The organism is Aliiroseovarius sp. xm-d-517 (genome assembly GCF_013283135.1).
Classification (GTDB): domain Bacteria; phylum Pseudomonadota; class Alphaproteobacteria; order Rhodobacterales; family Rhodobacteraceae; genus Aliiroseovarius; species Aliiroseovarius crassostreae.
The window spans coordinates 2,278,769-2,325,000 of record NZ_WBXT01000001.1; the positions used below are offsets into that span (position 1 = coordinate 2,278,769).

Annotated in this window: 46 protein-coding genes (2 of these 46 running past the window's edge); 28 read left to right on the forward strand and 18 right to left on the reverse strand. The window is 60.0% G+C overall.

The window, feature by feature from the left end; genetic code table 11:
* On the reverse strand, nucleotides 1-1,029 hold the 5' portion of the coding sequence (locus XMD517_RS11030) for a TldD/PmbA family protein (RefSeq protein WP_173488234.1). Its footprint begins 336 nt before the window's first position; 1,029 of the gene's 1,365 nt are visible here — the first part of the coding sequence; its start codon is at nucleotides 1,027-1,029; the stop codon falls past the left edge of the window.
* Between the two features lie 140 nt (nucleotides 1,030-1,169).
* Here XMD517_RS11030 and XMD517_RS11035 point away from each other — a divergent pair, with 140 nt between their 5' ends.
* From XMD517_RS11035 to XMD517_RS11050, 4 genes are all read left to right on the forward strand, one after another.
* The gene (locus XMD517_RS11035; RefSeq protein ID WP_173488235.1) at nucleotides 1,170-1,928 is read left to right on the forward strand and encodes an SDR family oxidoreductase; all 759 of its coding nucleotides are present in this window, start codon (nucleotides 1,170-1,172) and stop codon (nucleotides 1,926-1,928) included.
* Nucleotides 1,925-2,539, forward strand: a complete 615-nt coding sequence (locus XMD517_RS11040; RefSeq protein ID WP_173488236.1) for an enoyl-CoA hydratase/isomerase family protein — start codon at nucleotides 1,925-1,927, stop codon at nucleotides 2,537-2,539. The genes XMD517_RS11035 and XMD517_RS11040 overlap by 4 nt, the downstream gene beginning before the upstream one ends.
* A gap of 443 nt (nucleotides 2,540-2,982) precedes the next feature.
* Nucleotides 2,983-4,317 carry a mechanosensitive ion channel family protein gene (locus XMD517_RS11045; protein WP_173488237.1) on the forward strand — a complete coding sequence of 445 codons (1,335 nt, stop codon included), beginning with the start codon at nucleotides 2,983-2,985 and terminating at the stop codon, nucleotides 4,315-4,317.
* The gene (locus tag XMD517_RS11050) at nucleotides 4,314-5,489 is read left to right on the forward strand and encodes a TIGR03862 family flavoprotein (protein ID WP_173488238.1); all 1,176 of its coding nucleotides are present in this window, start codon (nucleotides 4,314-4,316) and stop codon (nucleotides 5,487-5,489) included. The genes XMD517_RS11045 and XMD517_RS11050 overlap by 4 nt, the downstream gene beginning before the upstream one ends.
* A 410-nt stretch (nucleotides 5,490-5,899) precedes the next feature.
* Here the strand turns inward: XMD517_RS11050 and holA are convergent, their stop codons facing one another.
* From holA to leuS, 3 genes are read right to left on the reverse strand one after another with little or no spacing between them, the layout of a single operon-like run.
* A complete protein-coding gene (holA, locus tag XMD517_RS11055; RefSeq protein ID WP_173488239.1) occupies nucleotides 5,900-6,925 on the reverse strand; it encodes a DNA polymerase III subunit delta in 1,026 nt (341 codons plus the stop codon).
* Nucleotides 6,922-7,416: an LPS assembly lipoprotein LptE gene (gene lptE / locus XMD517_RS11060; RefSeq protein WP_173488240.1), complete on the reverse strand. Its 495-nt coding sequence runs from the start codon at nucleotides 7,414-7,416 to the stop codon at nucleotides 6,922-6,924. The genes holA and lptE overlap by 4 nt, the downstream gene beginning before the upstream one ends.
* The gene (leuS, locus tag XMD517_RS11065) at nucleotides 7,403-9,958 is read right to left on the reverse strand and encodes a leucine--tRNA ligase (RefSeq protein ID WP_173488241.1); all 2,556 of its coding nucleotides are present in this window, start codon (nucleotides 9,956-9,958) and stop codon (nucleotides 7,403-7,405) included. The genes lptE and leuS overlap by 14 nt, the downstream gene beginning before the upstream one ends.
* A 165-nt stretch (nucleotides 9,959-10,123) precedes the next feature.
* Here leuS and XMD517_RS11070 point away from each other — a divergent pair, with 165 nt between their 5' ends.
* Nucleotides 10,124-11,377: a glycosyltransferase gene (locus XMD517_RS11070; RefSeq protein WP_173488242.1), complete on the forward strand. Its 1,254-nt coding sequence runs from the start codon at nucleotides 10,124-10,126 to the stop codon at nucleotides 11,375-11,377.
* A gap of 237 nt (nucleotides 11,378-11,614) precedes the next feature.
* Here XMD517_RS11070 and XMD517_RS11075 read toward each other — a convergent pair whose 3' ends face one another.
* Nucleotides 11,615-12,139: a DUF3576 domain-containing protein gene (locus XMD517_RS11075; protein ID WP_173487572.1), complete on the reverse strand. Its 525-nt coding sequence runs from the start codon at nucleotides 12,137-12,139 to the stop codon at nucleotides 11,615-11,617.
* Nucleotides 12,140-12,243: 104 nt separating this feature from the next.
* Complete coding sequence (locus XMD517_RS11080) at nucleotides 12,244-12,441, reverse strand: hypothetical protein (protein ID WP_173488243.1); 198 nt, start codon at nucleotides 12,439-12,441, stop codon at nucleotides 12,244-12,246.
* 60 nt (nucleotides 12,442-12,501) lie between these two features.
* On the opposite strand from XMD517_RS11080, the gene XMD517_RS11085 reads away from it, so the two are divergent.
* Both XMD517_RS11085 and XMD517_RS11090 read left to right on the forward strand, forming a co-directional pair.
* The gene (locus XMD517_RS11085) at nucleotides 12,502-13,395 is read left to right on the forward strand and encodes a porin (protein WP_173488244.1); all 894 of its coding nucleotides are present in this window, start codon (nucleotides 12,502-12,504) and stop codon (nucleotides 13,393-13,395) included.
* Nucleotides 13,396-13,488: 93 nt separating this feature from the next.
* Nucleotides 13,489-14,145, forward strand: a complete 657-nt coding sequence (locus XMD517_RS11090; RefSeq protein ID WP_173487575.1) for a YggS family pyridoxal phosphate-dependent enzyme — start codon at nucleotides 13,489-13,491, stop codon at nucleotides 14,143-14,145.
* Nucleotides 14,146-14,290: 145 nt separating this feature from the next.
* On the opposite strand, the gene XMD517_RS11095 is transcribed toward XMD517_RS11090, so the two are convergent.
* Nucleotides 14,291-14,779 (reverse strand): L,D-transpeptidase, encoded by a 489-nt coding sequence (locus XMD517_RS11095; protein WP_173487607.1) that lies wholly within the window; start codon nucleotides 14,777-14,779, stop codon nucleotides 14,291-14,293.
* Between the two features lie 26 nt (nucleotides 14,780-14,805).
* Nucleotides 14,806-15,897, reverse strand: coding sequence for a GTP cyclohydrolase II (gene ribA / locus XMD517_RS11100; protein ID WP_173488245.1), 1,092 nt, complete (start codon nucleotides 15,895-15,897; stop codon nucleotides 14,806-14,808).
* A gap of 248 nt (nucleotides 15,898-16,145) precedes the next feature.
* On the opposite strand from ribA, the gene XMD517_RS11105 reads away from it, so the two are divergent.
* A complete protein-coding gene (locus tag XMD517_RS11105; protein ID WP_173487577.1) occupies nucleotides 16,146-16,832 on the forward strand; it encodes a response regulator transcription factor in 687 nt (228 codons plus the stop codon).
* Nucleotides 16,833-17,006: 174 nt separating this feature from the next.
* Here the strand turns inward: XMD517_RS11105 and XMD517_RS11110 are convergent, their stop codons facing one another.
* Entirely contained in the window at nucleotides 17,007-17,717 is a 711-nt protein-coding gene (locus XMD517_RS11110; protein WP_173488246.1) for a VIT1/CCC1 transporter family protein, read from the reverse strand.
* A 91-nt stretch (nucleotides 17,718-17,808) separates the two neighbouring features.
* A complete protein-coding gene (gene soxR / locus XMD517_RS11115) occupies nucleotides 17,809-18,273 on the reverse strand; it encodes a redox-sensitive transcriptional activator SoxR (protein ID WP_173488247.1) in 465 nt (154 codons plus the stop codon).
* An 83-nt stretch (nucleotides 18,274-18,356) separates the two neighbouring features.
* On the opposite strand from soxR, the gene XMD517_RS11120 reads away from it, so the two are divergent.
* The 5 genes from XMD517_RS11120 to XMD517_RS11140 all read left to right on the forward strand — a co-directional run bounded on the left by XMD517_RS11120 (nucleotide 18,357) and on the right by XMD517_RS11140 (nucleotide 21,513).
* Nucleotides 18,357-18,734, forward strand: a complete 378-nt coding sequence (locus tag XMD517_RS11120; protein WP_173488248.1) for a VOC family protein — start codon at nucleotides 18,357-18,359, stop codon at nucleotides 18,732-18,734.
* A gap of 88 nt (nucleotides 18,735-18,822) precedes the next feature.
* Nucleotides 18,823-19,611 (forward strand): exodeoxyribonuclease III, encoded by a 789-nt coding sequence (locus XMD517_RS11125; protein WP_173488249.1) that lies wholly within the window; start codon nucleotides 18,823-18,825, stop codon nucleotides 19,609-19,611.
* Between the two features lie 153 nt (nucleotides 19,612-19,764).
* Entirely contained in the window at nucleotides 19,765-20,670 is a 906-nt protein-coding gene (locus XMD517_RS11130) for a co-chaperone YbbN (RefSeq protein WP_173488250.1), read from the forward strand.
* Nucleotides 20,671-20,695: 25 nt separating this feature from the next.
* Entirely contained in the window at nucleotides 20,696-21,322 is a 627-nt protein-coding gene (locus XMD517_RS11135; protein ID WP_173488251.1) for an LON peptidase substrate-binding domain-containing protein, read from the forward strand.
* Entirely contained in the window at nucleotides 21,319-21,513 is a 195-nt protein-coding gene (locus XMD517_RS11140) for a Trm112 family protein (RefSeq protein WP_055192973.1), read from the forward strand. The genes XMD517_RS11135 and XMD517_RS11140 overlap by 4 nt, the downstream gene beginning before the upstream one ends.
* A 92-nt stretch (nucleotides 21,514-21,605) precedes the next feature.
* Here XMD517_RS11140 and XMD517_RS11145 read toward each other — a convergent pair whose 3' ends face one another.
* The 4 genes from XMD517_RS11145 to XMD517_RS11160 all read right to left on the reverse strand — a co-directional run bounded on the left by XMD517_RS11145 (nucleotide 21,606) and on the right by XMD517_RS11160 (nucleotide 24,149).
* Nucleotides 21,606-21,920 (reverse strand): monooxygenase, encoded by a 315-nt coding sequence (locus tag XMD517_RS11145; protein WP_173488252.1) that lies wholly within the window; start codon nucleotides 21,918-21,920, stop codon nucleotides 21,606-21,608.
* 27 nt (nucleotides 21,921-21,947) lie between these two features.
* Nucleotides 21,948-22,325, reverse strand: coding sequence for a hypothetical protein (locus tag XMD517_RS11150; protein ID WP_173488253.1), 378 nt, complete (start codon nucleotides 22,323-22,325; stop codon nucleotides 21,948-21,950).
* Nucleotides 22,322-22,780, reverse strand: a complete 459-nt coding sequence (locus tag XMD517_RS11155) for a MarR family winged helix-turn-helix transcriptional regulator (RefSeq protein WP_173488254.1) — start codon at nucleotides 22,778-22,780, stop codon at nucleotides 22,322-22,324. Before XMD517_RS11155 ends, XMD517_RS11150 begins: the two co-directional genes overlap by 4 nt.
* Nucleotides 22,781-22,922: 142 nt before the next feature.
* Nucleotides 22,923-24,149 carry an FAD-dependent monooxygenase gene (locus tag XMD517_RS11160; RefSeq protein ID WP_173488255.1) on the reverse strand — a complete coding sequence of 409 codons (1,227 nt, stop codon included), beginning with the start codon at nucleotides 24,147-24,149 and terminating at the stop codon, nucleotides 22,923-22,925.
* An 81-nt stretch (nucleotides 24,150-24,230) separates the two neighbouring features.
* On the opposite strand from XMD517_RS11160, the gene XMD517_RS11165 reads away from it, so the two are divergent.
* From XMD517_RS11165 to XMD517_RS11185, 5 genes are all read left to right on the forward strand, one after another.
* A complete protein-coding gene (locus tag XMD517_RS11165; protein WP_173488256.1) occupies nucleotides 24,231-25,559 on the forward strand; it encodes an amidase in 1,329 nt (442 codons plus the stop codon).
* A gap of 511 nt (nucleotides 25,560-26,070) precedes the next feature.
* The gene (locus XMD517_RS11170; protein ID WP_173488257.1) at nucleotides 26,071-27,252 is read left to right on the forward strand and encodes an aminotransferase class I/II-fold pyridoxal phosphate-dependent enzyme; all 1,182 of its coding nucleotides are present in this window, start codon (nucleotides 26,071-26,073) and stop codon (nucleotides 27,250-27,252) included.
* An 11-nt stretch (nucleotides 27,253-27,263) separates the two neighbouring features.
* Nucleotides 27,264-30,335: a DNA translocase FtsK gene (locus XMD517_RS11175; protein WP_173488258.1), complete on the forward strand. Its 3,072-nt coding sequence runs from the start codon at nucleotides 27,264-27,266 to the stop codon at nucleotides 30,333-30,335.
* A 99-nt stretch (nucleotides 30,336-30,434) separates the two neighbouring features.
* Nucleotides 30,435-30,782 carry a RidA family protein gene (locus tag XMD517_RS11180; RefSeq protein ID WP_173488259.1) on the forward strand — a complete coding sequence of 116 codons (348 nt, stop codon included), beginning with the start codon at nucleotides 30,435-30,437 and terminating at the stop codon, nucleotides 30,780-30,782.
* A 261-nt stretch (nucleotides 30,783-31,043) separates the two neighbouring features.
* Nucleotides 31,044-31,643, forward strand: a complete 600-nt coding sequence (locus XMD517_RS11185) for an outer membrane lipoprotein carrier protein LolA (protein WP_173488260.1) — start codon at nucleotides 31,044-31,046, stop codon at nucleotides 31,641-31,643.
* A 49-nt stretch (nucleotides 31,644-31,692) separates the two neighbouring features.
* On the opposite strand, the gene XMD517_RS11190 is transcribed toward XMD517_RS11185, so the two are convergent.
* Nucleotides 31,693-32,286, reverse strand: a complete 594-nt coding sequence (locus XMD517_RS11190; protein ID WP_173488261.1) for a transglycosylase SLT domain-containing protein — start codon at nucleotides 32,284-32,286, stop codon at nucleotides 31,693-31,695.
* Nucleotides 32,287-32,520: 234 nt separating this feature from the next.
* Here XMD517_RS11190 and hspQ point away from each other — a divergent pair, with 234 nt between their 5' ends.
* The gene (hspQ, locus tag XMD517_RS11195) at nucleotides 32,521-32,847 is read left to right on the forward strand and encodes a heat shock protein HspQ (protein WP_055192984.1); all 327 of its coding nucleotides are present in this window, start codon (nucleotides 32,521-32,523) and stop codon (nucleotides 32,845-32,847) included.
* Nucleotides 32,848-32,869: 22 nt separating this feature from the next.
* Here the strand turns inward: hspQ and XMD517_RS11200 are convergent, their stop codons facing one another.
* The 3 genes from XMD517_RS11200 to XMD517_RS11210 all read right to left on the reverse strand — a co-directional run bounded on the left by XMD517_RS11200 (nucleotide 32,870) and on the right by XMD517_RS11210 (nucleotide 35,658).
* A complete protein-coding gene (locus XMD517_RS11200) occupies nucleotides 32,870-34,456 on the reverse strand; it encodes a gamma-glutamyltransferase family protein (protein WP_173488262.1) in 1,587 nt (528 codons plus the stop codon).
* Nucleotides 34,457-34,820: 364 nt separating this feature from the next.
* Nucleotides 34,821-35,321, reverse strand: a complete 501-nt coding sequence (locus XMD517_RS11205) for an ATP-binding protein (RefSeq protein WP_173488263.1) — start codon at nucleotides 35,319-35,321, stop codon at nucleotides 34,821-34,823.
* Nucleotides 35,311-35,658 carry an STAS domain-containing protein gene (locus XMD517_RS11210; RefSeq protein ID WP_371732402.1) on the reverse strand — a complete coding sequence of 116 codons (348 nt, stop codon included), beginning with the start codon at nucleotides 35,656-35,658 and terminating at the stop codon, nucleotides 35,311-35,313. Before XMD517_RS11210 ends, XMD517_RS11205 begins: the two co-directional genes overlap by 11 nt.
* 156 nt (nucleotides 35,659-35,814) lie before the next feature.
* Here XMD517_RS11210 and XMD517_RS11215 point away from each other — a divergent pair, with 156 nt between their 5' ends.
* The 9 genes from XMD517_RS11215 to rarD form a co-directional block, all read left to right on the forward strand.
* Entirely contained in the window at nucleotides 35,815-36,993 is a 1,179-nt protein-coding gene (locus tag XMD517_RS11215; protein ID WP_173488264.1) for an acetyl-CoA C-acyltransferase, read from the forward strand.
* Between the two features lie 70 nt (nucleotides 36,994-37,063).
* Entirely contained in the window at nucleotides 37,064-37,519 is a 456-nt protein-coding gene (locus tag XMD517_RS11220) for a GAF domain-containing protein (protein WP_173488265.1), read from the forward strand.
* 301 nt (nucleotides 37,520-37,820) lie between these two features.
* Complete coding sequence (locus tag XMD517_RS11225) at nucleotides 37,821-38,390, forward strand: helix-turn-helix domain-containing protein (RefSeq protein WP_254450043.1); 570 nt, start codon at nucleotides 37,821-37,823, stop codon at nucleotides 38,388-38,390.
* Nucleotides 38,391-38,567: 177 nt separating this feature from the next.
* Nucleotides 38,568-38,942 carry a GFA family protein gene (locus tag XMD517_RS11230; protein WP_173488267.1) on the forward strand — a complete coding sequence of 125 codons (375 nt, stop codon included), beginning with the start codon at nucleotides 38,568-38,570 and terminating at the stop codon, nucleotides 38,940-38,942.
* Nucleotides 38,939-39,565, forward strand: a complete 627-nt coding sequence (locus tag XMD517_RS11235; protein WP_254450030.1) for a LysE family translocator — start codon at nucleotides 38,939-38,941, stop codon at nucleotides 39,563-39,565. Before XMD517_RS11230 ends, XMD517_RS11235 begins: the two co-directional genes overlap by 4 nt.
* Nucleotides 39,566-39,605: 40 nt before the next feature.
* On the forward strand, nucleotides 39,606-42,053 hold the full coding sequence (locus tag XMD517_RS11240) for an FAD-dependent oxidoreductase (protein WP_173488268.1): 2,448 nt from the start codon (nucleotides 39,606-39,608) through the stop codon (nucleotides 42,051-42,053).
* A gap of 101 nt (nucleotides 42,054-42,154) precedes the next feature.
* A complete protein-coding gene (locus XMD517_RS11245; RefSeq protein ID WP_173488269.1) occupies nucleotides 42,155-43,126 on the forward strand; it encodes a GlxA family transcriptional regulator in 972 nt (323 codons plus the stop codon).
* A gap of 110 nt (nucleotides 43,127-43,236) precedes the next feature.
* Complete coding sequence (locus XMD517_RS11250; RefSeq protein WP_173488270.1) at nucleotides 43,237-45,690, forward strand: FAD-dependent oxidoreductase; 2,454 nt, start codon at nucleotides 43,237-43,239, stop codon at nucleotides 45,688-45,690.
* A 237-nt stretch (nucleotides 45,691-45,927) separates the two neighbouring features.
* Nucleotides 45,928-46,232, forward strand: the beginning of a protein-coding gene (rarD, locus tag XMD517_RS11255; protein WP_173488271.1) for an EamA family transporter RarD. The gene runs 589 nt beyond the window's last position; 305 of the gene's 894 nt are visible here — the first part of the coding sequence; its start codon is at nucleotides 45,928-45,930; its stop codon lies beyond the right edge, outside the window.

Below are 46,232 nucleotides of genomic sequence, written 5' to 3' on the forward strand. Positions count from 1 at the left end.
GCGTGATGCACTTGCCGTGCTTTCCATCCCAAGCTTGTCTGCCGTGGCCAGATCCAGCGTCCAGCCGGTCAGCACGCCCGCGTCAATGATCTTGCGGCGGCGGGTCGCCAGACCTTCGCCGTCAAATGGCCGCGATCCGGTGATCCGTGGGCGCAGCGGGTCTTCGATCAGGTCGAGCCCAGCGGGCAGCACCTCTTTGCCCAGCAGATCCCGCGCCCAGCTGGATCCGCGCGCAATCATCGCCCCATTGGTGGCGGCAAGCAGATGCCCGATCAGCGAGGCCGAGACGCGTTCGTCATACAGCACCGGAAAAGCACCCGTGGGGGGTTTCTTCGCCCCGGCCATGGCAACCGTGCGTTCCCCCGCCTTGGTGCCGATCTCTTCGGGAGAGGGAAGGTCGGCCTGAAACACCCGCATTTCCCCGGCATAGTCCCGTTCCATATTGGCGCCTTCCCCGGTGATTGCCACCACCGAAGTGCCCCGGTTGGTGCGCCCATACCCACCAGAAAACCCGTTTGAGGTCATCAGGTGGAACTGGTGCCGCCCATACCCGCCCGAGGCCGATGACACCTGTGTCACGCCTTTCACGGCAAGCGCTGCCGCTTCGGCCTCAGCCGCATCACGCTCAAGCTCCGCCGGGTCCGGCTCATTGGCCGGATCCGCCAGCTCCAGCGCGGCCAGATCCCATTCTTTCGCAAGCTCATCACCCCGCGCCAGCCGGATATGCGGATCTTCGGGGGCCTCTTTTGCCATCGCCACTGCGCGTTCGGCCATCGCCGCGATTGTTTCGGCGGACGTGTCCGAGGCCGAGACGATGGCCTGCCGCTGACCGATCAGGACCCGCAGACCAATATCAACCCCCTCGGACCGCTCCGCATGTTCCAGCTTGCCGCCCAGCACGTCGATGGACACCGAGGTGCCATCTACCGCCAGCGCATCCGCCTGATCGGCCCCCGCGCGCCGTGCCGCGGCCAGAAGCTGTTCGGTCAGGGTCTCAAGCTTGGAATTGTCCGTGTCGGGCCGGGTCATGGGCGCTCCTTCATTTGCTTCCCATTCAGGTAAACGCTGGGCCGGTGTCTCGCAAGGGCCACGATGGGGGCGGTGGTCATCATCCCGTCTGGTCACGCCTCGGTGACTGGGTTACTCTTGACCCAAAGAAGGGGGGCAACATGTTGGATATGACCGGAAAAACCGTTCTGATCACCGGTGCAAGCCGTGGGATCGGGGAAGCAAGCGCCCATATTTTTGCGGGCGCGGGGGCCAATGTCGTGCTGACCGCGCGCGGAGCGACCCAGATCAGCGCCATTGCCAGGGCAATTGGGGAAGACCGCGCACTTGCCGTGCCCTGCGACGTGTCGAAATGGGCGGACGTCAAGGCGGCCGTGGATGCGGGTGTAAAGAAATTTGGCCGCATAGATGTGCTGATCAACAATGCCGGCGTGATCGAGCCGATTGGCCCAATGATGACCAGCGACCCGGCCGAATGGGGCCATGTGATCGACGTGAACCTCAAGGGGGTCTATTACGGCATGCGCGCCGTGATGCCGATCATGGCGGCACAGGGGGGTGGCTCGGTGCTGACCATCAGTTCGGGGGCTGCCCATAATGCGCTTGAAGGCTGGGCCCATTACTGTGCCTCCAAGGCGGGGGTGCATATGATGACCAAGGCGCTGCACAAGGAAGGGGCGGGCAAGGGCATCCGTGCCATCGGCCTGTCGCCCGGCACCGTGGCCACACAGATGCAACGCGAGATCAAATCCTCGGGCATCAATGCCGTGGCGCAGCTCAATTGGGACGATCACATCCCGCCCGAATGGGTGGCGCGCGCGCTTTTGTGGATGTGTTCTGAAGATGCGGATGAGTTCAAAGGCGAGGAAATCTCGCTGCGCGACGTCTCGATCCGCCAACGTGCAAAGGTATTTGGATGATCAACCTGACCAAGGATGATGGGGTCTGGACGGTGACAATCAACCGCCCGGACAAGGCAAACTCGCTGACCAAAGCGATGCTGGAAGAACTCGCTGCAATTGCCCAGCAGGCAGCGGGGGATGCCCGTGTGCTGGTTCTGACCGGTGAGGGCAAAGTGTTCTCGGCCGGCGCCGATCTGGACGAGGCCCGCGCAGGTCTTGCCACCGACGATGTCTGGGAGCGCCTCTCCGGGGCCATCGCCAACGCGCCTTGCCTGACCATTGCAGCGTTGAACGGAACGTTGGCCGGTGGGGCCATGGGCATGGCGCTGGCCTGTGACATCCGCATCGCGGTGCCCTCGGCCAAATTCTTCTACCCGGTGATGAAGCTGGGCTACCTGCCGCAACCTTCCGATCCAGGCCGTATGGCGGCGCTGGTTGGCCCCGCCCGGGCCAAGATGATCCTCATGGCCGGGCAGAAAATTCTCGCGGAGGAAGCCCTCGCATGGGGTCTGATCGATCGCATTGTCGATGGCTCCGAGCTCATGATCGCAGCTCTCGATCTGGCCGATCATGCCCGCGGCCAAAGCCCGGATCACGTCGCCGCCATGAAGGCCATGGTGCCTGCCTGATCCGCGTCCGCTGCGTGTTGGTTTCCGGGATGCCTCCGGCGGGAGTATTGGTGCCAAGAAGAAAGCACGTGTCCTTCTTCTTGGCCCAAATCCTCCGGGGTGAGCGCGTAGCGCGAGGGGCAGCGCCCCTGAAGCGTTTCGGTCCTCCCCTGCTTCAGGTGAGAACCGAAGCTTTTTCGCAGGCTCACGAAGTGAGCCACCAACAGCGCGCCTGAGTGTAAGCGAAGGCGCCCTTTCCTCTACCGGCTCCTACCTTTGGTGGGGGCTTTGGTTGCCGCAGCCTTGGCACCAGAGGGTGCCGGCGCTGCTGCGCATCTGGTGGAATGGCCCGACCACATAATGGGCAAATTGGATCAGAGGTCTTGTTCTTGCCCGCCAAAGGGCTATCAACCTGTCTAAATTCGATGCAGTCTGATCACGAGTATGAGCGCAAGAGGTGAGGGATGGAAGACCAACCGGAAATCGTACAAAAAATCTGGGGATATCTGGAACCGGTATGGGAGGTTGTGCAGGGGTGGATCCTGTCTCCGGCGGCCTGGTCGCAATTTGCATTGCTGATCGCGGCGTTTCTGGCGGCCCGGTATGCCAATGGCAAGCTGACCCCGCTGATCCTGAAATACCTCACGCCGAAAGAAGGGCGGGGCGACATTTTTGCCAAGGCAATGAAATTTTCGCTCCTGTTCCTGCCCCTGATGATGCCCCTTCTGGCCTTTGCGTTCACAGGGATTGGTGAGGCGGTCACCCGTTCGATTTTCGGATCCGGCGCGGTGATTGCGCTGGGCAAGCGCATCTTTCTGTTCCTGGCCGTGCGCGCCTTTGCCCGTGAAATCCTGGCCGACCCGTTCCTGAAACTGCTTGGCAAATATGTTCTGATCCCGGTTGCGGCGCTTTACATGATCGGTCTGCTGGACCCGGCGATGACCTGGCTCGACAATGCGGTGGTGCCGCTGGGCAACATGAGCTTCTCGCTGCTCTTCGCAATTCGCTTTGCCGTGGTGGGCGGGATCATCTTCTGGTTTGGCCGCTGGTCCAATGATCAGTCCGCCCAGCTGATCAAACAGCAAGAAGACATGCGCCCCGCCACGCGGGAACTGGCGGCCAAGGCGGCCGAGATTGCCATTTTTGGCGCGGCTTTCCTGGTGTTGATGAACATCATGGGGGTGAATCTCACCTCGCTTGCCGTCTTGGGGGGGGCAATTGGTGTGGGGCTGGGCTTTGGCCTGCAACAGATCGCGTCGAACTTTATCTCTGGTGTGATCTTGCTGATCGAAGGGCAGGCCACCGTCGGCGATTATGTTGAGCTTGATGGCGGTGAGGCAGGCACCATCGTGAAGATGACCGCCCGCGCAGCCATTCTGGAAACCTTTGACGGGCGCTGGATTGTGGTGCCAAACGAGCATTTCATCACCACCCGCGTGGTGAACTTTTCTGACGCCGGCAGTGCCAACCGGTATGAGGCGCCTTTCTCGGTCAGCTATGACAGTGATGTCGAACAGGTGGCCGAACTGGTGGAAAAAGCGGTGGGGGAGCTTGACTTCGTGCTTACCGACACGCCCGAACACATGCCCGATTGCGAGCTGCGTGCCTTTGGTGACAGCGGGATCGAGTTTGCGTTGGAATTCTGGGTGGAAGGCATTGACGACGGGCGCAACAAGTTTACCCCGCGTGTGATGGTGCAGATCTGGAAAACGCTCAAGGAAAACAACATTGAAATCCCGTTCCCACAACGTGTGGTGCAGATCAGGGATGGTGTGAAAAACGGGTCTCTGCCCGCGTGAAAACCGCATTTGTCATAGGGGCAGGTCCCGCTGGCCTGATGGCGGCGGGGGAATTGGCGCGGGCTGGTGTCAGGGTCACCTTGGCCGAGGCCAAACCATCCCCCGCGCGCAAGTTCCTGATGGCGGGAAAATCCGGGCTGAACCTGACCAAAGATGAACCGCTTGAGGCGTTCCTTGCCAATTATTCCGGGTCCGAGAGGATCCGCGACATCACCGCAGGTTTTGGGCCAGAGGCGGTGATGGGCTGGGCGCGCGGCCTGGGGCAGGAGGTGTTCACCGGCTCCTCCGGCCGCGTGTTTCCAAAGGTGATGAAAGCATCCCCCCTGCTGCGCGCCTGGATGGCGGAACTTGGGGAACTGGGGGTGCAGCTCAGAACCCGCTGGCGCTGGATGGGCTGGGAAGAGGGGGCTCTGATCTTTGACACGCCGGACGGGCGCGTCATTGACTGCCCCGATGCCACTGTCCTCGCTTTGGGTGGGGCCAGTTGGCGGCGGCTTGGGTCCGATGCGGCCTGGGTGCCCTGGTTGGAGCGAAAAGGCCTTACCCTTGCCCCGTTCCAGCCCAGCAATGTCGGGCTTGTGGTGCAATGGTCCGACCATATGCAGAAACATTTCGGTCACCCGATCAAACCGGCCAGGCTAAGTGCAGGGGCGCATTCTGTTCGGGGCGAGTTTGTGATCTCGTCGCGGGGGCTGGAAGGCAGCGCGATCTATGCGATGTCGCGCGCCCTGCGGGAGGGGGCGGCGCTGTCCGTGGACCTCGTGCCGGAACGGGAGATCGCGGATGTAACCGCCCGTCTGGGCCGAGCGCGTGGCAAGGCGACGCTGACCAATCATCTGCGCAAACAGTTGAAACTCGGCCCGGCCCAGATCGCGCTTTTGCAGGAATTTGCCCGTCCTTTGCCGCAGGCACCTGGACAGCTGGCATCGCTGATCAAGGCGGTTCCGGTCCACCATGAGGGGCCGCGCCCGCTGGATGAAGCAATTTCTGTGGCGGGGGGGCTGCGGTTTGAGGAGTTGGATCAAGGCCTTATGATCCGTGCCCTTCCGGGGGTTTTTGCCTGTGGTGAGATGCTCGATTGGGATGCCCCAACAGGGGGGTATCTGCTGACCGCCTGTCTGGCCACTGGGCGTCACGCCGGTCGCGCTGCCGCGGAATATCTGAACGGGTAGGGGCGCCTTCGCCTACGCTTCGGCGCGCTATCGGTGGCCTCGCTGCGCTCGGCAGTCAGGGGCGCTGCCCCTCGGCCCCGCTCTGCGAGCGCGCCCTCACCCCGGGATATTGGGAACCAGAAAATGGGGTGGGATCATTTTCAACGCGCGGATATGCGCGCGCCATTAAAGTGTTTTGACTTTAACCTGAGACAGGGAACAATCGAAACGCCGCAAGAGATATCAATATCGTGGGCGTTTCGGAATAAACATGTCCTTCAAGTTTATCCTGAAACGTTTTAGGCGGGGTATTGGTGCGAGAGCTACAGAATGGCACATTTGTCGGAGGGGGCGGGCGTGCCAGCGGTTCCCCCTCATTTTCTGGTCGGAAATATCCCGGGGTGAGGACGCAGTCCGAGGGGCAGCGCCCCTTACCGACGACCGCCCAGCATGGCGAGGCGAATCAATGTCCGTTCCATCAGCGCCAATTGTGGTGCTTTTTGCGATGACCGAAGCGCGAGGTCGGTCTCGATCAGCGCCTCAAGAGCTTTTTCAAGTCGATGGGTGCCCCAGCTTTGGGCCTGTCGCACCATTCGGTCGCGGTTCTTGAAATGCACAGGCGGGCGCAGGCGGCCAATGCCCTGCGCTGCCCCTCCGGGGTCGGAGCTTGCGGCATGGAGTGCGCGGAAATGGCGGGTGGCCCCGATGCACAGCGCAACGGGCTGGGTGCCCTGCGCCTGCAGTTTCGATAGGACAGGGCCGATCTCAGTGGTCTTACCTTCGGCCACGATATGCAGCAGCGTGTCCAGTTCCGCTTCGGTGGATGCGGGCGCCATGGCCAGCACATCATCCGGGGTAACGGGGGTCGGGTCCGACAGCTTGTAGAGCGCCAGTTTTTCGATGGTCTGGCGAAAATCACCCGGATCCAGATCGCGCGACAGACCGATCAGGTCATTCATCGCCTCCCGGTCCACCTCTCCCAACCCGGCGCGCTTGAAATCGGCTTCGATCTCTTCGCGGGTGGGGGGATCGTCGTAAATGCCGGCGGCGTAGGCATTGGGGTGGGTTTCAAAGAGTTTGCGCAGCTTTCCTTTGGGTTTCAGCGAACCGGCGGTGATCACCACCTGAGCATCCCCCTCCTGCCAGTCCTCCAGCGCCTTTGTCACGATATCCCCCACCAGCTCGGTGGCGTCTTCCACGAAGGCCACGCGCGGACCGGGGAAAAAGCTTTGTGCCTTGATCGCATCGGACAGCATGGCGGGATCTTTGCGCAGCTCGCTCGCGGGGATGCGGGTCAGGCGCATTTCCTCCTCGCCCTGCGGTCCAATCAGCGCGGCAATCAGCTCTTGCCGCTTCAGGGCCACCCGCATCGGGTCAGTGCCGAAGATCAGAACGCCGGTGCGATGGGGCTCGGGCTTGGTGAAATACCGCGCCGCATCACGAGGAGAGAGTTTCATGCCCCCCAACCCGCAAAGCTGGCCATCAGGCGCGTGGTGATCATGTCCGCCATCGACACCATCAGGCGGCGATAGGCGTCACGTTCCACCGTCGCAGTGGACACGGTCGACCCTTCCGAGGAATAGGTGGTGAAGTTGGACACCGCCCCTTTGGTCACCACAGCCCCGCTGGCGCGCTCGGTCACCGTATAGGCCACCGTGCCCTGCACCTGGGTGCGTGTGATCTCCTGCGTGGCGGTCACCCCCATGTCCTGCGTCTGCGTGGCGATCTTGTAGCTGAGCAGATATGGCCCATCAAATGTACGCCCCAGCCGGCTTTCCAGCGCCTTCACCAGCTCATAGCCTTCGCGCGTGTCCGGGCTGGCAAAGCTGATTACCCCGCGCAACCCTTCGCCGGTGCTGCCCGGCCCATAGACCGGGGTGAACCCGCAGGCCGCAACGCCACCTGCGAGGAGAACTGACAGAAATGCGCGGCGATCAGACAACCACATTCACGATACGTCCCGGAACAACAATGACCTTTTTCGGCGCCTTGCCATCCAGCGCCCTGACCACAGCATCCTCGGCCAGCGCAAGTTTTTCAACCTCGGCCTTGTCCATGTCCTTGGGCACGCTGATTTCCGCACGGCGTTTGCCATTGATCTGAATGGGCAGGGTGACGCTGTCAGAGACAAGCATGGCCTCGTCCGCGACGGGCCACGCGGCCTGTGCCACCAGACCGGCACCTCCCAGCATCGACCAGACCTCTTCCGACAGGTGCGGGGTCATCGGGCTCATCAGCTGCGCCATGGTGCGCATCGCTTGCTTTTGTGCGCGCCCACCCGCGTTCGATTTCGAGATTGTGTTCTGGAAGGCGTAAAGCTTGGCGATGGCGGCGTTGAAGCCGAAGCTTTCGATGCCCATGGTCACATCATGGATGGCCTTGTGCATGGCGCGAATGAGCTCTTCGTCGTTGCCGTCCGCATCCTCCATCCCGGCGATCTTCACCGCAGAGGCATAGACGCGCGACAGGAATTTGGCGGCGGCTTCCGCACCCGATGCGGTCCATTCCACGTCGCGCTCGGGCGGGCTGTCCGACAGGACAAACCAGCGGGCGGTATCGGCGCCGAAGGCCGAGATGATGTTCACCGGGTCGACCACGTTGTTTTTCGACTTTGACATTTTGGCGGATGGGATCACCTTGATCTTCTCGCCGGTCTCTTTGACCACCGTCGCACCGTCGCGCTCTTCCACTTCCTCGGGGTAGTGATAGATCGCGCGACCGTTTTCATCGGTGCGCTCATCGTTCTTATAAATCGCGTGGGTCACCATGCCCTGCGTGAACAGCGCGTTGAACGGCTCACGCGCTTTGTCCGGCAGATGCCCGCAGATATTCATCGCGCGCGCAAAGAAGCGCGAATAAAGCAGGTGCAGGATCGCGTGTTCAATGCCGCCGATATATTGGTCGACATTCATCCAGTAGGCTGCGTCCTCGGCATCGGTCGGCGTGGCCGCATTCGGAGAGGTGAAGCGCGCGTAATACCACGAGCTGTCCACAAACGTGTCCATCGTGTCGGTTTCACGGCGGGCGGGTTTGCCGCAGGACGGGCAGGCACAGTCACGCCAGGTCGGGTGACGATCCAGCGGGTTGCCGGGGATGTCGAAAGAGACGTCTTCGGGCAGTTTGACCGGCAGGTTTTCTTTCTTCTCGGCCACGACGCCGCAATCGTCACAGTGAACGACCGGGATAGGGCAACCCCAATAGCGTTGACGCGAAAGCCCCCAGTCGCGTAGGCGGAATTTCTCGACGCCAGTGCCCCAGCCCGCCTCTTCGGCGAATTTCACCGTGGCGGTGATGGCTTCCTCGCCCGTGGCCTCATCCAGCCCGGCGAAGTGGTCAAGCCATTTCACCTTTTCGGTTTTCGGCGGCACGAAGGCTTCGTTTTCGACAGGCGCAGGATTGTCCAGCGACAGGAAGGTGTCTTTCACCGGCAGGTCATATTTGCGGCAGAAGTCCAAATCGCGCTGGTCATGGGCCGGGCAGGCGAAAATCGCGCCGGTGCCGTAGTCCATCAGGATGAAGTTGGCGATCCAGACCGGCAGCTCCCAATTCGGGTCCAGCGGGTGTTTCACGCGGATGCCGGTGTCATAGCCCAGCTTCTCGGCAGTTTCGATGGCTTCCTCGGTGGTGCCACCCTTGCGCATCTCAGTCAGTTTGGCGGCAACCTCGGGGTTCTCCGCCTCGAGCGCCTTCGAGATCGGGTGATCGGGCGAGATGCCGACGAAGCTGGCGCCCATCAGCGTGTCGGGGCGCGTCGTATAGACCTCGATCGGGTCGCCACCATCCACGCGTTCAAAGCTGAATTGCAGACCCTGCGAGCGGCCAATCCAGTTCGCCTGCATGGTGCGCACCTTCTCGGGCCAGTTGTCCAAGCCGTCCAGCGCGTCCAGAAGCTCGCCCGAGTAATCCGAGATCTTGAAGAACCACTGTGTCAGCTCGCGGCGTTCAACCGGCGCGCCGGAGCGCCAACCGCAGCCGTCAATCACCTGTTCGTTGGCCAGAACCGTCATGTCGACCGGATCCCAGTTCACCGTGGCGTTCTTGCGGTAAACCAGACCCTTTTCCATGAAGTCGATGAACATCGCCTGCTGCTGGCCGTAATATTCCGGGTCACAGGTGGCAAATTCGCGGCTCCAGTCAATCGACAGACCCAGAGGGCGCATCTGGCCCTTCATGGTCTTGATGTTGTCATAGGTCCAGGTGCCGGGGTGGCCGCCCTGCGCCATCGCCGCGTTTTCCGCGGGCATCCCGAAGGCATCCCAGCCCATCGGGTGCAGCACCGAATAGCCACAGCTTGATTTATACCGCGCAATCACGTCGCCCATCGTATAGTTGCGAACGTGACCCATATGGATACGGCCCGACGGGTAGGGGAACATCTCAAGCACATAATATTTCGGCTTGGTTTCATCCCGCTTGGCGGTGAAAATCCCGGCCTCATCCCAGGCCTTTTGCCATTTCGGTTCGATGTCGGCGGCGGTATAGCGGCTCATCCAGTGACCTTTCGCATTCATTTCGCGCAAATTCTTTCCGGTGATAAGCGGCACGCGCGGCGGCGTCCAGCCTTCTTGCCCTATTCAAGGGGGAAGTGCCGCGATAATCTGATGTAAAGCAAACCCCATTATCAGTAACGCGCAGTGGTTTTCAGGCAGGCACAGATGAAACTTCTCTTCATTCACCAGAATTTCCCGGGGCAATTTGTGCATCTGGCACCTGAACTGGTCCGTCAGGGCCATGACTGCGTGGCGCTGACCTTGCGGGTGAAAGAGGCGCGGGTCTGGAAAGGGGTGAAGGTGCTGCCCTATCAGCTCGATGTTCCGAAAAACGCCACCCAGCCGCATCCCTGGCTGACCAACACCAATACCCACCTCATTCGCGCGCACAGCTTTTTCAAAGCCGCGCTGCGCCTGCGCGATCAGGGGTTCAACCCGGATGTGATCGTGGCCCATCCGGGCTGGGGCGAATCCCTTTTTGTCAAAGATGTCTGGCCCGAAGCGCGGCTGGGCCTGTTTTGCGAATTTTACAACGGCCCCGAACAGGCCGCGTTTGAAGGAGAGGTCACGGCAGACGATGTGCTGCGCCTCCGGATGAAAAATATCACCAACCACCTGCATTTCGCGATCGGGGATGCAGGGCTCTCCCCCACCCGATTTCAGGCCGACAGTTTTCCCGCCGCATTCCGTGACAAGATCCACGTGATCCATGACGGCATCCGCACCGACCAGCTGGTGCGCGATGAAACCGTAGCCTTCCAGGCCGAAAACACCCCGCACCTGACCCGTCAGGATGAGGTGATCACCTTCGTCAACCGCAACCTCGAACCCTATCGCGGCTACCACATCTTCATGCGTGCCCTGCCGCAGATCCTGCGCGACCGGCCGAAGGCGCAGATATTGATCACAGGCGGGGATGACACCTCTTATGGCGCCCGCCCACCCGAGGGGCAGACCTGGAAACAGATCTATATCGACGAGGTGCGGGACCAGATTTCCGACGCAGACTGGGCGCGCGTGCATTTTCTGGGCCGGATCCCCTATGACCAGTTCACCCGAATGCTCCAAGTCAGCCGGGTGCATGTCTACCTGACCTACCCGTTTGTGCTCAGCTGGTCGCTGCTCGAAGCCATGTCGGTTGAGGCCGCTATTGTCGCCAGCCGCACGGAACCGGTGGAAGAAGTGCTGCAGGATGGCAAATCCGCGCGGTTGTTCGACTTCCACAACCCGCAGGACCTGGCCGACAATATCATCACCCTGCTCGATGACCCGGATCAGCGCGCCCGCCTCGGTCAGGTCGCCCGGGCCGAGGTTGTCGAAAACTACGACCTCCTGACCATCTGCCAGCCGCGCCTGATCAACTGGGTCCAGCACCTCTATGATATGCCCGCCGCCCCACCAGAACATGTCGCCCGCTAAAGCGTTTCGGCCTCAACCTGACAAAGGGAAACCCTGAAACGCGCCCCCTCTTCCTCTTGCTGAAAATATCCCGGGGTGAGCGGGCTTGCCCCGCGAGGGGCAGCGCCCCTGATTGACCGGCTGACGACTGAAGCGAAACACTTTAATCATACGGGTCACAAAAAAACGCGCCCCAATGAAGGGCGCGCTCCTGTTGAGATTTGAAAGCCCCCGTGCCTTCGCAAAGGCCAGACCGGCTCAAAGCTTGCTGTCGGCCACCCGCAGCTGACGGGCACGGGTCAGAATCGCATCCTCGACCTGCCGCACCGCACTCGCGCTGGCCGGACCGCCACGCGTATACATGGCAACCGTCAGTGACCGCGCATCAAGCGACGGGTCCTTCACATAAACCGTGGCCTTATAGCTTGAACCGCTGCCAGGCGGGCGTCCGTAATCAAACACGATGATGCCGGTGAACGGGTCAGCTGCCTTGACCGGCATGAAATCCAGAACATCCAGCGCCGCGTTCCAGATATACTTGTTGACCTCAACCGTGGTGTTCGGATCATCCACATTGGTGAACAGATCCCAGATCGTTTCCCGCTCTTCCGCTTTTTCCGGCGCATGACGCAGCCCGTCCTGCTTGGCCTCGGTCTTGCCCGACCCGCCAAAGATATTGCCCGATCCGATAGATCCGACCGATCCGCTGCCGCCTCCACATGCCGACAATGCGACCGAGGCGACCAAAGATACACCAAGAATAGATTTCCGCAGGTTGCTCATCAAAACGCCCCGTTCCTGTAAAGTCTCTTTGTTAGTATATAAGCCCCTTTGGGCGGGCAAGCGTTTTCCCCGGAACCGGCGCGCCAACCCCGGCACCATTCTGCTCAGGTGATTCCATTTTTAAAACCTGCCGGCCAATCCGGGCCAAACAGCGTTCCCACCGGTTTATTTCCGATTGTTTCAGACATTTCCGGCGTGGCGTGAGGAAACTGTGGCAAAGAAGCACCAACACTCCGGCCAAACCGCCTATCGCGGGTCACTGCGCTTGCAATGACCGCCGGGAAGGGGAAAAACACGCTCATACTCAATTCGGATCCCCCGTTTTGAGGTGCACTCTAAAAAATATCATGAGGGAAACCGAAATGAAAAAGATCCTTATTGCTACGACCGCACTCGTTGCAACCGCTGGCTACGCCGCTGCCGACATCAACCTGTCGGGTGCTGCTGTTGCTGGTTTCAAATATGCTGACGTCGACACCGTTGACGAAAAGCTGATTGCTCACGTTGACTACACCCTGACCATCGCAATGTCGGGTGAAACCGACGGTGGCCTGACCTTCGGTGCCGACCTGACCGTATACGGCGACGAGTCGAGCACCCTGAACGGTGGCGACCTGGTTGCTTACATCGAAGGTGGCTTCGGCAAGTTCTCGGCTGGTAACGTTGGTTCGGCTGTTGACGCAACCCTCGGCCTGGGCGACCTGGGCTTCGACGGTCTGGGCACCGACAACGTTGCTGAAGCTCTGATCGACTACAACGACCAAGGTACCCTGATGTACAAAGGCACCTTCGGCGATTTCACCGTTGCTGCTTCGTACAACATGTCGGTTGACAACACAGATCCGACCATTGACTACACCGCCGACCCGGCCACCCCTGACGCTGCAAACGAATTCTCGATCGCAGCCACCTACAACATGGGCGACTACGACTTCGGTCTGGGTTATGACGAGCGCGGCGACGTGATCACCGTGAAAGCTGGCGCAAATGTTTCCGGCTTCGACATCGACGCTCTGGCTTCGTTCGGTGACAACGACGCAACCGCTTACGGTCTGACCGCTTCGTACACCATGGGTGCAACCACCGTGACCGCTGCTTACTCGAAAGCAGAAGACGCTGCCTTCACCGGCGACGACGGTGAAGCCTTCGGTATCGGTGTTGCTTACGACCTGGGTGGCGGCGCCAAAATCAAAGGTGGCATCGCAGAAGTTGCTGACGTCACCGTTGCTGACCTCGGCATCACCATGTCGTTCTAATCCTCACGGATTATTACGAGGGAAGAGCGGGCCTTGTGCCCGCTCTTTTCTTTTGGGAGATGTGGACAAAGAGATTCACCCATGAGGTCCCCCATGCCCCTTGCTGACATTCAGGCCCGCATCACCAAAGAAGAAACCCGCCTTGGCCGCGCCCCCGGCTCCACCCGGCTGATCGCCGTGTCAAAGGTCCAGCCGCTTGATCGCGTGGTTGCGGTGCTTGATCAGGGGCACCGGGTCTTTGGCGAAAACAAGGTGCAGGAAGCCGCCGGGAAATGGCCGGATCTGAAAGCGCGATATGACGGGGTCGAACTGCACCTCATCGGTCCGCTGCAAACCAACAAGACGCGACAGGCCATGGATCTGTTCGACGTGATCCATTCCGTCGACCGCCCGAAACTCGCCAAGACCATCGCGCGAATCGCCAAGGAAACAGGCCATTGCCCGCGCCTGATGATCCAGGTGAATACCGGCGAAGAAGACCAAAAAGCCGGGGTGCTGCCCGCTGAGGCCGATGCATTCATCGCCGAATGCCGCGCGCTTGGCTTACCGGTCGAAGGGTTGATGTGCATCCCGCCAGCCGACGAAGAGCCCAGCCTGCATTTCGCCCTGCTTGCCAAAATCGCCGCGCGCAATGACCTGTCGGAACTGTCCATGGGCATGAGCGGTGATTTCGAGCGCGCCATCGGTCAGGGGGCCACCTATGTGCGGGTCGGTTCCGCCATTTTTGGCGAACGCGACAGCCACGCCTGATCACCTCTTTTTCTGGTCCTCAATATCCCGGGGTGAGCGGCAAAGCCGCGAGGGGCAGCGCCCCTTTCAGCTTCACCGACAGCGCGCCGAAGCGAAAGCGCAGGCGCCCCCGGTTGCTGGTCGATCCATCGCTGAAACACATACCTTACCGCACAAGGATACGGCTATCCGCCTGCCAGCGGGCAAGGATCCAGTTAAGGTCGTTCGCTGCAAAAGCAATGCAGCCCGCTGTGGGAAACCGCGGACGGCGCCAGTTATGCACAAACAGGGCAGACCCCTTTCCCGGCACGGCGTCAGGCCAGTTCTGATCCGAAATCAGAAAAACATCGTAAAGCGGGGCCGCCATACGAAGCTGTTCGTGGCTGTGCGGATAGCGCAAAGCGCGGACCGGGTGATTGTAATTCGGGTCATCAGGATCGTCTGACCAAAGATCCCACGGACCGATCGGACGCAAGGGTAGCGGGCTGGCCGGGTGCGCACGCCGATCCGCCCGATAAAGGCCGGCCGCCAGCTCCCAGATCCCGCGCGGTGTGGCGCCATCCCCCTCCCGCTTGTCATCGGTCAGGCCGCCACGTCCGATGGAACAGGGAATGCTGCGCCCCATGAACCGTGCACCCCAGCGGGTGACCAGCATGTCCTGCCGACGTGGCAGCAGGCGCGTCACAGGATATGCCCGGATTTGCGCGCCTTGGTGGCGAGGTAAGCGGCGTTATGTGCCCCTTCGCCCACTTTCAGCGGCACACGTTCAGTGACCTCAATCCCGGTGGCCTGCATCATCTCGACCTTGCGCGGGTTGTTGGTCATCAGCCGCACGGCGGAAAACCCCATGGTCTTGAGGATCTCCGACCCGATGCCGAAATTGCGCTCGTCATCCTCGAACCCCAACCGGTGGTTGGCTTCGACCGTGTCAAACCCCTGATCCTGCAGCGAATAGGCGCGCATCTTGTTGGCAAGCCCAATGCCGCGCCCTTCCTGATTGAGGTAAAGCAGCACCCCGGCGCCGGCCTCTCCCATCCGGCGCAAGGCCGTGTTCAGTTGCGGGCCGCAGTCACATTTCAGACTGCCCAGAACGTCACCGGTAAAACAGGCGGAATGCAGCCGTGTCAGAACCGGTTCATCGCGTGGCGGGCGACCGATTTCGATTGCGTAATGTTCCTCGCGCCCGTCTACGGGGCGGAAAATATGCAGACGTCCCGCTTCCGACGCCGCCATTGGCAGGCGCGCATGAACAATCGGCACAAGGTTCAGCGCCGCCACATGATCATCGGTGAGCTTCAGCACGGTGAGAAGATGGGTGCGGGCCAGCTCCTCGGCCTCTTCAATCTCGACCACCAACGCGGCGGGCAGGAGCTGTGCGGATTTTGCCAGGGCCACGGCCTGCGCCTCAAGCCCGTCCTCGCCACCACGTTTTGTATTGAGCGGGCCTTTCATCGGGTGGGTCAGGTCGTCGGCCGGATCGGCAATGGCGGCGATCCAGCGGGTGTCTGCCTCCTCCGGCAGCGTCACACGGGCCACCTTGTCGGAATAGGCGCGGGCCTTGAGCGTCTCGGCACGGCGGGTGGTGATCGCCAGCACCGGCTCTCCCAATCCACGCAATTCGCGCAGGCGGGCGCTGGCCAGCGTCTCGGCCGCCGCGGCAATGACGGCGCGGCCATTTTGCATGAGCACCACCGGCACCCCCATGCGCAGATCGGCACGGGCGCGGGCAATCAGTTCGTTCAGATCCGGGATCAGGTCCGCAAAACGGGTCATGGGGCACTCCTTGCGCCCATATTTAGGGGCTTGGCGGGATAAGGGAAACGGCTTTTCAAGGTTTTTGCATCAGATTGCCGGGGCGCGATGCAATGAATTGAAACATTTCCCACGAAATCATCGCCCCCTGGACACGAGGGCGTGAAGGATCTGTTGCAATGCTTGTCAAACCCGTGTGGGCGGCACATGTCTTGGAAAACGCAATCGTGATTGCTGCCTTGATCGGCCCAACAAAAAGGGAGAGCGAAATGTCGAATCTGAAGAAAATCCTGCTGGTGGATGATGATGAGGACCTGCGTGAGGCGCTTGCCGAACAGCTGTTGATGACGGAAGAGTTCGACGTGTTTGAGGCCGGCAACGGCGCCGAGGCGATCGTGAAGGCGAAAGAGGCGATCTATGATCTGGTGATTCTCGATGTGGGGCTGCCGGACACCGATGGGCGAGAGCTGTGCCGGGTGATGCGCAAGCAAGGTGTGAAATGTCCCGTCGTTATGCTGACCGGCCATGATACCGATGCCGACACCATTCTGGGGCTGGATGCAGGCGCCAATGACTACGTGACCAAACCGTTCAAATTCCCGGTGCTTCTGGCCCGCATCCGCGCCCAGCTGCGCCAGCATGAACAATCCGAAGATGCGGTGTTCCAGCTTGGGCCGTATACGTTCAAACCGGCCACGAAAATGCTGATCACCGAGGATGATCGCAAGATCCGGCTGACGGAAAAAGAAACCAACATCTTGAAATTTCTCTATCGCGCCACAGATGGTGTGGTGCCCCGCGATGTGCTGTTGCACGAGGTCTGGGGCTATAATGCGGGTGTGACCACGCACACGCTTGAGACACATATCTACCGTCTGCGCCAGAAGATCGAACCCGATCCCTCAAACGCGCGCATTCTGGTGACCGAAAGCGGTGGCTATCGCCTGAACGGCTGACTTTGCCACCAGAACCTCCCCCGTGCCGGGGCGTGCATTTCCGTTGATCGGAAACGCATAACGGCACATCCTCCCTGTCAGACTGCCCGGGCCATCGTGCCCGGGTTTTTTTCTGCCTGGCCATTTATGCTATGGTTGGGGGCGCAGGCTGGGGCAGGACTGCGCCAGTCTGGATCAGGTGTTGAACAATGTTCCCACCCCGTAGGCCAGCGCCGCCGCCGCCCCGCCGATCAGCAGCGTTTCCCCGGCTGAGCGCCACCAGGGGCTCAGCGACCAGTGGCTTTTCAGCGCGCCGATGGCAAAGAAGCTCGCCATGGTCATCCAGGCAGAAAGGGTAAAGGCCCCCTCCAGCCGGAAGATGAAGGGCAGAAGCGGCACCATGCCCGCGACCAGAAATGCCAGAAAGGTTGTGGTGGCAGAGCGCAGGGGATTGGGATCCAGCCCGCCCAGCCCATATTCCCCTTCCATCATCAGGGCGATCCAGCGTTCCCGGTTCTGGGTTACCGCATCGGTTGCCTCGTCCAGAATGTGGTCCGACAGACCCTTCTGGGCCAGAATCTCGCGCACCTCGCGCCATTCGCCCTCGGGATTGGTGGCGATGTGACGCTCTTCAATCCTGCGCAGGCGGCGATAATTGTCCTGTTCCGCCTTGGAGCCGGAATAGGCGGCGGCGGCCATCGAAAACCCGTCGGCCAGCACATTGGCCAGCCCGAGGATCACGATAATGAGGGGGGATAGCCCGGCACCCGCCACACCAGCCACAATGGCAAAGGTTGTGACGGATCCGTCAATGGCGCCATAAACCGCATCACGCAGAACGCCGCGCCCGGGCGGGGCGCCTATGCGGGCGGCGATTTCCTGTGGGCTGTGGCCATGCTCTGACATGCGGCACCTCTTTCGGACCCAGTCTGAGGGTCTGCGCCGCCATCTGCCTTAAGGCAGATCAAGCAGGCGGGATTGTTGTGTCGGCGTGGCGTCAATCCTCTGGCCTCACCGCCTCATCCCCCATCAGGTAACGGGGGCCGGCGCCTTTGTCGGCGGCCACGTCATCGGGGTTGTAAAGCGCGCAGCGATCCAGCGAAAGGCAGCCGCAACCGATGCACCCGTCAAGCTTGTCGCGAAGCCGGGTCAGGGCGGCAATCTGTTCGTCCAGCTCCGCGCGGAAATCCTGCGAGATTTCGGTCCAGTCCCTCGCGGTTGGAGTGCGGCTTTGCGGCAGACGGGTCATGACCTCGCGGATGCGCTCAAGCGTGAAGCCGAATTTCTGCGCGATCATCACGAAGCTCAGACGCCGAATATCTGATCGCAGAAACCGCCGCTGCCCGCCCGCATTGCGCTCGGGCGCAACCAGCCCCTGGGTTTCATAATAGCGGATCGCCGACACGGCGAGCCCGGTGCGTTTGGCCAATGTGCCAATGGAAATCTCGTTTCTGCGCTCCATGAAGGGTCTCCGAAAGAAATAGCTTGAGCTAAAGTTAGCTTTAGGAATTATCAACCGAGTCGCAACGAAAAAAGGAGGCCGAAATGGCAGTTTTAGAACATGTGAATGTCACCGTTAGCGACCCGAAAGCCACCGCCGCCTGGTTGGGGGCTGTCTTTGGGTGGAAAATCCGCTGGCAGGGGGACGCGATGTCGGGCGGATACACCGCGCATGTGGGCGACGAGGGGTCCTATGTGGCGCTCTACACGCCCAATATGGAGATGAAGGATCCGCAGCATTCCTATACAACCCGCGCGGGGCTGAACCATGTGGGTGTTGTTGTGGACGACATCGACGCGACCGAGGCACGGGTGAAGGCCGCAGGATTTGTGCCCCATAATCACGCCGATTACGAACCGGGTAAGCGGTTCTATTTCGACGACCATGATGGCGTGGAATGGGAAGTGGTATCCTATGCGTGATGAAATGGGGGGCGGGGGAAACTCGCCCCTGTTCCCCATATGTTTCTCGGTGTAGGGTGGCCCCGAACGCGCGAAACCGGAGGATAACATGAGCTTCACCCTGGCCACCTGGAACATCAACTCGGTCCGCCTGCGCGAACCGATTGTGCTGAAGCTGCTCAAGGAAGAAGCGCCGGATGTGCTGTGCCTGCAGGAATGCAAAAGCCCGGTCGACAAGATCCCGATGGAGGGGTTTCGTGCGCTGGGATACGAGCACATGGTGGCGCGGGGGCAGAAAGGCTATAACGGTGTCGCGATCCTGTCGCGCCTGCCGATGGTCGAGGCAGGCAGCTTTGACTTTGCCGATCTGGGGCACGCGCGCCATATTGCGGGGCAGCTGGAAAACGGGGTCACGATCCACAATTTCTATGTCCCGGCGGGCGGCGATGTGCCGGATCGCGAGGTGAACGAGAAATTTGGCCAGAAGCTCGATTATCTCACAGGGATGCGGGATCATTTTCTCAAGGAGAAGCCGGGCAAGTCGATCCTTGTGGGGGATCTGAACATCGCCCCGCGGGAAGATGACGTCTGGTCGCATAAGCAGCTTTTGAAAGTGGTCAGCCATACACCGGTTGAGGTTGAGGCGCTGGGCGAGGTGCAGGAGGCCGCGGGCTGGGTGGATGTGACCCGGCAGGATATTCCCGAAGGGCAGCTTTATTCCTGGTGGTCCTATCGGGCGCGGGACTGGGACGCGGCGGATAAAGGGCGCAGGCTGGATCACGTCTGGGCCACATCGGATATTTCCAATGCCGGGCATGGATCGCGGGTTTTGCGGGATGCACGTGGCTGGGAGAAGCCGTCGGATCACGCACCTGTTTTTGCGAGTTTTGACCTGTAAGGGGCGCTGCCCCTCGCCTCTTCGAGGCTCACCCCGAGGTATTTTCAGCAAGAAAAAAGCCCGGTTCCGGGGGTGGCCCTTGCATGGCGTGTGGGGTTGCGCCATCTAAGGGGCAACGCAAGACCGTTTATCGGAACATAAGGATGCATCGTCATGGAACTTGACCTCGGCCAAACTGCCGCCCCCGCTGCTGATCTGATCAAGGACAGTTCCGAAGCCACTTTCATGCAGGACGTGATTGAGGCCTCGAAAGAGGTGCCGGTGATTGTTGATTTCTGGGCGCCCTGGTGCGGGCCGTGCAAGCAGCTGGGGCCGGCTTTGGAAGCGGCTGTGACGGCTGCCAAGGGTCGGGTGCGGATGATCAAGATCAACGTGGATGAGAACCAGATGATCGCCGGGCAATTGCGGGTGCAGTCTATTCCGACGGTATATGCGTTCTGGCAGGGCCAGCCTGCGGATGGGTTTCAGGGCGCCTTGCCGCCGAGCGAGGTCGCGGCGTTTGTGAACCGGGTGGCTGATCTTGGCGGGGATGGCGGTCTTTCCGAAGCGATTGCGGCGGCGGAGGAGATGCTGGAGGTGGGCGCTGTGGAAGATGCGGCCCAGACCTTTGCGGCAATCCTTGAGGAGGATCCGAACTCGGCCGCTGCGTTTGGTGGGCTGGCGCGGGCGCAGATTGCCCTTGGCCAGTTGGATCAGGCGGAGGCGGTGTTGAATGGCGCCCCGGCCGAGATTTCATCGGCCCCAGACATCGAAGCGGTGCGGGCGCAGATTGAACTGGCCCGGCAGGCTGAGGATGCGGGGCCGGTGGCTGAGCTGCGGGCGCGGGTGGAGGCCAATGATGATGATCACCAGGCGCGGTTTGATCTGGCGGTGGCGTTGAGTGCGTCGGGGGACAGCGCGGCGGCTGTGGCCGAGCTTTTGGAGCTTTTCCGCCGTGATCGTGACTGGAATGAGGGCGCGGCCAAAGCCCAGCTGCTGACAATTTTCGAAGCGCTTGCCGCAAATGATCCCGTGGCCCTGAACGGGCGGCGCAAACTGGCGTCAATGATCTTGGTGTAATCGGATCCGCGGGGTAGGGTAGGGTATGATCACCGCTGCTGACCTGCCCGATACCGTGCCGATCTTCCCGCTTGCGGGGGCGCTTTTGCTGCCGCGCGGTCGTCTTCCCCTGCATATTTTCGAGCCACGCTATCTGGCGATGTTTGAGGATGCGCTGAAGACGCGGGAGAGGTTGATTGGCATGGTCCAGCCGCAGGGCGAGGCGCTGCACGGGATTGGTTGTGCCGGGCGGATCACATCGTTTACCGAAACCGAAGACGGGCGATACATGGTGACGCTGACCGGGGTATCGCGGTTTCGTCTGATTGGGGTGCAGGACGGGTTCACCCCCTACAAACATGCGCGCGTCAATTGGACCTGTTTTGATCGCGATCTTGGGAAGCCTGAACGGGACCCCCGGATGAAGCGCCCCGCTTTTCTGGATCTTCTGGCGCGCTATTTTGCGCTGGAAGAGTTGCAATCGGACTGGGAAAGTCTGAAAGAGGCGGAAGATGAGTTGCTGATCAACGCCCTGGCCACGCTTTGCCCGTTTGGCCCCGAAGACAAACAGGCGCTTCTTGAGGCACCATCACTGACCACTCGCCGTGAGACCCTCGAGGCGCTAATGGAAATTGCCCTGCGCAGCAGGGAAGGAGATGAGACCCTGCAATGACTGATCAGAAATCCGCCCCCCAGGTTGACCGCCACATGATCGAAGCGCTGGTCTGCCCGGTCACTCAGACCACGCTGAGCTATGACGCCGAGGCACAGGAGCTGATCTCCAAAGCTGCCAAAATCGCCTTTCCGATCCGTGATGGGATCCCGGTGATGCTGGTGGATGAGGCGCGTAAACTGGAGGGGTGAGCCGCGTGCCACTTCCCGCCCCCGGCTGAAAACGTCACCGGGTGCCATACCGGGCGCCATGGCATTTTGCGCAGGCGCCCGGCGGAAAGTTGTCACCCTGCAAGCGGGGCGTTGTTGATCGCACTGACCTCTTCCATAATGTCAAACACATGATCCGAGGTCACTTTGATCCCGATGCCCTCCAGGCGCTTCATATGCATGGCCTTGTAGGTTTCCAGATCATCGCGGGTGCGAAACAAGTAGGTGGACCCGTAGTGATTTGTGCCCTCTTCGGCGGTCCAGATCTTCCAGATGATGCCCGGTTCTTCGGCAATGCTTTCAGCAAGCTGTTTGGTGCCTTGCAGAAACTCGTTGGTGATCGGACCGTCATAGGTCATGTGCAGGTCCCAGATTTTCAACATACTCATGTTCTTGTTCCTTGATGGGGGTTGGGATTATTTGTTCTTGCCAAGCTGCACGAAGCTCAGAACAGCGAGCAGCGCAAAGAAGGCAGGGTCCGACCAGCCGAACCCGGTGAAAATACCGGTAAAGCCCGCGTAAAGCGTGATGATGACGCCCAGCAGGTTGGTCCAGATCAGGCCGGTCAGGATCGACCGTGCGGCGGAGCTGCTGTTTTCGACATGGCGAAACAGGAAGCTGATGATGCCGATCCCGCCCAGGAAGATTGAGTTATGCTGGGATAGGAAGACGGCATATTGGTCATTCAGCTGCACACCATAATTTGGCCACAGGAGGGTCGGGCCAAAGAATAGTGCAAGCGCGAAAAACATGTAGATCACGCCATGTGCGGTCAGGAAGGTTTTGTTGGTCATGGTTTGTCTTTCTCGGATTGAGGCAGCTTTTTACGAAGCTGGTTGAGCACCCTGATTGCCTGTCGCTTGTCCTGGGCGTTGATGCCCGCGAACACCTGCTCCAGGGCGCGGTTGTGGGTCGGCATAAACTCTGCCACTTTTTCATGTCCCGCCGGGGTCAGGCGCAAAACCCGCGCCCGCCTGTCGTTTTCATCGACGGTTTTTTCCACCCATCCGGCCTGGATCAGGTTCTTGACGACCACATCCAGATTGCCGGACGTTGAAAGCGTCAGGCGCATCAGGTCATTGATCGACAGGGGCCCCTTGTTGCTGAGCGTTTCCAGGGCGTCCCATTGCGGGGCCGTCAGGCCGCCGGAACGAAACACGGGACCCATCGCACGCATGAACAATTGCTGACTGCGCAGCAACGCCAGAACCAGGGTTTGGTTTTCTCGTATGTGTTTCTCGTTTGTCATGACGGATATTTACCCCTAACTAGGGATAAATTCAAGAGATGGGGCTGAAAATTTTTCTTACCCCTGCTTGAGAGGGTGTTAAATCTTTGTAATCTATGAGTATTTTAGGGCTTAATTCGCAAGGTGCCCCAAGGGGGTAGGGTCAGATCTGCCGCCCCTGCAACAGTTTTGGCAGATCTCCGGTCAACCCCGCCGCCTCGCGGATGAAACCACGGCGCAGGCCGGGGAAGGCGTTGACCACCCCCAGTCCGATGTCGCGGGTGGCGCGCAGGATCGGGTTGTCGTTTGAAAAGAGCCGGTTGGTCAGCTCGGTTGCGCCCACCATCTGCATCACGTCCCAGCGCCGCCATTGCTGATACCGTTCCAGAACGTCGATCCGGCCAATGTCTTCGCCACGGCGCTTCGCCAGCGCCAGCACTTCCGCCAGCGTCGCCACGTCCTTCAACCCCGCATTCAGGCCCTGCCCGGCAATCGGGTGCATCCCATGTGCCGCGTCTCCCACCAGTGCCAGACGGTCAGACACAAATGCCTCGGCCACGGTCAAGTTCAAGGGATAGGTGAAGCGTTTCCCGGCCAGTCCGATCTCACCCAGGAACGATCCAAAGCGCGGGCGCAGCTCGTCCAGATAGCCCGCGTCATCCAGCCCCTGAATGCGCGCGGCTTCCGCGTGGCTTTCGGTCCAGACGATCGAGCTTTGATTGCCCGGCAGCGGCAGGATGGCCAGAGGGCCGGGGGGCATGAAAAACTGATGTGCCGCGCCATTATGGGGCAGCGCGTGGTCCACGGCGCAGACCAGCGAGGTCTGACCGTAATCATGCCCCCAGCGTTTGATCCCCGCCCGCTCGCATGTGCCCGAGCGCCGCCCGTCACAGCCCACCACAATCTGCCCGGTGAGTGTCTTACCCGACCCGAGCGTCAGCGTGACAGAGGCCGACCCCACCTCTTGCGCCACCACAGTTTCCTGATCAATCAGGGTGATCTTGGGATGCGCTTCGACCGCGTCCAGAAAGGCGCGGGACAGAAACCGGTCCTCGACCATATAGCCCATCGGGCCTTCGTCGATCTCGGCATGGTCAAATTCCAGCACAAACGGGCCGGGGCCTTCGCCCGCGCGCCCGTCCGAGATGCGGATATCCAGAAGCGGCTGGGAATGCGGGGCCACCTTGGGCCAGACGCCAATCGCCGAAAGCAGGCGTTGCGAGGCGAGCGCCAGCGCATAGCCGCGCCCGTCAAAATCATCCGCCCCCCGCGTGCCCTTGGGCATTGCGTCCACGATGGTGACGTCAAAGCCGCAATCCGCCAGCGCCAGCCCCAGCGCCGGGCCATTCAGCCCGCCACCCACGATCAGAATATCAGCATCCAGTTTCATGCCCCCTTTCTCGCGCGATTACGGGGGATTGTCCATGTGCGATCCTGCCGCTACCGTCCCTGCGGATATGAGGAGAATGTCATGAGCCGTGCGTGGTTGAAAATGTCTGTGGGGGATCTGGGGCGCGGTATTGGCGCGGGGCAGATCGACCCGGTGGATCTGGCTGGCAGCTATTTTGAGGCAATCCGCGCGCACCCTTTTGCCGACCGGATCTATGCCCGCCTGACCGAGGAGCGTGCGATGGCCGAGGCGAAGGCGGCCAGCCTGCGCGCCAGGTCTGGCCAGCGTCTGGGGTTGGTTGATGGCGTGCCGGTGTCGTGGAAAGACCTGTTTGACACGGCGGGGGTCGCGACTGAGGCGGGCTCTGCGCTCCTGAAAAACCGCATCCCGACCGAGGATGCCGAGGTCTTGAAAAACGCCACCGCACAGGGGCTGGTCTGCCTCGGCAAAACCCATATGAGCGAGCTGGCTTTCTCGGGTCTGGGCCTCAACCCGGTCACGGCCACCTCACCTTGCGTGAATGACCCGGACGCCGTGTCGGGCGGGTCCTCGTCCGGTGCGGCCACCTCGGTCGCCTTTGATCTGGCCCCTTGCGGGATCGGGTCGGACACCGGCGGGTCGGTGCGGATCCCGTCTGCGTGGAACGATCTGGTCGGGCTGAAAACCACCTCTGGCCGCCTGTCCCTGAAGGGCGTGGTGCCGCTGGTCAAAAGTTTCGACACGGTGGGCCCGCTTTGCCGCACTGTGGAAGACGCCGCTTTGATGCTGGCCGCGCTTGAAGGCGGCAGGCAAGCTGACCTGCGCGGGGCCACGCTTTCCGGCGTCCGGCTCATGGTCTTGGAAAACGGGCTGGACAATGCCCGCGACGCCCCGCGCGCGGGCTTTGAAACCGCAATCGGGCGGCTGCGCGACCATGGCGCCGACATCACCCGCGCCCATCTGCCGGTGGTGGAAGAGGCGCTGGCCCTGTCCGGCGTGCTGTTCACCACCGAAGCCTACGGCACCTGGAAAGACCAGATCGAAGCGCAGCCCGACCTGATGTTTCCCGAAATCCGTGACCGGTTCCGGGCGGGCGGACAGTTTTCGGGGGTGGAGTTTGTGCAGGCCTGGCAGGCGCTCGATCAGATGCGCACGCAGTTCCTCGCGCAAACCGCAGGCTTTGACGCCGTGGTCCTGCCCACCTCAACCATCCTGCCGCCCAACATGCAGCGCCTGCTGACCGATAGTGAGTATTACGTCGAGGAAAACCTCTGGGCGCTCAGAAACACCCGTATCGGCAACCTGGTGGGATCCAGCGGGCTGACGCTCCCCACCGGCCTGCCCTCAACCGGCATCATGCTCCTGGGGGAACCAATGGCAGAAGAACGCCTGCTGCGGTTGGGCGCTGCGGCGGAAAAGGCGCTGGGGTAGGGACGGATGGGATCACCAGAAGAAAAGACAGTTCACTGCAATCTGCATGGCCCGTCAAATCCGGCCTATGCGTGCTCTCACTCTCTAACCTCATTGCACGACGGGCGTAAGAGAGGGCTGGTATTTGTTCGCGATGAAGACGGGCAATACAACGGATGGTGTGAGGAATGTGACAAATTTCTCATGAACCATGGTGAAGAATGGAATGATGAGACCGAAGCATTTGCCAAGATAGGCCTGCTTTGCGAGTTCTGTTTTGAACGGCTCATCGAGATGAACAAAACGTCATAAGAGCGGATATTGGCGGGTCCCTGGCGCACGACCGCCCCGCCTCGCGCTGCCACCTTTGTGCCAACACTCTCCCTCCCCCACTGACCAAAAAACCACACCTTCCTGTCGCAACGCGCGAAAATAATGGGGTTTTTCTGGACCGCGGCAAATTTGCGGCCTATTGTGGATAAAAACGGGGCGACATGATCCCGATATCTGAGGCAGAAAAAAGACGTTCCAAATGACGTTTCCCGAGCGGTATTCCGGCTTGCCAGCCTATGCATTCCCGCGCCTGCGCGCGCTTCTGGATCACCTCGATCCGGGGGGCGATCCTGTGCATATGACCATTGGCGAACCCAAACACGCCTTCCCCGATTGGGTGATGGGCATCATCAATGAACACGCCGATGAATTTGGGCGCTACCCGACCAATGAGGGCACGCCCGAACTGCTCTCGGCCATCTCGGGCTTTCTGAAACGCCGCTATGGCGTGGACATGCCCGAGGGGCAGATCATGGCCCTGAACGGCACCCGCGAAGGGTTGCACAACGCGCTTCTGGCGCTCTGTCCCGAGGAAACCTCGCGCGGGCAGCAGCCGATTGTGCTGACGCCGAACCCGTTTTATCAGGTCTATGCCGTGGCCGCGCGCAGCATCGGGGCGGAGCCGATGTTCGTGCACGCAACCGAGGCCACCGGCCATCTGCCGGATTACACCAGCCTGCCGCCCGAGGTGCTGAACCGGGTCGAAGTGGCCTATATCTGCTCGCCCGCCAACCCGCAGGGCGCGGTGGCGGACCGCGATTACTGGGCCAATCTGATCCAGCTGGCGGAAAAGTTCGATTTCAAGATTTTCGCGGATGAATGTTATTCCGAGATCTACCGTGACACACCACCCGCCGGTGCCATGGCCGTGGCGCAGGAAGGGGGGGCGGATCCTGAAAGGGTGACGATTTTCCATTCCCTTTCAAAGCGTTCCAACCTGCCGGGGCTGCGTTCGGGGTTTGTCGCCTCCGGGCCGGAAAGCATCGCGCGGATGCGCCGCCTGCGCAATTATGCGGGCGCGCCGATCCCGCTGCCCCTTCAGCGCGTGTCGGAACGGGCATGGTCGGATGACGTGCATGTGGCCGAGAACCGCGCGCTGTATCAGGAGAAATATACCATCGCGGATGAGGTGTTTTCCGGTGTGCCCGGATACATGTCGCCCGAGGCGGGGTTCTTCCTCTGGTTGCCGGTCGAGGATGGAGAGGCCGCCGCCGTGAAGCTTTGGCAAGAGACCGGCGTGCGGGTCCTGCCCGGCGCATATCTGTCGCGCGACGTGGACGGGTTCAACCCCGGCAAAGGCTATATTCGGGCCGCGATGGTGGCCCCAAAAGAAGAAATGCGGCGCGGGCTGATCCAGCTTCGTGACTGTCTCTATACGTGAGGTTTGGCGAAATGGCGTTTCAGGCGAAGCAACGGAATCCGATCTTTGACAGCACCACCCAGGCGGTGATCGAAAAGCGTGGCAAGGAACTGATCGGCATCGGGTTGATGGTGGCCGGGATTGTCATCGCCTTTATCCTGGGCAGCTACTCGCCCGAGGATCCGGGCTGGATGTCCGCAACCGATGCGCCTGCGAAAAATGCGCTGGGGCTGGTGGGGGCGTTCATCGCCTCACCGCTGTCGGTGATTTCTGGTCTGGGCGCCTGGGTTCTGCCGGTGATCCTCGTGGTTTGGGGGGGGCGTTTTGCGTTCCACATGGGCAGCGAGCGGGCCGTTTCGCGGGGGATTTTCGCCCCGATTGCCGTCGCGGTTGCTGCTGTTTACGCCTCAACCCTGGTGCCGGGGCCTGAGTGGACCCACAGCTTCGGATTGGGTGGTCTGTTTGGGGATACGGTTCTGGGCGCGTTCCTGGCGGCCCTGCCGGTCACCACCGGGGTTGGGCTGAAGCTGATGTCAATTGTGTCCGCATGCGCTACGCTGGTGGTGCTGGGCTATGCGCTGGGTCTGAACAAGGCTGAGGCAAGCCGGATTGGCCACTTCCTGCTGTTTGGCCTGATCATGAGCTACGCCGGCGTGATGTCGCTCTTGGGCCGTGGTGCCAAAGGGGCCGCAAAAGGTGCCGCCGTGGGGGCATCGGTGACGGCAAAGGGGCTCTACGCGCGCCATCAGGCTCGCAAAATGGCCCGCGCCGAAGAACGCGGGCACGCCGAAGCGGCAGAAGACAGCCTGATTGATGAGGAAGATTTCGCCGCCCCGCCGCCGCTGCGGGCCGCACGGGTGCGCCGCCCTGAAACCCATATGCAACCGGCCCATGTTGAGCCGCCGATGAGCGCAACTGCGCTGTCGCAGGACCCGGATCTGCTGATGGCGGCCCCCGCGCCGGAACCGGTGCAGAAACCCGGCCTTCTGGCTGCAATCATGCGCCGTGCGCAGCCGACACCCCCGCCGGAACTGGTGGAGAACCCCGCCTTTGAAGGCGAGATCCCTGAAGGTCTGGGCGGAGAGGATCGCATCAAGGCCAAGGTGGCCAATGCGCTGAAAAACCGCGCCCGCCATGCCCCGATCCCCCATGCCCCCGGTGCCATGCGCAATGAGCCGCCGCTGGAACGCGCCGTGGCGCGCCACCGTCGCAAGCCGGACCCGATGATCCTGGACACCACGCCCGAAGCCCCGATGGTTGAGGCCCCGCTGATGGATGATCCCATGGCGGATCATGAGATGATGCCGATGCCGTATGACACCCTGTCCGATGTCATGCCCGCGCCGGTCCCTGCCGCCATTCCTGTCGCCCCCGCCCCGCATATGACCGAGGAAGAGGACGATCTGGTTGTGGAAAACCTGATGGATGCACCGGCGGAAATTCCGCGCGTCTATACCCCGCCCCAGGCCGGGTTCTCGACGCCCGCCAAAAAAGTGGTTCAGCACAATACCCGCAAACCCGCACAACCCTCGACCCAGGCCAAGGCCGAAGCCCAGCCCAGCCTGAAATTCGACGACAATCGCCCGGCATTCGAAGTTCCGCCACTGGGCCTGCTCACCGATCCGGTCACCATCGACCGCCATCACCTGTCTGACGAGGCGCTGGAAGAAAACGCGCGGATGCTGGAAACGGTGCTGGATGATTATGGCGTCAAAGGTGAGATCGTTTCGGTCCGTCCCGGCCCCGTGGTCACCATGTATGAGCTGGAACCCGCGCCGGGCCTCAAGGCCAGCCGTGTGATTGGCCTGGCTGACGATATCGCGCGCTCGATGTCCGCGCTCTCGGCCCGTGTGTCCACCGTGCCGGGTCGCTCGGTGATCGGTATCGAACTCCCGAATGACAACCGCGAAAAAGTGGTCCTGCGTGAGATCCTCTCGACCCGTGATTTCGGGGACGCCAACATGCGTCTGCCGCTGGCGCTGGGCAAGGATATCGGCGGTGACCCCATTGTCGCGAACCTCGCCAAAATGCCCCACCTCCTGATTGCAGGCACCACCGGGTCCGGTAAATCTGTGGCGATCAACACGATGATCCTGTCGCTGCTTTACCGCCTGACACCGGAAGAATGCCGGATGATCATGATCGACCCGAAGATGCTGGAACTGTCCGTCTATGACGGCATCCCGCACCTCCTCTCCCCCGTTGTGACCGACCCGAAAAAGGCCGTGGTTGCGCTCAAATGGGTGGTGGGCGAGATGGAAGATCGCTACCGCAAGATGTCCAAGATGGGTGTGCGCAATATCGAAGGCTACAACTCGCGCGTTGCCGACACGCTGGCCAAAGGCGAGATGTTCGAGCGCACAGTGCAGACCGGTTTTGACGATGATACCGGCGAACCGATTTTTGAGACCGAGGAATTCGCGCCGCAGAAAATCCCCTATATCGTGGTGATCGTCGACGAAATGGCCGACCTGATGATGGTCGCGGGTAAGGAAATCGAGGCGTGTATTCAACGGCTTGCGCAGATGGCGCGGGCATCCGGCATCCACCTGATCATGGCCACGCAACGCCCATCGGTCGACGTGATCACCGGTACGATCAAGGCCAACTTCCCCACCCGGATTTCGTTCCAGGTGACGTCCAAGGTGGACAGTCGCACCATTCTGGGGGAACAGGGCGCTGAGCAGCTTCTGGGGATGGGTGACATGCTCTACATGGCGGGCGGTGCGCGCATCACCCGCGTGCATGGGCCATTTGTGTCGGATGAAGAGGTCGAGGAAATCGTGACCTATCTGAAATCCTATGGCCCACCTGACTATATCGGTGGCGTGATTGACGGCCCGGATGACGACAAGGCCTACAATATCGATGCGGTGCTGGGGCTGAACACGGGCGGTAACACGACCGGCGAAGATGCGCTTTATGATCAGGCGGTGGCGATTGTGATCAAGGATCGCAAATGCTCGACCTCTTACATCCAGCGCAAACTGGGCATCGGATACAACAAGGCCGCGCGTCTGGTTGAACAGATGGAGGACGAAGGTCTGGTGTCGGCGTCCAACCATGTGGGCAAGCGCGAGATTCTGATCCCGGAGCAGCAATAACGGATCGTTCAAAAACAACTAAAAATTAATCTAAAGCGCCGAGCGTAGGGGGCGACAAAGACCCCCGCGACTCGCGTCGCGCATTCCTGAGGCAGAGACATGATTCAAAGACGTTACACCAGCGATCGCATGAGCAAGATCGTCAAACATAAAGGGGTGGTTTACCTCTGTGGCCAGGTCGGCAATCCCGGCGACAGCGTGGCGGACCAGACCCGCGAATGCCTGCAACGGGTTGAGGCGCTGCTGGAAGAGGCAGGATCGTCGACCAAACAGATGCTGCAGGCGATCATCTGGCTGGATGATATGAAAGATTTCGACGAGATGAATGCGGTCTGGGACAATTGGGTGCCTAAGGGCCACGCGCCCGCGCGCGCCTGCGGATCGGCCCATCTTGCCAGCCCGGATCTCAAGGTTGAGGTGATCATCACCGCCGCTTACGACGAGTGATCTTTTGCGCCGTGGCCCCCTTTGCCGCGGCGCAAAACTTTAAAGTTCCGAAATTTCACCGTCAGAAACTTTAAACTTTGCCTTTTGAAGAGCTTAAAAACCTTAAAGTTTTACGGGGCTGGGGTCACATTCCGGTTGTATCCGAATTCCCCCGGTGATGACGTGGCATGACACGCGCATGTTATCGCCTATCACGCGAGGTTCGGGGTTAAATCCTCTGTGGAAAAGGGGCAAACTGGTCCCGAACAGAAGGTAGGATGTATGAACGCTTTTCGTATGATGATTGCCGCCGCCGGGGTGATGCTCAGCGCGGCACCCGCTCTGGCCGAGAAACTCTCGCTGAAGGAAATCTCAAGCTATCTCAATGGGTTGCAGACCGCCAAGGCGCAATTTACCCAGTTGAATGGTGATGGGACATTGTCCACCGGGACGTTTTATATCAAGCGGCCAGGGAAGGCCCGGTTTGAATATAACCCGCCGGAAAAGGCTCTTGTCGTTGTGGGAAGTCAGCAAGTTGCTGTTTTTGATGGGAAATCCAATGCTGGACCGTCGCAATATCCGCTCAGCCGCACACCGCTGTCCGTGATCCTCGCCAAGACGGTTGACCTGTCGCGCGCCAAAATGGTGACGGGGCACAGCTATGACGGCACCGCCACGACCATCACCGCACAGGACCCGGACAACCCGCAATATGGCAATATCAAACTGATGTTCACCTCCAGCCCGACAGAGCTGCGTCAATGGATCATCACCGACGACAGCGGCACTGAAACGACAGTGATACTTGGGGAGTTGAACAAGGGGGGCGATCTGCCCAATAAGCTGTTTTCAATCAATCAAGAGATCAGAAAAAGACAATAAATCAATGGATTACCGGCCCCTTTCCGATTTGGATGGGGCCGGAGATGCCTTAACGGCGGCAACCCGCCAGCTGCGAGCGATACATGTAAGAGCGGTCCTGAACACGGTTCGCCACGTTCAAAAGCCAGCTCTTCCCATTATGGCTACCGCGCAGATATCCGGTGCGCCCTTCGTGATAGGCCAGATACTGCCCACGCGCATCCGACAGGGGAATCCCGGTCACCTGCGTGGTCTCGGTCATGTACCAGCCCATGAAATCCGTGGCATCGCGAATGTCCGTGCGCTTGGCGCCGCGCCCCCCTTCTGTCCGCTGATATTCCTTCCAGGTGGCATCCAGAGCCTGCGCATAGCCATAGGCCGAGCTCTGCCGTCCCATTGGCAAGACGCCCAGAACATATTTCACCGGGGTGCGGGCATCGGCCACGAATTTTGATTCCTGATGGATCACGGCCATCTGCACATGCACCGGAACCCCCCATTTTCGCTGGGCTTTTTTCATCGCCCGATAAATTTTGGGCTTTTGTTTGATAATGCTGCACGCGTTGTCCAGATTGCGTGGTGCCTTTGATCCGCCGCCGCCACAGGCTGCGAGGACGCCTAAAACAAGGCCGCTGATGACTACGGTGCGAAGAAAGCTGCTCATCTGCCTAACTCGCTATTGTTTGTTATTGGTCCCAGCATACACGGTTTGCAAGGGCTTGAAAACGGACCAACTGATCACAAATGAGGGGGGCGAGAGATGATGCGTAAGACGGCTCGAAGGAGAGGCGGAAAGTTGCTACCTGCTGAAGAAGGACAATTTGTTTCTAATATTTCCGGCCTCCATGCATGGACGCTCGGGTGTTAACGCGGTAGTAACGGATGTAGGGGCTAAAAGATGTTGAAGACACACGCGAAATATCACTTGGGCCAAATTGTGCGCCACCGCAAACATCCGTTTCGCGGGGTGATTTTTGATGTCGACGCCATGTTTTCGAATACCGAGGAGTGGTATGACGCCATCCCCGAGGACAGCCGCCCCTCAAAAGATCAGCCCTTCTATCATCTGCTCGCCGAAAACGATCAGAGCTATTATGTGGCTTACGTATCCGAACAGAACCTGATTGCGGATTATTCCGGAGAGCCGGTGAGCCACCCTGATCTGCCTGATATGTTCGGTGAATTTGAGGACGGGCAATACCCGCTGCATTTTCAACTGAACTGATCATAAATCCCTTTGTTTTCAATCAGTAACCAATAGCGCACCCATCTTTTCGATGATCTGATGCCCCCATCAGGACGCCTCTTTGATGGTCGATCCGAATGGCCTGTCCACCACCGATCGGGACCTCTGGGATTTCAACACGGTGTCCCATTTCAACCAATCTGGCGGCCACGCTGTCCGGATAAGCCCGCTCCAGCTTCAATATGTTTCCATCGGCAAATGCCCGCGGACCATCAATGGCGGACTGAATATCCATGCCGTAATCCACCAGATTGCTGAGGAAACGGGCATGTCCCGTGGGCTGGTATGCCCCCCCCATGACACCAAAGGGCAGAATGACTTTCCCATGCTGGCGAATCATCCCCGGGATAATCGTGTGCATCGGTCGCTTTTCACCATCAGCTTCGTTCGGATGACCGGGGATCAGGTTGAAGCCTGCGCCCCGGTTTTGAAACAGAATGCCGAATTTATCTGATGCCAATCCGGATCCGAAGCTGTGGAAAATCGAATAGATCAGCGAAACAGACATCAGGTTCTGATCGACCACCGTGAGGTAAACCGTATCTTTGTGAACCGCCTCTGAAATCTTAGCGGTTGAGTGCATAGCCTTTGTTGGGTGAATGCGCGCGGCAAGTTTTTCTGCGGTCTCGGTGGATATCATGTGGTCCAGCCGTGTGGACAGGGATGGGTCGGCGATGAAACGGTCTCTGGCGTCATAGGCCAGCTTTGCCACTTCGGCCTCAATATGGATGCGGGCCGCACCTTCCGCGCGCAGATCCGGAAGATTGAAACACTCCAGCATCTTGGCCATGAGAATCGCGGTTGCACCTTGCCCATTCGGGGGGTGCTCAACCAACTCAGTTCCCTTGTAGAAACCGGAAATCGGATCTGTATAGAAACTTGCCGTTTTGGCAAAATCTTGCATCTCGTGGGCTCCCCCGAGCGCGCGCAGGCTGTCCACCATATCTTGCGCCACCTCGCCGGTGTAGAAACCTTCCCGTCCATGTTGCGCAATACGGCGCAAAACGGCGGCCTGCTTTGGGGCGCGAAAAAGGTCGCCGGGCAAGGGCGCGTGCCCGGATTTGAGATAAAAGCTCGCGGCGGCCCCCCGCAAAATATTGCTGCGGGCGGCGATGCCCCAGTCGAACGCTACCCGTGGGGCCACCGGGATACCTTGTTCGGCGTAATGGATTGCGGGGGCAAGGATCTGCTCAAGCCCGAGCTTACCCCAATCTGCGGACAGGCGGCAAAAGGCGTCGATGGCGCCCGGAATAGTGACGGATTGGGCATCACGCAGGGGCATGGCCTTGTGGCCTGACTGACGCAAGGTTTCTGCCTTCAAACCCGCTGGCGCCTTGCCTGAGCCGTTCAGGGCAATGACCTCGTCAGAATTTGGGGGAGACAAAAGTGCGAAACAGTCGCCACCGATTCCCGCCATGGCGGGTTCGCAGATCCCCAGTAGAAAAGCTGCGGCCAAGGCTGCGTCCACCGCATTTCCCCCGGCTTTCAAGATGTCGAGTGCTGTCTGGGCCGCAAGAGGGTGGGATGTTGCACAGATCGCGTTGGGGGCAAAAACAGGGGAGCGTCCTGGCAAATGAAAATCGCGCAAGTTCAAACCTCAACACGGTTGATGATGGGAGGATAGCGTGATCTTACTGATCATTGTCGGGATTTCAAACCGTCCTGACGCTGCGCGATATCACTGATCGGAAAATGCGTTGCGTGATTCCCCGACGCCGCGAACTGGGTGGGGGCTGTGATTTGCGGCATCGGGGCAAGCTCTTACGCTACCAGATCACATTGTCATTTGTTTCTGTCTGCAAAAGGGTGGAACTGGGGCAATTTGGGGGCGAGTGTGTAAGTTTCCCAATGTAGTTAAATCAAATTGATCGTTGAAGACGTGTAAGAGATAGAGAAAACGCTCCCGAAAGTCATGGGAGCGTTTGGGCGATCCATTTGTAAACAGGCCAGCTTTAGGACAGGCTGTTCTCCAGCGGAATGGAGCAGGTCATCTTGTTCTGGGAGCCGCTACGATCATAGCTTAGGTTTTGTGTTAACTCGCGAATGAGAAACCACCCGAAACCCCCTTCGGGTAGATTGCCATCCATCTGCTCTAGATCATAGGGTTCGCCCTCCGGCAGATCACCGTTCGGCATCGGGTGCCCGTCATCCAGAATACTGATCCACAGGTCACTGCCTTGCCGGTGCAAATTCACCTCGATTACGCCTGAAAGGTCGCGATAGGCGTGTTCCACCACGTTGTTCAGGGCTTCAGCCAAGACAATTTCCAAGGTGCCCTGGATGTCGTCACGGATACCAAGGGTTTCCAACTGATCCCTTATAGATTGCAAGGCGTCGCGCACGGCCAACGCGTCACCTGGAAAAACCAAGTTCAGCCCGGAATGTGTGGCCGCTGTGGTGCCAGAATTGAGATCGCGTGCGTGGCCCATGAATGACAGGCTTTCAAACTGCATTTTCCATGCCGCCATCCAAGGCGGATTGCAGGTCGGCATGGATGGTGAAAACAGTGTCCATGCGGGTCAGTCGAAACACCCGTGTGACGGTTTGCGACAGGCAGGCCAGTTCAAGTTTGGAGTCTGCGTCCACTTGTTTAAGGGAGGCCACGACGGCACCCAGTCCGCTGGAATCAATGAAATCGACCTTTGTCATGTCCAGAATGTTACGCTTTGGACCTCCATCGGTCAGCTCTCGCATCTTGTCTTTGAACGCAATTGCAATCGCAGCATCAATACGACTTTCGCCCATGGTGATGACACGGGTTTGGCCGAAATCTTCAAAGGTCAGTTGCACGTCAAATCTCCTTACGGTGTGGGTTCACTCTCTCTTCCGCCGCATAAATCCGTTTGGATCTCGTTGTTACGGCGGGTCACTTTCGAATGAGACTAGACGTGGATCGTTACCATTCGGTAAGCGGAAGGCAGGAATTTCAAGGAATTGGAGAGGGCCATGAAGAATGTTGTGATTGCCGGGGCATCTCGTACCCCGATGGGGGGCTTTCAGGGGGCTTTCACCGGTGTGACCGCGTCTGAGCTGGGCGGTGCCGCGATCAAGGCTGCTCTTGAAGACGCAGGTGCCAAGCCGGACCAGATCGAAGAGTTGCTGATGGGCTGTGTGCTGCCCGCCGGTCAGGGACAGGCCCCTGCGCGTCAGGCCGGTTTTGCCGCCGGGCTTGGGCAGGACGTGCCTGCGACAACCTTGAACAAGATGTGCGGCTCCGGCATGAAGACCACGATGATTGCCTTTGATCAGGTGGCCCTGGGCGCCACCGATATCATGGTTGCTGGCGGCATGGAGAGCATGACCGAAGCGCCGTATATCCTGCCCAAAATGCGCGGTGGGGCCCGCATTGGCCATGGCGCCGTGGTGGACCATATGTTCCTTGATGGTCTGGAAGACGCCTATGACAAGGGTCGCCTGATGGGCACCTTTGCCGAGGACTGCGCCGAGAAGTTTCAGTTCACCCGCGAGGCACAGGATGAATATGCGCTGAAATCGCTGTCAAATGCGCTGGAGGCACAGAAATCCGGGGGCTTTGAGGGCGAGATTGCTCCGGTTTCCATCAAGACCCGCAAGGGTGAAGTTGTTGTCAGCGAAGATGAGCAGCCCGGCAACGCCCGGCCCGAAAAGATCCCGGCGCTGAAGCCTGCTTTCAAGAAAGATGGAACGGTCACCGCAGCCAATGCATCGTCGATTTCCGACGGGGCCGCGGCGCTGGTTGTCGCGTCAGAGGCGGCGGCGCAGGCGGCGGGTCTCAAGATCCGTGCGCGTATTGTGGGCCATGCCAGCCACGCTCAGGAACCGGGCTGGTTCACCACCGCGCCTGTGCCTGCGGCGCAAAAACTGCTCGACCGTCTGGGATGGAAAGCCGAAGACGTGGACCTGTGGGAAGTGAACGAGGCCTTCGCCGTGGTGCCGATGGCGTTTATGCATGAATTTGGGCTGTCTCGCGACAAGGTCAACGTGAATGGCGGTGCCTGCGCGCTGGGCCACCCGATTGGCGCCTCTGGTACGCGCATTATCGTGACGCTTTTGAATGCGCTGGAGAAGCGCGGGTTGAAACGGGGCGTTGCCGCAATCTGCATTGGGGGCGGCGAAGGCACTGCAATTGCAATTGAACGCGACTGATCGCTGAACTTATAAGGGAAAGGGCGCGGCATGGTTCCGCGCCCTTTTTGCTGCAAAGTCAGGAGCCCCCATGCCCCGTGTCAATTATACCGACCTCGCCAAAACCATCGCGTCCCTGACCGAAGGTGAAACCGATGATGTGGCGTTGATGGCAACGGTGACCTGTGAATTGCACCACGCGGATGACCGGTTCGACTGGACCGGGTTTTACCGTGTCACAGAACCGGGGCTGTTGAAGATCGGGCCTTATCAGGGCGGTCATGGCTGCCTCGCGATCCCATTTTCGCGCGGTGTTTGCGGTGCGGCCGCGCGCACCGGAGAGGTGCAGCTGGTTCCTGATGTCGATGCCTTTCCCGGCCACATCGCCTGTGCCAGCTCAACCCGATCGGAACTGGTCCTGCCGGTTCACAACCGGACGGGGGATGTCATCGCGGTGCTTGATATCGACAGCAACCAGCCTGCGGCCTTTACTGAGGAGGACGCAGAGAAACTCTCTCAAATCCTCGCCGCCACCTTTGCGCGCTGACCACCTAATTTTCTTTTTCTTGCTGAAAATACCTCGGGGTGAGCGCGCAAGCGCGAGGGGCAGCGCCCCTTGATGGGCTGTGTAAACTCCCCCACGCCTGTTCATATCAGGCCGCCAGCACACGGGGGAAAGCTGCCAGACCTTTCCCAAATGCGACGGACTGAATGTCGTTTTTTTGTTTGCATGACACCCCTATCCACGCCATCGTGAAAAAAAGCATGAAAATTTCACGCTTCATTTCATGTTGGCGTCAAACCTGAAGGGCAGCGTCCCGCCGGGCCAAAGGAAAGGGTACGACGTGCTGCAAACCGATCCGACCAAACCGCAAAGCCTCGGGGCTGACCTGCGCGCGCTTCGCAAGCAGCGCAGCCTGACCTTGACCGAGCTGGCAGATCAATTGGGCCGTTCCGTGGGGTGGCTCAGTCAGGTGGAACGCGACATGTCGGATCCTGCGATTTCCGACCTGCGTGCCATTGCCGAGGTCCTGGGCGTGCCAATGTCCCTCCTGTTTGCCCATGCCTCTGCACCGGCAGAGGAAAAGGGATATGTGGTGCGAGAGGGAAGCCGCCGTCCGATGGGATCTGGCGATGAGGGGCTGCGCGAAGAGCTTCTGTCGCCGGACCTGACCGATGACTTTGAAATGGTGCATTCCACGTTCGCCCCGAAATCTGCGATGCAGACCCCAGCCAATCGACCCACGCAAGAGGTGGGTTACATGATCTCCGGCAGGCTTGATCTGGTGATTGGTGGGCGCTCCTTCACCGTGGGGCCGGGGGACAGTTTTCGCATCAAGCATGAACCTTATGAATGGGCAAATCCCTATGACGAACCGGCGGTGGCGATCTGGGTGATCGCACCTCCGGTTTACTGAGTATGCCGATGAAAATCAGGCGCCAAGACACCGTTGATACCGCCGTTGGTTGTGTGGCGGGTCAAACTCCCGGTGGGTCGAGAAATCGACGCCAACTGACCTCGTTCAGAGGGGGGTGTCCCTCTGAACGGGGATTTTTGGGGGAACTGGCTTGAAGGACTGGACTGGAGAAAAAAGATGATCAGGGGGAGCTGCCTCTGCGGCGCTATTCATTTTGAAACGGATGCCAAACCCAAAGGGGCCTCGATGTGTCATTGCTCGCAATGCCGTAAACAGTCGGGCGGGATCTGGTCGTCTGCTCAGGTGCCTGAGCAGGAGATCAGCATTTCCGGCCCTGTCAGCTGGTATCAGGCCAGCCCACAGGCCAGTCGTGGCTCCTGTCCCACATGTGGTGCCTTCCTGTTCTGGCAGGGCGTCGGCGAGGACAATATCAGCTTCTCACTTGGTGCGGTGGATGGACCGACCGGCGTTGTGCTCGAGAAACATATCTTTGTGGCCGACAAGGGGGATTACTACCAGATTGCCGATGGCTTGCCGCAGGAGGATCAATGATGCTTGAGACCCTTTTTGCCATGGATCCATGGGTGATTGTCACCTTTATCGGAGCGTCGATCATCCTCTATGTCACCCCCGGCCCGGACATGATGTTCATCATCGCATCGTCGATCAAAGGCGGGGCAAAGGCCGGGGTGATGGCCACAACAGGCATTATCTTGGGGTTGCTGTGCCACGTGACCCTTGCTGCCGCCGGGCTTGCGGTGGTGATTGCCGCCTCCCCCATTGCGCTGGACCTGATCCGCTATGCGGGGGCGACCTATCTGGCCTGGCTTGCCTGGACCAGCTGGCGCTCCGTCGAGGTCGTGTCTGACCGCGAAGGTCGTGCCGATCTCTGGCGGGCCTTCCGGCGCGGGTTTGTCACCAATATCCTGAACGTCAAAGTGATCCTCTTCATCCTCGCCTTCCTGCCGCAATTCATTCGCCCCGAGGTGGGGCCGGAATGGCACCAGATTGTGATCCTTGGCGTGATCCTTGCCATCGGAGGGTTTGTCGCGGACGCGCTGATCGGCGTGTTCGCGGGGCTGGCTGCTGACCGTATCCGTCGCTCCACCCGTCTCATGAACCGCATTTCCGCCGTGATTTTCGGCGCGCTGGCCGCCCGGCTGGCCCTCAACTGAACACAGAAACAAAGAACACTCGCATCACAGGGAGACTGCAATGTCTGACTTTCCAACCAAAGCCCGCGTTGTCATCATTGGCGGCGGTGTCGTCGGTGCCTCGACGCTGTATCACCTCGGCCTGAAAGGCTGGACCGATTGTGTCCTTCTGGAAAAGAACGAGCTGACCGCCGGGTCCACCTGGCACGCGGCGGGCAACGTGCCGACCTTCTCGACCTCATGGGCGATCATGAACATGCAGCGTTATTCGACCGAGCTCTATGCCCGTCTGGGCGAAGAGGTCGATTACCCGATGAATTATCACCAGACCGGCTCGATCCGCCTGGCCCACACCAAGGAACGGATGCAGGAATTTGAACGCGCCTGTTCGATGGGACGCTATCAGGGGATCGAGATGGAGATCTGGACGCCCGAGCAGGCGAAGGAGCGGTATCCCTTCCTTGAGATCCATGACCTGGCCGGTGTTCTTTGGGACCCGTCGGATGGCGACATTGACCCGGCGCAGGTCACACAAGCCCTAGCCAAAGGTGCGCGCGACATGGGTCAGAAAATCCTGCGCTTCACCCCGGCCACCGGTGTCACCCAGAAAGAAGACAAGACCTGGATCGTGCACACCGAAAAGGGGGACATCGACTGTGACTATGTGGTGAACGCCGCTGGTTACTATGCCCAGCGTGTGGGGGAAATGTTCAAGCCCTATGGCGGACGCACCGTCCCGATGATGGTGATGGAGCATCAATATCTGCTGACCGAACAGATCCCCGAGATCGAGGCCCACACCAAACAGACCGGCAAGAAGCTTCCCCTGATCCGCGACGTGGATGTGTCTTACTATCTGCGTCAGGAGAAGCACGGCTATAACCTTGGTCCCTATGAACCGAACTGCAAGGCGCATTGGCTGGGCGAAGACAAGATGCCCGAGGATTTCAGCTTCCAGCTCTGGCAGCAAGATCTGGACCGGATCGAGGATATTGTTGTCGATGCCATGGCCCGTGTGCCGCTGATGGAAAGCTCGGGCGTGTCCAGCGTGATCAATGGCCCGATCCCCTATGCCCCCGATGGCCTGCCGCTGATGGGTCCGATGCCGGGCGTCGAGAATGCGTTTGAGGCCTGTGTGTTCACCTTCGGGATCGCCCAGGGCGGCGGTGCCGGAAAGGTCATGGCAGAATGGATCGTTGATGGCGCGACCGAGTGGGACATGTGGGCGGTCGATCCGCGCCGCTATACCGACTACACCGATCAGGATTATTGCGTTCAGAAGGGCATGGAGGTCTATGGCAACGAATACGCCATGCATTTCCCCCGTCACGAATGGCCCGCCGCGCGCGACAAAAAGCTTTCGCCGGTCCACGCAAAGGTCAAGGAATTGGGCGGTGTGATGGGCGCCTATAATGGCTGGGAACGCGCCAACTGGTTTGCACAGCCCGGCGATGATACCTCGCTTGAGGCGACCCATACCTGGGGCCGCTCCGGCCCGTGGGAGAGCCGCGTGAAGGAAGAATGCGAAGCGGTGCGCGATGGTGTTGGTGTGCTTGATCTGCCCGGCTTCTCTCGCTTCAACCTTGAAGGCGAAGGCGCGGCTGAATTCCTGCGGGGCCGTATCACTGGGGCCCTGCCCAAAGCGGGCCGCATGAACCTTGTCTATTTCGCCGATGACCGGGGGCGGATCCTGACCGAAATGTCCTGCATGCGCCACGCCGAAGATCACTTCACCATGATCACCGCGGCGTCTGCCCAGTGGCATGACTTTGAGGTGCTGAAAAAGGGCCTGCCCGCCGGGATCTCGCTCACAGATCATTCGACCGAGTTCGGAACCATGATCGTGACCGGTCCCAAAACCCGCGAGATGTTCGAGGCGATTGGCACTGATGCCGACCTTTCGCTGGGGTGGCTTACGCATCAGGATGCCACAGTGGCCGGCACCCCCTGCCGCCTCGTGCGCGTCTCCTTTGCCGGCGAACTGGGCTGGGAGGTGCATTGCGCCAATGAAAATCAACCCGCGATCTATGAGGCGCTCTTGGGCGCGGGCGCCAAACCCTTTGGCATGTATGCGCTCGACAGCCTGCGCCTGGAAAAAGGCTACCGCACCTGGAAAGGCGATCTGTCCACCGATTACTCGATGCTCGAAGGGGGGCTGGACCGCTTTGTCAAACTCGACAAACCGCAGGATTTCCCGGGCAAAGCCGCGCTTCTGGCGGAAAAACAGCAAGGGTCGAAAAAGCGCTTTGTCACCATGGTGGTGGATGCAGGCGACTGTGATGCGCCCTATATGTCCTGCGTCTGGTCCGGGGATGAGATTGTTGGCGAAACCACGTCTGGCGGTTGGGGCTATCGCGTGAACAGGTCGATTGCCTACGGCATGGTGCGCCCGGAACTGGCCACCCCCGGCACCGAACTTGAGGTCGAGATCTACGGCGAGAAACGCAAAGCCGTGGTCCAGCCAGACCAACCGCTCTGGGATCCTGACAATACCCGGATCCGCGCCTGACCGCCAAAGTCATGTCCTTCCCCCTTTTTCTTGCCTGAAATACCTCGGGGGGAGGACGCAGTCCGGGGGGGCAGCGCCCCCTTCCAGACAGGAGGACACTCATGACCGATCCGGCAAAGAGCGTGCCCGTGCATGTCGACATCCTCATTGCAGATGATTTTGTTCTGACTGAACTGACCGCCGTGGTCGAGGTGATGCGCCTGAGCAATCGGGTCACCGCGAAAAAGGCTTTCAGCTGGACGTTTCGCGCCCGCCGGCCCGGGCCCACCCGATGTCGGGCCGAGGCGACCGTCATGGCTGAGGCGATCCCCGGGAAACCCCGGGCGGACTATCTTTTTGTCATTGGTAATTCAAACCCCGATCACCCGGAACTGTCGATCAAGCCGTTGATCAAATCCTATATGTGGTCCGGGGCCAAGGTGGTGCTTCTGGCTGAGGCCGCCAGCCGTTATATTGCCGAAACCGGTGAGCAGGGCAAACACCACACAACCCATTGGGAAAACCGCGCTGTCTTGAATGAGAGGGGCACGCCGGGCAACGGCTCTTATGCGCTGGCGGCGGATGACGGGCGTTTGATCACCAGTGCGGGTATGGCCTCGACCTATGATCTGGCGCTGTCGCTTCTGGGGCAGCATGTCTCTGCGGCTGCGATCACCACGGTGTCGGATATCCTGCTGCATGAAAACATCCGTGCGCTCACCAGTCTGCAACCCTTTGGCGGCAAGCAATTGTCCGTCACCGGCAACAAGGCGCTGGATCAATGTATCGAACTGATGCAGGCCAATCTGGATGAACCTTTGCGCATTTCCGAACTGGTTGACCTGCTGGGGATTTCGGAACGGTCCCTCGAACGCCATTTCCGCGCCCATTTCGATATCACTCCCAACGCCTATTACCGTGAACTGCGGCTCAACCATGCCAATACGCTCCTGCTCAATACCCGCATGTGTGTGCGGGATGTGGGGCTGGCCTGTGGATTTCCAAACGGGTTCTCCTCGCTCTTTCATCGCCATTTCGGCGTGACCCCAACCGCGTGGCGCAGGCAGGGGGATGGATTGCGGGTCTATGTCTGATAGCCGACAAATCTGGCGGAAATCAGATATAATGACCGCAGGACCCGTGCCACTCTCATCCGGCAACGCGAAATGCGACTCTGGTGTTTGTCTTTGATTGGAGGAAAGACATGAGCAATCTGCCGCAAAAGGCCCGTGTGGTTATTATTGGGGGAGGGGTGATTGGCTGCTCGGTGGCCTATCACCTGACCAAGAAAGGCTGGAAAGACGTTGTGCTGCTTGAGCGCAAGCAGCTGACGTCGGGCACCACCTGGCATGCGGCCGGCCTGATTGCCCAGCTGCGCGCGACGGCCAATATGACCAAGCTCGCCAAATACTCGCAGGAACTTTACGGATCATTGGAAGAGGAAACCGGTGTCGCCACCGGGTTCAAGCGCTGCGGGTCGATCACCGTGGCCCTGACCGAAGAGCGCCGCGAAGAGATCTACCGCCAGGCCGCCATGGCGCGCGCCTTTGGGGTTGAGGTGGAAGAGATCTCAGCCGCGCGGGTGAAAGAGATGTATCCGCATCTGAATGTCGAGGATGTGAAAGGGGCGGTCTACCTGCCCAAGGATGGGCAGGGGGATCCGGCCAATATCGCACTGGCGCTGGCCAAGGGTGCGCGCCAGCGGGGCGGTATCGTCAAGGAACGCATCAAGGTCACAGATGTGACCAAAGAGGGGCGTCGCGTCACCGGTGTCGACTGGGTGTCGGATGATGGATCGGAAAGCGGCCATATCGACTGTGACATGGTGGTGAACTGTGCGGGCATGTGGGGCCATCAGGTGGGCCGCATGACCGGCACCAATGTGCCACTGCATGCCTGTGAACATTTCTATATCGTGACTGAAGCCATCGACGGGCTGACGCAACTGCCGGTGCTGCGGGTGCCGGATGAATGCGCCTATTATAAAGAAGACGCGGGCAAGATGCTTTTGGGGGCCTTTGAACCCAACGCAAAGCCGTGGGCGATGGACGGTATTCCCGACGCGTTTGAGTTTGATCAGCTGCCGGAGGATTTCGATCACTTTGAGCCGATCCTGGAAAATGCCTGCAACCGGATGCCGATGCTGGCCGAGGCGGGGATCCACACTTTCTTCAACGGCCCCGAAAGTTTCACCCCCGATGACGCCTATCACCTTGGCCTCGCGCCGGAGATGGACAATGTCTGGGTCGCCGCCGGCTTCAACTCGATCGGCATCCAGTCGGCAGGTGGGGCGGGTCATGCGCTGGCCGAATGGATGGACAGTGGCGAAAAACCGTTTGATCTGGGGGATGTGGATATCAGCCGGATGCAGCCGTTTCAGGGCAATAAGACATATCTGTATGAACGCTCCAAGGAAACGCTGGGCCTGCTTTATGCCGACCATTTCCCCTATCGGCAAAAGGCCACCGCGCGCGGTGTGCGCCGCACCCCGTTCCATCACCACCTGAAGGAACAGGGTGCTGTTTTTGGCGAACTGGCCGGCTGGGAACGCGCCAACTGGTATGCAGAAGAGGGTCAGGCGCGGGAATATCAATACAGCTGGAAGCGCCAGAACTGGTTTGAAAACTCGGCCGCTGAACACCGTGCTGTGCGCGAAAATGTCGGCATGTATGACATGTCCTCTTTCGGCAAGATCCGCGTGGAAGGCCCGGATGCGGAGCGGTTCATGAATTATGTGGGCGGCGGTGACTACTCGGTGCCCAATGGCAAGATTGTCTATACCCAGTTCCTGAACCGCAATGGCGGGATTGAGGCGGATGTGACCGTGACCCGTCTGAGCGAAACCGCCTATCTCGTCGTTACACCTGCGGCCACACGTCTGGCGGATCAGACCTGGATGGAACGCAACAAGGGCAACTTCAACGTGGTGATCACCGATGTGACCGCGGGGGAAGGCGTGCTGGCGATCATGGGGCCGAATGCGCGCAAGCTCTTGGAGAAGGTCTCTCCCAACGACTTCACCAACGCCACCAACCCGTTTGGCACCGCGCAGGAGATCGAGATCGGCATGGGCCTCGCCCGTGCGCATCGCGTGACCTATGTGGGGGAACTCGGGTGGGAGCTATATGCCTCTGCCGACATGGCCGGACACATGTTCGAAACCCTCTGGGAGGCCGGACAGGATCTGGGGCTGAAACTGTGCGGCATGCATATGATGGACAGTTGCCGGATCGAAAAGGGCTATCGCCATTTTGGCCACGACATCACCTGTGAGGATCACGTGGTCGATGCGGGGCTGGGCTTTGCGGTGAAGGTCGACAAGGGCAGTGACTTTATCGGCCGCGAGGCGGTGATCGCCCGCAAGGAAACCGGGCCAAAGGCCCGTCTGGTGCAGTTCAAACTGACCGATGCCGAACCGCTTCTGTTCCACAATGAACCGATCCTGCGGGATGGCGAGTATGTGGGCTACCTGTCCTCAGGCAACTACGGCCACACGCTTGGCGGCGCCATTGGTCTTGGCTATGTGCCCTGCGAAGGTGAGAAAGCAGCCGACGTGCTGGCCTCAAGCTATGAGATCGACGTCTGTGGCGTGAAGGTGAAGGCAGAGGCGTCTTTGAAGCCAATGTATGATCCCAAGTCGGAACGCGTGAAGGTCTGACGGGAACCACGCAGGCAGGGGTGTTCCGGTTTCAGCCTGATGCGGGAAAGTCGAAACACCTTAACGACCACAGGAGGGCACCCTGCCGGGTGTCCTTTTCTTTTGACATTTATCGGATGCTCGGGGCCTGTGTGCCAGGCATCACGCATCCTGATGAATGACGTCACAGAATTCACTTCGCACCACAAACTCTTCTTTGTCATAGATACTGGATAAGTTCTGCGGAAAGGATGCAGCATGGCGCAGATGAAGGACAATGTGGACACCCCGCGTGGGCTGGCCTTTGTGATTGCGGCCTATTTGCTGTGGGGGTTCTTGCCGCTTTACATGAAGGCGCTGTCCCATGTGTTTCCGGCAGAGGTTGTGGTGCATCGGGTGATCTGGTCCGTCCCGGTGGCGGGTGCGGTTCTGATTGTGATGGGGCGCACGCGAGAACTGCGCGAAGCGTTTGCCCATCCGCGCATGCTGGCACAGGCGGCGCTGACGGCGGCGCTGATCTCGGTGAACTGGGGCATTTATATCTGGTCGATTGCAAATGGGCA

Excerpts from the sequence above, each read along its gene's own strand:
- XMD517_RS11160 (WP_173488255.1), bottom strand. The coding sequence starts at position 24,149 with ATGAAACTGGATGCTGATATTCTGATCGTGGGTGGCGGGCTGAATGGC.
- XMD517_RS11180 (WP_173488259.1), top strand. The coding sequence starts at position 30,435 with ATGATTCAAAGACGTTACACCAGCGATCGCATGAGCAAGATCGTCAAA.
- XMD517_RS11230 (WP_173488267.1), top strand. The coding sequence starts at position 38,568 with ATGATCAGGGGGAGCTGCCTCTGCGGCGCTATTCATTTTGAAACGGAT.
- XMD517_RS11140 (WP_055192973.1), top strand. The coding sequence starts at position 21,319 with ATGACTGATCAGAAATCCGCCCCCCAGGTTGACCGCCACATGATCGAA.
- XMD517_RS11095 (WP_173487607.1), bottom strand. The coding sequence starts at position 14,779 with ATGCTGGTCACCCGCTGGGGTGCACGGTTCATGGGGCGCAGCATTCCC.
- XMD517_RS11190 (WP_173488261.1), bottom strand. The coding sequence starts at position 32,286 with ATGAGCAGCTTTCTTCGCACCGTAGTCATCAGCGGCCTTGTTTTAGGC.
- hspQ (WP_055192984.1), top strand. The coding sequence starts at position 32,521 with ATGTTGAAGACACACGCGAAATATCACTTGGGCCAAATTGTGCGCCAC.
- XMD517_RS11250 (WP_173488270.1), top strand. The coding sequence starts at position 43,237 with ATGAGCAATCTGCCGCAAAAGGCCCGTGTGGTTATTATTGGGGGAGGG.
- XMD517_RS11155 (WP_173488254.1), bottom strand. The coding sequence starts at position 22,780 with ATGACAAACGAGAAACACATACGAGAAAACCAAACCCTGGTTCTGGCG.
- XMD517_RS11215 (WP_173488264.1), top strand. The coding sequence starts at position 35,815 with ATGAAGAATGTTGTGATTGCCGGGGCATCTCGTACCCCGATGGGGGGC.
- XMD517_RS11235 (WP_254450030.1), top strand. The coding sequence starts at position 38,939 with ATGATGCTTGAGACCCTTTTTGCCATGGATCCATGGGTGATTGTCACC.
- XMD517_RS11045 (WP_173488237.1), top strand. The coding sequence starts at position 2,983 with ATGGAAGACCAACCGGAAATCGTACAAAAAATCTGGGGATATCTGGAA.
- XMD517_RS11175 (WP_173488258.1), top strand. The coding sequence starts at position 27,264 with ATGGCGTTTCAGGCGAAGCAACGGAATCCGATCTTTGACAGCACCACC.
- leuS (WP_173488241.1), bottom strand. The coding sequence starts at position 9,958 with ATGAGCCGCTATACCGCCGCCGACATCGAACCGAAATGGCAAAAGGCC.
- ribA (WP_173488245.1), bottom strand. The coding sequence starts at position 15,897 with ATGACCCGTTTTGCGGACCTGATCCCGGATCTGAACGAACTGATTGCC.
- XMD517_RS11040 (WP_173488236.1), top strand. The coding sequence starts at position 1,925 with ATGATCAACCTGACCAAGGATGATGGGGTCTGGACGGTGACAATCAAC.
- XMD517_RS11085 (WP_173488244.1), top strand. The coding sequence starts at position 12,502 with ATGAAAAAGATCCTTATTGCTACGACCGCACTCGTTGCAACCGCTGGC.
- XMD517_RS11070 (WP_173488242.1), top strand. The coding sequence starts at position 10,124 with ATGAAACTTCTCTTCATTCACCAGAATTTCCCGGGGCAATTTGTGCAT.
- holA (WP_173488239.1), bottom strand. The coding sequence starts at position 6,925 with ATGAAACTCTCTCCTCGTGATGCGGCGCGGTATTTCACCAAGCCCGAG.
- XMD517_RS11120 (WP_173488248.1), top strand. The coding sequence starts at position 18,357 with ATGGCAGTTTTAGAACATGTGAATGTCACCGTTAGCGACCCGAAAGCC.
- soxR (WP_173488247.1), bottom strand. The coding sequence starts at position 18,273 with ATGGAGCGCAGAAACGAGATTTCCATTGGCACATTGGCCAAACGCACC.
- XMD517_RS11110 (WP_173488246.1), bottom strand. The coding sequence starts at position 17,717 with ATGTCAGAGCATGGCCACAGCCCACAGGAAATCGCCGCCCGCATAGGC.
- lptE (WP_173488240.1), bottom strand. The coding sequence starts at position 7,416 with ATGTGGTTGTCTGATCGCCGCGCATTTCTGTCAGTTCTCCTCGCAGGT.
- XMD517_RS11075 (WP_173487572.1), bottom strand. The coding sequence starts at position 12,139 with ATGAGCAACCTGCGGAAATCTATTCTTGGTGTATCTTTGGTCGCCTCG.
- XMD517_RS11245 (WP_173488269.1), top strand. The coding sequence starts at position 42,155 with ATGACCGATCCGGCAAAGAGCGTGCCCGTGCATGTCGACATCCTCATT.
- XMD517_RS11135 (WP_173488251.1), top strand. The coding sequence starts at position 20,696 with ATGATCACCGCTGCTGACCTGCCCGATACCGTGCCGATCTTCCCGCTT.
- XMD517_RS11205 (WP_173488263.1), bottom strand. The coding sequence starts at position 35,321 with ATGCAGTTTGAAAGCCTGTCATTCATGGGCCACGCACGCGATCTCAAT.
- XMD517_RS11105 (WP_173487577.1), top strand. The coding sequence starts at position 16,146 with ATGTCGAATCTGAAGAAAATCCTGCTGGTGGATGATGATGAGGACCTG.
- XMD517_RS11220 (WP_173488265.1), top strand. The coding sequence starts at position 37,064 with ATGCCCCGTGTCAATTATACCGACCTCGCCAAAACCATCGCGTCCCTG.
- XMD517_RS11125 (WP_173488249.1), top strand. The coding sequence starts at position 18,823 with ATGAGCTTCACCCTGGCCACCTGGAACATCAACTCGGTCCGCCTGCGC.
- XMD517_RS11185 (WP_173488260.1), top strand. The coding sequence starts at position 31,044 with ATGAACGCTTTTCGTATGATGATTGCCGCCGCCGGGGTGATGCTCAGC.
- XMD517_RS11170 (WP_173488257.1), top strand. The coding sequence starts at position 26,071 with ATGACGTTTCCCGAGCGGTATTCCGGCTTGCCAGCCTATGCATTCCCG.
- XMD517_RS11130 (WP_173488250.1), top strand. The coding sequence starts at position 19,765 with ATGGAACTTGACCTCGGCCAAACTGCCGCCCCCGCTGCTGATCTGATC.
- XMD517_RS11150 (WP_173488253.1), bottom strand. The coding sequence starts at position 22,325 with ATGACCAACAAAACCTTCCTGACCGCACATGGCGTGATCTACATGTTT.
- XMD517_RS11165 (WP_173488256.1), top strand. The coding sequence starts at position 24,231 with ATGAGCCGTGCGTGGTTGAAAATGTCTGTGGGGGATCTGGGGCGCGGT.
- XMD517_RS11080 (WP_173488243.1), bottom strand. The coding sequence starts at position 12,441 with ATGAGCGTGTTTTTCCCCTTCCCGGCGGTCATTGCAAGCGCAGTGACC.
- XMD517_RS11240 (WP_173488268.1), top strand. The coding sequence starts at position 39,606 with ATGTCTGACTTTCCAACCAAAGCCCGCGTTGTCATCATTGGCGGCGGT.
- XMD517_RS11145 (WP_173488252.1), bottom strand. The coding sequence starts at position 21,920 with ATGAGTATGTTGAAAATCTGGGACCTGCACATGACCTATGACGGTCCG.
- XMD517_RS11090 (WP_173487575.1), top strand. The coding sequence starts at position 13,489 with ATGCCCCTTGCTGACATTCAGGCCCGCATCACCAAAGAAGAAACCCGC.
- XMD517_RS11035 (WP_173488235.1), top strand. The coding sequence starts at position 1,170 with ATGTTGGATATGACCGGAAAAACCGTTCTGATCACCGGTGCAAGCCGT.